General features: G+C 37.8%; 46 protein-coding genes and 1 other RNA gene (2 of these 47 cut by a window edge). 12 read left to right on the forward strand and 35 right to left on the reverse strand.

All coding sequences use genetic code 11. From position 1 onward, the window contains the following. From drmB to JK139_RS04175, 9 genes are all read right to left on the reverse strand, one after another. On the reverse strand, positions 1-323 hold the start of the coding sequence (gene drmB, locus JK139_RS04135) for a DUF1998 domain-containing protein (RefSeq protein WP_081298712.1). It extends 1,726 nt beyond the left edge of the window; the window shows 323 of its 2,049 coding nt (coding positions 1-323); the start codon lies at positions 321-323; the stop codon falls past the left edge of the window. A 2-nt stretch (positions 324-325) separates the two neighbouring features. Then, on the reverse strand, positions 326-3,982 hold the full coding sequence (locus tag JK139_RS04140) for a helicase-related protein (RefSeq protein ID WP_074420697.1): 3,657 nt from the start codon (positions 3,980-3,982) through the stop codon (positions 326-328). After that, positions 3,975-6,374, reverse strand: coding sequence for a hypothetical protein (locus JK139_RS04145; protein WP_143439516.1), 2,400 nt, complete (start codon positions 6,372-6,374; stop codon positions 3,975-3,977). Before JK139_RS04145 ends, JK139_RS04140 begins: the two co-directional genes overlap by 8 nt. A gap of 498 nt (positions 6,375-6,872) precedes the next feature. Next, entirely contained in the window at positions 6,873-8,333 is a 1,461-nt protein-coding gene (locus tag JK139_RS04150; protein WP_074420582.1) for an ATP-dependent nuclease, read from the reverse strand. 233 nt (positions 8,334-8,566) lie between these two features. Next, the gene (locus JK139_RS04155; protein ID WP_074419099.1) at positions 8,567-9,076 is read right to left on the reverse strand and encodes a hypothetical protein; all 510 of its coding nucleotides are present in this window, start codon (positions 9,074-9,076) and stop codon (positions 8,567-8,569) included. Positions 9,077-9,082: 6 nt separating this feature from the next. Beyond that, positions 9,083-9,868: a hypothetical protein gene (locus JK139_RS04160; protein WP_074419098.1), complete on the reverse strand. Its 786-nt coding sequence runs from the start codon at positions 9,866-9,868 to the stop codon at positions 9,083-9,085. Positions 9,869-10,165: 297 nt separating this feature from the next. Continuing rightward, positions 10,166-10,579 (reverse strand): hypothetical protein, encoded by a 414-nt coding sequence (locus tag JK139_RS04165; RefSeq protein ID WP_074417588.1) that lies wholly within the window; start codon positions 10,577-10,579, stop codon positions 10,166-10,168. A 260-nt stretch (positions 10,580-10,839) separates the two neighbouring features. Then, positions 10,840-11,547 carry an RloB family protein gene (locus JK139_RS04170; protein WP_074420944.1) on the reverse strand — a complete coding sequence of 236 codons (708 nt, stop codon included), beginning with the start codon at positions 11,545-11,547 and terminating at the stop codon, positions 10,840-10,842. After that, the gene (locus JK139_RS04175; protein ID WP_074420943.1) at positions 11,522-12,856 is read right to left on the reverse strand and encodes an AAA family ATPase; all 1,335 of its coding nucleotides are present in this window, start codon (positions 12,854-12,856) and stop codon (positions 11,522-11,524) included. Before JK139_RS04175 ends, JK139_RS04170 begins: the two co-directional genes overlap by 26 nt. Before the next feature lie 441 nt (positions 12,857-13,297). Here JK139_RS04175 and JK139_RS04180 point away from each other — a divergent pair, with 441 nt between their 5' ends. Continuing rightward, on the forward strand, positions 13,298-13,483 hold the full coding sequence (locus JK139_RS04180) for a hypothetical protein (RefSeq protein WP_074419101.1): 186 nt from the start codon (positions 13,298-13,300) through the stop codon (positions 13,481-13,483). On the opposite strand, the gene JK139_RS04185 is transcribed toward JK139_RS04180, so the two are convergent. Beyond that, positions 13,461-13,763 (reverse strand): HNH endonuclease signature motif containing protein, encoded by a 303-nt coding sequence (locus JK139_RS04185; protein ID WP_074419100.1) that lies wholly within the window; start codon positions 13,761-13,763, stop codon positions 13,461-13,463. The genes JK139_RS04180 and JK139_RS04185 overlap by 23 nt on opposite strands. 366 nt (positions 13,764-14,129) lie before the next feature. Here JK139_RS04185 and JK139_RS04190 point away from each other — a divergent pair, with 366 nt between their 5' ends. After that, a complete protein-coding gene (locus JK139_RS04190; protein ID WP_074419101.1) occupies positions 14,130-14,315 on the forward strand; it encodes a hypothetical protein in 186 nt (61 codons plus the stop codon). 275 nt (positions 14,316-14,590) lie between these two features. Here JK139_RS04190 and JK139_RS04195 read toward each other — a convergent pair whose 3' ends face one another. From JK139_RS04195 to JK139_RS04245, 11 genes are all read right to left on the reverse strand, one after another. Then, positions 14,591-15,007 carry a hypothetical protein gene (locus JK139_RS04195; protein WP_218330645.1) on the reverse strand — a complete coding sequence of 139 codons (417 nt, stop codon included), beginning with the start codon at positions 15,005-15,007 and terminating at the stop codon, positions 14,591-14,593. Positions 15,008-15,021: 14 nt separating this feature from the next. Next, positions 15,022-15,543 carry a hypothetical protein gene (locus JK139_RS04200; protein ID WP_218330646.1) on the reverse strand — a complete coding sequence of 174 codons (522 nt, stop codon included), beginning with the start codon at positions 15,541-15,543 and terminating at the stop codon, positions 15,022-15,024. After that, entirely contained in the window at positions 15,543-15,962 is a 420-nt protein-coding gene (locus tag JK139_RS04205; protein WP_218330647.1) for a DUF3990 domain-containing protein, read from the reverse strand. Before JK139_RS04205 ends, JK139_RS04200 begins: the two co-directional genes overlap by 1 nt. Before the next feature lie 230 nt (positions 15,963-16,192). Next, on the reverse strand, positions 16,193-17,095 hold the full coding sequence (locus JK139_RS04210; RefSeq protein ID WP_074419674.1) for an FRG domain-containing protein: 903 nt from the start codon (positions 17,093-17,095) through the stop codon (positions 16,193-16,195). A 230-nt stretch (positions 17,096-17,325) separates the two neighbouring features. Then, a complete protein-coding gene (locus JK139_RS04215) occupies positions 17,326-18,249 on the reverse strand; it encodes a hypothetical protein (RefSeq protein ID WP_218330648.1) in 924 nt (307 codons plus the stop codon). Between the two features lie 405 nt (positions 18,250-18,654). Further along, a complete protein-coding gene (locus JK139_RS04220) occupies positions 18,655-20,841 on the reverse strand; it encodes a peptidase domain-containing ABC transporter (RefSeq protein WP_218330649.1) in 2,187 nt (728 codons plus the stop codon). Positions 20,842-20,863: 22 nt separating this feature from the next. Then, a complete protein-coding gene (locus JK139_RS04225; RefSeq protein WP_218330650.1) occupies positions 20,864-21,379 on the reverse strand; it encodes a TlpA family protein disulfide reductase in 516 nt (171 codons plus the stop codon). A gap of 8 nt (positions 21,380-21,387) precedes the next feature. Beyond that, positions 21,388-22,023 carry a hypothetical protein gene (locus JK139_RS04230; RefSeq protein ID WP_218330651.1) on the reverse strand — a complete coding sequence of 212 codons (636 nt, stop codon included), beginning with the start codon at positions 22,021-22,023 and terminating at the stop codon, positions 21,388-21,390. Between the two features lie 327 nt (positions 22,024-22,350). After that, a complete protein-coding gene (locus JK139_RS04235) occupies positions 22,351-22,566 on the reverse strand; it encodes a Blp family class II bacteriocin (protein ID WP_218330652.1) in 216 nt (71 codons plus the stop codon). 33 nt (positions 22,567-22,599) lie between these two features. Next, positions 22,600-22,821, reverse strand: a complete 222-nt coding sequence (locus JK139_RS04240) for a hypothetical protein (protein ID WP_218330653.1) — start codon at positions 22,819-22,821, stop codon at positions 22,600-22,602. 1,338 nt (positions 22,822-24,159) lie between these two features. Beyond that, positions 24,160-25,422 (reverse strand): alpha-amylase family glycosyl hydrolase, encoded by a 1,263-nt coding sequence (locus tag JK139_RS04245; RefSeq protein ID WP_074420731.1) that lies wholly within the window; start codon positions 25,420-25,422, stop codon positions 24,160-24,162. Positions 25,423-25,471: 49 nt separating this feature from the next. On the opposite strand from JK139_RS04245, the gene JK139_RS04250 reads away from it, so the two are divergent. Then, on the forward strand, positions 25,472-26,860 hold the full coding sequence (locus JK139_RS04250; protein ID WP_074420732.1) for an APC family permease: 1,389 nt from the start codon (positions 25,472-25,474) through the stop codon (positions 26,858-26,860). On the opposite strand, the gene JK139_RS04255 is transcribed toward JK139_RS04250, so the two are convergent. The 6 genes from JK139_RS04255 to JK139_RS04280 all read right to left on the reverse strand — a co-directional run bounded on the left by JK139_RS04255 (position 26,807) and on the right by JK139_RS04280 (position 32,760). Beyond that, positions 26,807-28,519 (reverse strand): sodium:solute symporter, encoded by a 1,713-nt coding sequence (locus JK139_RS04255; protein WP_074420733.1) that lies wholly within the window; start codon positions 28,517-28,519, stop codon positions 26,807-26,809. The two genes, JK139_RS04250 and JK139_RS04255, sit on opposite strands and share 54 nt — an antisense overlap. Positions 28,520-28,846: 327 nt before the next feature. Continuing rightward, positions 28,847-28,996: a hypothetical protein gene (locus JK139_RS04260; protein WP_179852374.1), complete on the reverse strand. Its 150-nt coding sequence runs from the start codon at positions 28,994-28,996 to the stop codon at positions 28,847-28,849. Beyond that, positions 28,996-31,536, reverse strand: a complete 2,541-nt coding sequence (locus tag JK139_RS04265; protein WP_218330654.1) for a PIG-L family deacetylase — start codon at positions 31,534-31,536, stop codon at positions 28,996-28,998. The genes JK139_RS04260 and JK139_RS04265 overlap by 1 nt, the downstream gene beginning before the upstream one ends. 157 nt (positions 31,537-31,693) lie before the next feature. After that, positions 31,694-32,026 (reverse strand): FAD-dependent oxidoreductase, encoded by a 333-nt coding sequence (locus JK139_RS04270; RefSeq protein WP_074420496.1) that lies wholly within the window; start codon positions 32,024-32,026, stop codon positions 31,694-31,696. Beyond that, the gene (locus tag JK139_RS04275; protein WP_075051698.1) at positions 31,984-32,604 is read right to left on the reverse strand and encodes an FAD-dependent oxidoreductase; all 621 of its coding nucleotides are present in this window, start codon (positions 32,602-32,604) and stop codon (positions 31,984-31,986) included. The genes JK139_RS04270 and JK139_RS04275 overlap by 43 nt, the downstream gene beginning before the upstream one ends. Positions 32,605-32,616: 12 nt before the next feature. Beyond that, complete coding sequence (locus tag JK139_RS04280; protein ID WP_179852356.1) at positions 32,617-32,760, reverse strand: NAD(P)-binding protein; 144 nt, start codon at positions 32,758-32,760, stop codon at positions 32,617-32,619. Between the two features lie 368 nt (positions 32,761-33,128). Here JK139_RS04280 and JK139_RS04285 point away from each other — a divergent pair, with 368 nt between their 5' ends. Beyond that, positions 33,129-34,175 carry a Gfo/Idh/MocA family oxidoreductase gene (locus JK139_RS04285; RefSeq protein WP_075051700.1) on the forward strand — a complete coding sequence of 349 codons (1,047 nt, stop codon included), beginning with the start codon at positions 33,129-33,131 and terminating at the stop codon, positions 34,173-34,175. A gap of 8 nt (positions 34,176-34,183) precedes the next feature. Here JK139_RS04285 and JK139_RS04290 read toward each other — a convergent pair whose 3' ends face one another. The 3 genes from JK139_RS04290 to ffs all read right to left on the reverse strand — a co-directional run bounded on the left by JK139_RS04290 (position 34,184) and on the right by ffs (position 35,876). Then, a complete protein-coding gene (locus JK139_RS04290) occupies positions 34,184-34,975 on the reverse strand; it encodes a M90 family metallopeptidase (RefSeq protein ID WP_075051701.1) in 792 nt (263 codons plus the stop codon). Positions 34,976-35,054: 79 nt separating this feature from the next. Continuing rightward, the gene (gene fsa, locus JK139_RS04295; RefSeq protein ID WP_074420432.1) at positions 35,055-35,705 is read right to left on the reverse strand and encodes a fructose-6-phosphate aldolase; all 651 of its coding nucleotides are present in this window, start codon (positions 35,703-35,705) and stop codon (positions 35,055-35,057) included. Between the two features lie 71 nt (positions 35,706-35,776). Beyond that, positions 35,777-35,876: signal recognition particle sRNA small type (gene ffs, locus JK139_RS04300), an RNA gene on the reverse strand. A 280-nt stretch (positions 35,877-36,156) separates the two neighbouring features. On the opposite strand from ffs, the gene JK139_RS04305 reads away from it, so the two are divergent. Further along, entirely contained in the window at positions 36,157-37,818 is a 1,662-nt protein-coding gene (locus JK139_RS04305; protein ID WP_143439259.1) for a glycosyltransferase family 39 protein, read from the forward strand. A 27-nt stretch (positions 37,819-37,845) separates the two neighbouring features. Here JK139_RS04305 and JK139_RS04310 read toward each other — a convergent pair whose 3' ends face one another. Continuing rightward, a complete protein-coding gene (locus JK139_RS04310; protein ID WP_074420434.1) occupies positions 37,846-39,120 on the reverse strand; it encodes a type IX secretion system plug protein in 1,275 nt (424 codons plus the stop codon). Positions 39,121-39,205: 85 nt separating this feature from the next. Here JK139_RS04310 and JK139_RS04315 point away from each other — a divergent pair, with 85 nt between their 5' ends. Beyond that, positions 39,206-40,462: an ABC transporter permease gene (locus JK139_RS04315; protein ID WP_228733113.1), complete on the forward strand. Its 1,257-nt coding sequence runs from the start codon at positions 39,206-39,208 to the stop codon at positions 40,460-40,462. Here the strand turns inward: JK139_RS04315 and JK139_RS04320 are convergent. Beyond that, positions 40,449-41,177, reverse strand: coding sequence for a TrmH family RNA methyltransferase (locus tag JK139_RS04320; protein WP_075051702.1), 729 nt, complete (start codon positions 41,175-41,177; stop codon positions 40,449-40,451). The genes JK139_RS04315 and JK139_RS04320 overlap by 14 nt on opposite strands. A 4-nt stretch (positions 41,178-41,181) precedes the next feature. Here JK139_RS04320 and JK139_RS04325 point away from each other — a divergent pair, with 4 nt between their 5' ends. Then, positions 41,182-43,602, forward strand: coding sequence for a BamA/TamA family outer membrane protein (locus JK139_RS04325; RefSeq protein ID WP_218330655.1), 2,421 nt, complete (start codon positions 41,182-41,184; stop codon positions 43,600-43,602). Positions 43,603-43,739: 137 nt separating this feature from the next. Here the strand turns inward: JK139_RS04325 and truB are convergent, their stop codons facing one another. Together truB and proS are read right to left on the reverse strand one after the other, a co-directional pair. Continuing rightward, positions 43,740-44,453: a tRNA pseudouridine(55) synthase TruB gene (truB, locus tag JK139_RS04330; RefSeq protein ID WP_228733114.1), complete on the reverse strand. Its 714-nt coding sequence runs from the start codon at positions 44,451-44,453 to the stop codon at positions 43,740-43,742. A gap of 138 nt (positions 44,454-44,591) precedes the next feature. Beyond that, the gene (proS, locus tag JK139_RS04335; protein WP_074420736.1) at positions 44,592-46,070 is read right to left on the reverse strand and encodes a proline--tRNA ligase; all 1,479 of its coding nucleotides are present in this window, start codon (positions 46,068-46,070) and stop codon (positions 44,592-44,594) included. A gap of 173 nt (positions 46,071-46,243) precedes the next feature. Between proS and JK139_RS04340 the strand changes: the two genes are divergently transcribed. The 5 genes from JK139_RS04340 to JK139_RS04360 all read left to right on the forward strand — a co-directional run bounded on the left by JK139_RS04340 (position 46,244) and on the right by JK139_RS04360 (position 56,337). Next, positions 46,244-47,026, forward strand: coding sequence for a hypothetical protein (locus JK139_RS04340; protein WP_218330656.1), 783 nt, complete (start codon positions 46,244-46,246; stop codon positions 47,024-47,026). Positions 47,027-47,085: 59 nt separating this feature from the next. Continuing rightward, positions 47,086-48,618, forward strand: a complete 1,533-nt coding sequence (locus tag JK139_RS04345; protein ID WP_218330657.1) for an OmpP1/FadL family transporter — start codon at positions 47,086-47,088, stop codon at positions 48,616-48,618. Between the two features lie 369 nt (positions 48,619-48,987). Next, on the forward strand, positions 48,988-50,712 hold the full coding sequence (gene ggt, locus JK139_RS04350; RefSeq protein WP_228733115.1) for a gamma-glutamyltransferase: 1,725 nt from the start codon (positions 48,988-48,990) through the stop codon (positions 50,710-50,712). 72 nt (positions 50,713-50,784) lie between these two features. Further along, entirely contained in the window at positions 50,785-51,450 is a 666-nt protein-coding gene (locus JK139_RS04355; protein ID WP_218330659.1) for an HAD family hydrolase, read from the forward strand. 177 nt (positions 51,451-51,627) lie between these two features. Next, positions 51,628-56,337 carry a translocation/assembly module TamB domain-containing protein gene (locus tag JK139_RS04360; RefSeq protein WP_074418019.1) on the forward strand — a complete coding sequence of 1,570 codons (4,710 nt, stop codon included), beginning with the start codon at positions 51,628-51,630 and terminating at the stop codon, positions 56,335-56,337. An 8-nt stretch (positions 56,338-56,345) separates the two neighbouring features. Here the strand turns inward: JK139_RS04360 and JK139_RS04365 are convergent, their stop codons facing one another. Next, positions 56,346-57,671: the 3' portion of an ArnT family glycosyltransferase gene (locus tag JK139_RS04365; protein ID WP_218330660.1), read on the reverse strand. It continues 216 nt past the right edge of the window; only the last 1,326 of its 1,542 coding nucleotides appear in the window; its start codon lies off the right edge, out of view; the stop codon is at positions 56,346-56,348.

Genomic DNA, 57,671 nt, shown 5'->3' on the forward strand with positions numbered 1-57,671 from the left:
TTGTCCTCGTTCTGTGCATTTGGCGGAACTTGAATTATTCTTTGAAGGTTTTGAAAAATTCCTGTGCCCCTTAAACGATTCAGTAAACGAGGTTCTTTGATTTCAAAAATGTAATTGCCATCATCATCTGTCAGTAAATAATTGCTTTGATTGTTTGCATTAAAAAACCACCACTGATTTATGTCCATCACTTTGTAAGCACCAACTGGACTTTCAATTATTGCCTGAACTCCTGATGTAGCAGTAACTGCCTTTCGTGTCTGTGTATGTATGAAGCGTTTCACTGTTCGCTGTGATTTTCCCTTCTTAAAAATATTTGCCATAGTTAATTTGTCTGTAAATCGTTTATGCGGTAATAAGTTTCTGTGTCGATATCACGAAGTGAATTCATAGTCAGCCAAATTTCTTCAAAGGGGTTCACATCGGTAGATGTCTTTTTCAAAAGCGTTGCGTAAGTCAGATTGTTGATTCGCTTTTTCTTCGCTGCCCAACTCTTAATTAAGTCATCAAGCAAAGTGTTTAAGTAATCGCTGTTGCCGAATCTACCTGTGATGTAAGTTTTAAAAGCATCTGCCATTTCAGGTTCAAAGTGTTTTGCTTCGGAATTTTTTGTCAAGCCCGAAACACTGTTTCGCATAAAGGCAACAAACATTGTTGTCAGCATTTTGCGAATTGTATTTTCAGTAAAAGGAGTAACACTTAACGGCTCAACAAATTTGTAATATGCCTGATGAAACGAATTGAAATTTTCAAAGTAGGATTTATCTCTTGCCTGATTTGGATTGAACAAAGAGAAAACAATTCCGTCATGCTTTCTTCCTACACGACTGCTCGCCTGTATGTATTCCGCTATGTTTCTGGGCATTCCGTTTACCAACATTACATTCAATCTGCTCACATCAATACCAACTGAAATCATGTTTGATGCAAGAACTAAATCCAAACCATCTTTCACATATTCATTTCCTTTCTCCGAAGTTTCAGTTGCGAATTCATCTTCCAACCTTTTCAAAGTCGCTTTGATGTTGTTGCTTTCAATTCGGCTTGTAAGCTCAAGTGAACGACTATCAAGGTCTCTTATCAAATAACGAAGTGCAGAATTATTTCCGAAGTGTCGGTAGAATAAAACATTGGTGTTGATTTGAATTTCATCATTGGTCTTGTTGTAAATCTTCCCTACATCTTTCAATGAGTTGTAGTAAGAAACAATTGTCCAATAAAGATTGAACGCTTTCAATTCATTCTCATTGAAAAGTTTTATTCGTGTGAAAAGCAAGTAGGGAAGAACCCAAAGTTGTGTATTGATTCCCGTTTTTCCTGTTGGCAAAAAACCAACATATTTTCTCTTGCTGATTGTTTCCTTCGCAAAGAAACTGTCGCTGTAAGAAATTCCTGATGGTGGAAAAATGTTTACTTGTTTTCCTGCATACAAGTCGCTAATTTGATGTGAAGTGTTTCGTGTTGTTGCAGTTGAAGAAATAATTTTCGGTTTGCGATTTCCCTTGCTACACAAATAATCAATCACACTTTCAAAGATTCCAACAATTGAACCCAATGGTCCACTAATCAAGTGCAACTCGTCTTGAATTATCAAGTCAGGTGGAAGTGAATCTGAAAACGAATTAAAAAACTTATGTGTCTCGCCTTCTTTTTGTGAAGCAAGAATTGCAAACTTGTCAACCGTGGCGAACAAAAGAGTTGGCGGTTGCTTGTAAAGCATTTCATCAACTACCTGTATAGGCAATCTGCTTGCATGAAATGCACACTTGTTATTCACACACTTGAAATAAAAATATCCCTGTGTGCCTGCCTGACAATCGTAACCGTGTGTCCAACCAGTTGCGGTTTTTGAAACCAACTTTGTTCCGCACCAGGGACAAGCCGTAAGTTGCAATCGGCTTGTGTACTGGTCTGCCTTTTCAAAATTCCCTGTGGCATCTTCCACAATTTTGTTTGCATCATCAGTTCTGTTTGGTGATGCACCTTCTCCAACCCAAAGCCCGATTGAAATTTTTTCCTTGTGCAACTCACTTTCAAAATTTCTTCTCAAAAACTCCAATGCTAAAATTAATCGTGATGCTCTTTCAAATTGTTGTGATGTGAGCAAACGCAAAGTGTAACGCATCAGAATACTTGTTCCCTTTGAAGTTTCTGCATTGTTGCTCAATCGTCTCCAAAGAATTGTAAACGCTGTTGCCGTCAAATATGCTTCTGTCTTTCCGCCTCCTGTTGGGAACCAAATCAAATCAACAATCTTGTTTCTGTCGTCTGAATTTTCATCAATGATTCCTTCAATGCACAAAAGCATAAAAGCCAACTGAAACGGTCTGTATCGTGGTGGCTCTGGTTTGTCGGGATTGATAAAAGTCCAGTCGTTGTAATCTTCAAAAAACTTTAGCGAACTGTATTCTGCTTTTTCAACTTCATCAGTCAAGTGGCGTTCCTTATTTCCAAATCGTCTGTCGTTGCTAATTATCATCTGAATAAACATCGCAGTGTTCGCCAACTGAAAACAATGAAATGCTTTTTCGCTATCGTCTTTTTCTAAAATTTCAATTCCTCGGATTAGCCGTTTGTGATTTGCTTCTTGTCGGCTGACAAGGTTGTTTGCAATCTTTTTTTCTTCTCCCTGAAAATTGTTTGCACTCGTTTGTTGTGTTGCAATCCATTTCTCGTAAAGCGAAACAAAAAGTTTTAAACTCTTTATGATTCCTTGTTTGTCGTCATTGAAATGTGAAAGCTGTTTTACTTCTAAACATTTATTCAAAGCATCAAAGTCATTCGGAAAATCTTCTTTGGAAAAATCATTCTTCATTCCATAAACAATTCTTTCAGGCATGAAAGCAGTTTGAATTACTGTTGGCGTTGGTGAATCATTCCATTGAACTGAACAGTTGTGTCCAACTCCGTAACTCTTGATGTCTCGGTAAATGAAATTGATTTCGTTTTGCTCCTCGTCAAACGGATGCAACTCTGATTGCGACTTGTAAGGTTTGAGAGAAATGTTTTCTACTGAAACATTCGTTTGAAACAAACACTTACGATTCAAGTTCTCATTTGAGTTGCTGTATTTATTTGAAGGGTGGCTTGAATTATTCAGCAAAAGAATTTTCACATAGTTGTTGCCTTTGTATTCGTAGGTCTTAACCATGTAGCAAACTGAAAGGACTTGACTGCCGTATTCCTTGTGAAATATTTCAACCGGCTCTTTTGTATTTGCAACTGGAATTTCTTTGTTGAGAATTTCAATCGCTTCTCGTTTCCAAATTCTACCCAAAAGTTTTTCAAGAATATGAATGTGCTTGTAAACTTCTTTGGTTCCAATGTTTTTGTAGTTCCTGAATTTGTCAAAGTCCAAATATTCTCCGCTTCTTTTTTCTCTACCGCCTCGGCTGCCGTTCAACTTTCTTGAAAGTTGCATGAAGCCATCGTTGTATGTGAGAATGTCTTTGAATGAAAGTTGTGTTTCAATTTCAGCATCAAAGAAACTTTCAAAACCTTCTTTGGAAATGGCAATTTTTATTTCGGGTTGAGGTGGTTCCAACTGGTCGTAAATGCCAAATGAAAAATTCACTCCGATAAATTTTTTCGGCTCAATGCAAAAGGTAAAACCTATGTGGGTAGGGAAGAAAGCGTTTTGAATTAACTGGTAATCTTGTGTATCAGAAGTTTGAGAATTGTCTTCTTCGTTGCCTTCTTCCTTTTCTTCGGCATCACCTGTCTCTTGCCTTTCTTCTGCATTGTCATAATCATTCTCGTCTGTTTCTGATTGGTTGTTGCTGCTCTCAATATCTTCTTCTGAAAGTGGATTGCCCGTTGAAGTTGGAAAATCCTTTTGCGGAAATAAAATTCCTGAATAGTATCTGTTCAAAGGATAATCAGAAATCAGTTCTTCGCTGTCGGGAACTCCAAAAATGTCAGAACCAGTTCCGACTAAACCTTTTTGTATTTCTGTATAGAATGAATCTCTGTAATTAGTCATCGTTATTTGTTGTAATTAATTCAATGTCTTTGATAGTTTTCATTGGTATTTGCGAAACGATATTTTCAATCTCTGCTGTTGTCAGCCACTCGGAAATAAATTCGTCTGCTTCACCTGTAGTAATGAAGTGATTTATGCTACTGCTGAACTTGAAGCCGTATTCAATTTCTTTCCCTCTGTATTCTTCAATCTTTGGTTTCATTGTGTTTTTCAAAAAGTCAAATGAAAGCCGTGGGTCGTTAATTGTTTTGGCAATAATGATTAAGTCAGAAAAACTTCTTGGGAACATTACTTCACCATCAAGATATTTTCTGAAAGTGTATTCGCTTACAGAAAAATGATTTCTCACTAACTGCAGATAAAGCGGTTCAGCCATTATGTTGTTTTGATAAACATCATTCAAACAAGTCCGCCAAAGAAGTGAATACTCGTCTGCCTTTTTCATCAGTTCAGGATTCTTCAACTCCATAATGTCCCTCAAAAGTTTTTTGTCGGGGTTTGCATAAATCAAAACTTTGTCGCCAATATTCAAATCTTCTACTAACACAAGATACTTTTCATTGCCTTGAATTTTCAGAACTGTTTTTGTTGACGGCAGTTTCATTTTGCTGCTGTCATTAAAAGTGATTCGGTAATTGTCGGTTTCTCGGTGGTCGTGTCTTGTTGAAGCAAGTGCTTCAATCAACTCATCGTAGCTTGAGAACTGATAATAGTTGTCGCTGAACTCAACTCCGCTAATCTGAAAACGGTCTTGCGAAATGTATTCCTTGTTTAAATCTGAAATGTAAGTTTCAATGTGGTGCTTCAATGCCCTTTCTTCAATGCTGTAAAGGAGAAGTTTGTATTCCGATTTGGCTTTGCCTAATCGTTCAATCAGCCTATCAACTTTTCCGCACCCATAAATTGAAGAAATCACTTTGTGATGTTCCTCATTTGAATCATCACTCTTTGAATAAGAAAGAATTTCTGTTTTCGTTCCGTTTGCAGTCAGCGAATAAAAAGTTCTGTTCGGATTGCTTGAATGATGTGATGCTGCACTTTGCAACTGGGTAATGTCTTGAAGTGATTTCACTCCGACATGATGATGAGATTGCCTTGCAATCTCATTTAACTCTGCTTTGTTGGCGTTGCACAAAAACGAAGGCAAAACAAGTTGATGAATTTGCGTTTGATACGATTTCAGTTTTTCAGTTTTGTTGTTGCTTCTGATTGCCTTGATGATTTCAGCAAACTTTGCTGAAATAGGTTTTTGATATTCGTCAAAATCAAAGTCAGGAAAAATGTTTCCTAATGTTTCAATCAGAAGTTGTTTCAATGCAACATCAAACTCTTGTTGGATTAGTTGGAGTTTTGCAAATGTTGTTTCTTGTTTCAGATTCCAGTCGTAATACAATCTTCTTATGAAACGATAAATTGATTTCAGTCCGACAGTGTGCTTGGTTTCAATTTCTCTGATTGCCTGATAAAATTCTGTGATGGCTTTTTCAAGTTCGTTGTTGTGAATTACAATCGGTCTGTGCTGAATGTTCCTTTCGCCTTTGAAGAAATTTATTTCGGGAATTGTCCATTTCCATCTCAATGGAATCTGGTTGTTGCCTAAATCAATCTTGATATCTTTCTCACCGATGAAAATGACCTTAGTAAATCGTCTTTGATTGTAATAGTTGCGAATGATGTTGATAGAGTTCTCAAACTTGGAACTACCAACAAAAATGCAAGTACTGAAAGTCACTTGCTCTCCGTTTATTTCTTGTTGTTGGTAGTTGTCAAGAAGATTTATGTTTTTTAAAACTGCAATCTTAGGCAAAATTGGAGAGTTGTATTCAATCTCTGTATTTCCATTTTCGTTTTCAGAAACGAAACAAGCTGGATATTCCTTCGGGATTGTAAGAAATAAATTACGGTTCCCAATTATCAATAATTTTTCATTGTTGTAGAAATCGCTTTGGTTACAGGCTTTAAAGATGTTCTGAAATGAGGAAATTCTGTTCAATAAATTTCCCGCCCTTTCAATTTTGTAATTTGAAATTGGTATGTATTTATTTAGATTTTCAACTTTACGTTGAGAATCGAGTTCAATTTGTGGATGAATTTTTCTAATTGTGTAAGGGCTAAGAAAAGCTTTAAGAGCAGACTTACTATATGTTAACTTGATATTTTTAAGGAGTGCTAATCTTTGACCAGGCTTAAAATCAAAAATTTTGTTTGTATCGCATAATTTAATGCATAATGTGGTAAGGATGAATTCAAGGTTTAGCATTTTTTCGTCTATGATGAAGTGCAAGTTTTTGTTGCAGTTGTTTATAAAGTTTAAATGCAAACTGGAAATATCCTTTTCTGTCTCAAATTTGGAGAGTACGGAATTGAGATATTTTTCTGGAGCTTGTAGCACTGGTAGCTAATTTAGGTTTTAATTGTAATTTTAAGCAGAAGTAGTATTGATAATTAAGCTTTGTCAAAATAGGGTTAGTTGTCGGGCAAAAATTTATTGCTGATGTATTGAACAAAGGATAATAGATGTTCGTCAGCCGGGGTGGTTAGGCTGTGCGTTGGCATTTTTAGCTCTTTGCAAGGTTGGCTTTTGTGTTTTGGCTTTGTGAGCCTTGCAATGTGCTAAAAATGGCGTTGGGCAGCTTGGCAAAGTCATGTTACTTTGAATTTAAGTAGGATGCTGTTTAGGGTGACATACAACGATCACGGCTTGGCGATGTGGTGGTGTTTGAAAATCGTCAGCCGGTAACCGCAGTTAAATTTAAAAATAAAAGTTCATTGTTTATTCTATTGATCGGCGTTATTCATCGGCTGGAACTGAAGCCGAATAACGAACAAAACGTTGAGAATATATTCGTCGCGCCGCCATATTGCCAAACCGCCTGTTGCACGCAGGCGGTCACAAATTTAGTGCTGTCCGAATATCTGTATAAATCTGTTGCACGGGATTTGTCTGATAATAAATAGGGATGTCACGCAATGCTGTCTCTTTTTTGAATTTTTGAGTAACTCCAAATAGTCCTTCAAGTCCGGGACGTTGTACAAAAAGGTTAGCGGTTGGTAAAACGGTAAGGATGTCCGCAGTTGTAGCGGCTGTTGTCGCATTGCCAGGGTCTTCGTCAACAAGTGCGAAACACTCAATTTGAAATCTATTCAGAATTTCTACCATCGGCTTTATGCCTGAAATACTTCCACATTCTACTACGGACACATTCGCCTTATCTAAATCAACAGTCATTGTTTCAAATGCTGACTTCACCGCAATTTTATCTGCAGGTCCTTCTACAAGAACTACTTTAGATGCAAAAAACACTTCGTTTAATTCATCATCAAATTTTGAAGCGGCTTTGATTGCGTCGAAGTTTGGTATGCTTCCATTAAAACCATTTACGGTAGTGTCTCCAGAATCTTTTTTTACTAGCTTGATATATTGATAGTCGGCTATGTTTACAAAACTACGCTCGTGGGTTGTATAAAATATTTGCACATTATGCGTTGAAAGTTCTTTTAGGAGTTTATAAAAATGTCGGCAAGCATGCGGGTGCAGAAAAAGTTCAGGCTCTTCAATAGCAAGAATAATAGGAAGATTTGTTACAGTTGCATACGTTCGTGCTATCGCGATAGCAACAGCACTTTGAACTCCAGCACCTTCTTCATCAACATCGACCTCAAGCCCATTCGCGTCTGTTATTCTGGGTCTTAGTTCCTTTAAAAGCATTGTAGGGTCAATAATTGACATTCTCAGATTAATTTGTTTGCCCGTTTGCTCTCGTACATAATTTTGCAAATGCTGCTCCGCAGTTGTAATGTATGGGTTAAGATTAGTTGTGTAAGTATTAGTTATGTCCTGCAAAAAGGCAGTCTTATGTTGTGGTTGAATTGAGTTAGCAATGAATTTCAAGAGTTTCCCGTAAATAGTCCATTGTGTAGGTTTTATTTGTTGGTAAGAAAGTCTATCCAATGTGATATACATTAAACTTACTTCCTCTCTCATTTCATTTGTGACTTTTTTTTCTCTACCGTTGAAATATGTCAATGGCTGATGATTGTAACCTAAAGCAATATAGTTTGCTTCAACTCCGTCGCACTGAAGTCTAAAACCATAAACTTGGTTGTCACATGCAAGTCCTTGTGAAAAATACAGGTCTATTAGTATGTGGTTAGCCTTATTTTTTTGATAATAGTCACAGTCGTCAAAAGACTTAATTGTTGCATAAGTAGAGCCTATGACCAAATTAAGAGCTCTTAAAATGTTTGATTTACCAGAACTGTTTGCCCCGATAAAAGCGTTAATGTCGTCCAATGGCAAGTCAAGAGATTGAATTGAACGATAATTTTCAATGATTAGTCTTTGTAACATATGGTGGGGTTGTCTGTAGCTTGCGTGCAACGAACAGGTATTTGCGAAGGCAGGGGATTCATTAATTGTCCAGCCAGGTACAAATGCCCAATTGAAAATATGTTGTTGAAGTTAAGAACTAAAGCTGGAAATTGAACGTCGAGCCTGAACTGCTGCTGATGCTTGCACATAGTTGATGTTACAATGTCCAGCCCTGCTTTTGCAAATACTTTTGTTATAGGCAGCCTTATTTGTCACCCCAAAAGCTGATTCATTTCATCTTGTGCTTCTCGTTGTAATTTATAGTGGGCTTCAGTTCCTGTTTTCGAAACCTGAAATATTTTTTTAGAATCAACTGCGTTTTTTAACAAGTTGCTTGGATTAGATAGTTTTATTCCGTGGCCTTTCAAAATTTTAGTAACATCCCTTACTCTAAAGTTTTTTGACGGTGATGTTATTTGTATGAAGTACCCAGCTAAAATTGCTTTTGATGTGTCACTTGTCCCTTTGGGAATTTTGCTTAACCATTCACCAAAGGTTTCAGGAACAGAATTACCATTTGCTGCTGTCTCCTGTGTTTCTGTCGTATCTGATGTTTCTGTCTGATTAGTTAGCTTGTCAACTGGTAGTTTTACTGAAATTTCAGAATACGTTTTTAAATGGGCTTCAACTTTATCATATTGATTTGATACAAATTCAGCAGGACCTTCAATTGAAATTTCAATTTGCCCGATTTTTAAATTTACTCTTGCAATGTCTGACATGTTAGTTTAGTTTTTAGGTTTCCAATTTTCATAATTGTCTTCAACATATTTGCTGCCTGGCGGAAGTAAATACACCTTCTCGTCAGCTGTAAGTTCGATAAACTCTAATTTGTCAAGTTCTTTTAAGAGTTTATTTTTCAAATAAGTTTTATTGCTGTATTTCAGGTTAACACATAAATTGTCAATAGTAGAGTACTGGTCATTTTCGGCATATAAAAGAAGTAATACTTTGTCCTTAATTTGAAGCTTTGGATTGAGTATTCTTTTTAATCCGTTTATTTCAAACACTAGCTCAAGTTTTCTGGTTACAAGAGTATTAACAAGAGATTGAGCTTGAGGAAGAGTGATTTGATAATTCAACCTGTAAAGCTCAGCCAATATCCATTCAGCAATTGTTATAATTATTAGAGCATCGGCTTTATTTGCATTTATATCTCCACTTAAATGTCCAACACCACGTCTATTTCGGATATTATAAATTGCTCCTAAACATCTAGGAATATGTAGTCGGTAAGAGTCATGGTTTGTTGTAGAACTCGATTCAATTCTTTGCAATTCAGCGAATGTATTTCTTATTGAAGTTCCAATAGGAGTGTATGTCCCACTGAAACAAGTAAATTGTATCATTCGTATTGTTGCCTCAACAAATTTACCACCGTTCAATTCTGAAGGTTCCCATTTCTCCAAAATGAAATTGGTTTTAATTTCTACATAGCTGTCTATGAGTGCGTCAACCAAGTCATTTGGAAACACTGTTTTAAAATCATTTTTAAATTGGTCGAGTAGTGTCATAAAGGTTGCCTATAACGTTGAAGGGCTTGGCGATGGTTTGGAATTTGGAAAACGTCAGCCCGTAACCAAAGCTAAATTACTAACTAAAAGTTGAAGATATGAGCAAAAGTAAAATTGAAAAACGTCAAGTTGGAACAAAAGCTGATAGTAGCACAAAAACTGATGTAACAACATCCAGCCAAACTATTGCCAAACCCAATGTTGTATGCAGCCAAAGTCAGTCAGCATGTGTAGAACCTATAAATAAAGAAGATATGTCAAAATTAATTTTTGATAACCCGTTAAATGTCGGAACTATTACTCTTTACGAACAAGAGCTAAAATATTGTCCGCCGTTTGGTCAAAGTACACCCACTTAAAACTATAACTTTCTAAAACTGTCCCTTTAAGTTTTTCTTTCAGGTCGTCCTCGAAGTGCATTTGAGATGTGCTCAACATGTTTTTTAAAGTTTCTTTGTCTTGATTGTCGTTTAGTTCTATTACAAATTCCTGTGTCCCGTCAAGTGTCAGGATATTAAAGGTTTTGTCCTCGTCTTTAATTCTAAACTCCCATTCAAGAACTAATTTAAAAAACTTAGGTGTCTGTGAATTGTAAACAAAAGGCGTAAGTTTTAGATTTTCATTGATAACATTAAACTCGCCCTGTTTTATGTTATTATGTTTGTTGTAATACCAATTTGAAGTTTCTATTTTACCGATATTAACTTTCATTCTGCCAAAATTTAAAATGTCTAAAATGTGTCAACCGAAAGTATATGTCCAACAGTTAGTGGCTGTGAATTTTGTCCTGCCACGAATTGAAAGCGGATTACGAAATTGGTTGCATACAACGTTTTGCGGCTTTGCGTTCGTGCGGGATTTCAGGGAACAAAACTGTCAACCCAGCACTAAAGTTAAATTGAAAAACTGCACTTGAATTTACCACCGTCACCCCGCATGACGCAAAACCCGTGTTACCGGCTGGCGTTCTATCATTCCACATATTTCAAAAGTTCTCTTACAAGTCGGAACACAGTCGTTGATGATTCTTCTCTAGCTGGATTTGTATGGTCAAAATGATTGTAATTTCTCTCTGCTCTATCTATTGCAAGTTCAGCTCTTTTTCTGCTCGTTTTGTCGTCTATTCCGTCAAGTAATTCAAAAAAATCTTCTTCTATTAATTTAGTCCCGTTACCATCATAAATTACTTTGAATGGTTTGAGGTGTTCGTTTATCTTGTCGTTATAGTTATCTCTGTGCATTCCTCCACCCTGATGGTCATTAAAGTGTAGTATCAGCCAATATTCAAATGATTGATTTGAATAAGCTACGCCAAAGTTATTGGCTACAGCAATTTGAATTGCAGAGTTAAAATCATTATCATTAAAATCGTCTTTATCAAACACACACCACACTTGGTCGTAGTTACCCTGCTGAGCTAACACAAGGGCTCTATTAACTAGAGAAACTGTATTATATCCTTCACCAACTGATTTGACTTTTGCTGAAGTAATTCTGAATTGATTGAAATAAGAGGGTTCGGTGTTTTCTCCTTCACAAACAATAAGAATAGAAGGCTTTTCTGTCAACTCCGCAACAGGTCTTTCTAAGCTCGGTTCTTTTCTTCGTTGAGCCTTTAACTGTTCAAGGTGTTTTTGCTTTGCTGCTTTTTGTTCAGCTTTTTTGTCCTTCATTTTCATTTTCTGTCAAGAAAAATTTTAGGTTATCAAAAAAGCCAAGAAATGGAACTGCACCATATTTTCCCTTGATATAGTTGTCTTCAAAAGGCTCGGTTTTTCTTACTTCATCCGATTTAAAGTCAGCTAAGGAATAAAGTTTTGCTTCTCCGAATTTATTTTTGTTTGTAAACCAAGTTTGGTCTCTTCTAAATAGACCTGAGCTTAATAAGTTTGTGTCGTGTGTATTAAAAATCAATTGTGCATTCTTCTTGTTAAACTCATTTGAGTTAAAAAGTGAAACGATTTTACAAACCAAATTTGGATGAAGTTTTGAGTCTAACTCATCAACTACTAGAGTATAACCATTTTCAATAACATCGAGAATAGGACCTGTAAGAGCGAAAAACTTTCTTGTTCCAGACGATTCATCATCTTCTAATGAAAAGCTAACACTTCCTACTGATTTTAAGTCTTCGTTATATTTTTTATGCTTTATCAATACGTCAGATACATATTCTTTTTTTTCTTCTCGCACTTCTCTAATTAACTTCTCCTTGAGTTCTTTGGGCATTCCCTTGGGAAGACTTTCAATGTCAAGTTTTTGTAGTTCGATGTCTTGAATTCCTAAATCAGCGGCTTTCAATAGTTCAAGAATTTTAACTTTGTGTTTAGGGTCTTCGGTTTTACCCATAGTGAAACCCTGGTATCCTGATTCTTTTAATCCTGACAAGGTTTTAAGTCTTTTGAACCAATCTAAAACATTGATTGCAGTCTTTTCATTAAATTGAGCAGCAACAGAAATTAATAACGCATTATCTCGAACAAGACCTTCCTTAACAACAGTATTGCCTTTGGTGAAACTTCGTTCGTGAGTATTAAAGGTGCTTCCTTCTCTATAAAAAAGTTCAACTTCTTTTGTTTTTGGTTTGTGATAAAGCCACTCAGATACAATTCTTTCAGTTGTTGCTTCAAAACCATAACGATAAAGCACATTTTTATAAATGAAAATGATTTCAAATTCAGATGGTTCGTTTTCTGTCTGTGTGCTTAGTTTAAATGGCTCAACTTCAATAGCCTCACCTTTTTGGCTTTCCTTGGAACTATTGATTACGAAATATCGCATAAAAGCAAATGCATCAAGTAACTTGCTTTTACCACTCGCATTTGCACCATAGATAACTGCACTTTTGAGAAGTCTCAGTCCAAAGCTGTCATTTATTACAATGTTTTCGTGTTCTCTGGTGTCTTTATCATAGTTAGAAGCAATAAGGCTCAAAGTCGCTTTGTCCTTAAATGTCCTAAAGTTTTTAATTGAAAATTGCAGAAGCATCTTTCTGTCCGTTTTTGATTAATTGTCTGCAAAGGTAGTCTTTATTTTATAATTACAAGCAAAATAAAAGCCATTTTGACCGTTTCGGTTTGAAAAACTTGTTTATGTCGCATTTTTACGCTTGCCGGTAACGAATCGGTATTTGCGATGGCAGGATATTCTGTGTTCCGTCACGCTGATACCGAAGCTAAATTGAAAAATTTAAAGTTGAAAATATGATTTATTGTTCGTTAGATAACGTCAAGCCCGAACCGCCTCCGATTAAAGTTATGCAGCACAACTGCGGCTTGTCAAGCCCTGCTATTCGCAAATACTTTTGTTGTGCGTTCGGCTTTTTGTCCAACGTGAATTTTATTATGGTTTGTCAATCGCTAATTAAGCCTGTAACGACTGCGAATTGTCAAACGAAATTTAACCGATAGTCGTTCAGGTAAAAAACTAATGTCTGAACAAAAAAATGAACCAAAATTTAAAGAACAAACAAACAAAGAATTGTTTGAGGAACTTTGGGAACGTGGCTATTTTGTAATGAAACTTACTCGTGACGGAGATGATGATATTGATTATTTAGTGGTGTCCACATTGCCGCCTAAAGATGAAGTTCCTATTGACCACAACGCCAATTAAGGTTGTCGCCTTTTTTCGCATTGTTGTCCCAATACAGAGGTTGTAAATTATTAATTTCATCACCGCCTCCGTTGGCAACTGGATTTATATGGTCAATTTCCCAACCATAATTTGAATTACGATTACCATGTTCAGAATATTGCATAGCGTGTCCACATTTGTCTCTGCGATAAATGTTGGAATCATAGCCATCAATGGTTGCGCCTTTTGTCCATACAGCTTTTTTCTGTTGTTCTGTCCATGCGTTACCAACTCTGTCGGTATTTGGTTTACGAGCCATAAAATGTTTTTTTTGAAAAGGTTTAAAAATTACGAAGCGTCTAAGCTGACGCACAACGAATCGGTATTTGCGATGGCAGGATATTCTGTGTTCCGTCACGCTGATACCGAAGCTAAATTGAAAAATTTAAAGTTGAAAATATGATTTATTGTTCGTTAGATAACGTCAAGCCCGAACCGCCTCCGATTAAAGTTATGCAGCACAACTGCGGCTTGTCAAGCCCTGCTATTCGCAAATACTTTTGTTGTGCGTTCGGCTTTTTGTCCAACGTGAATTTTATTATGGTTTGTCAATCGCTAATTAAGCCTGTAACGACTGCGAATTGTCAAACGAAATTTAACCGATAGTCGTTCAGGTAAAAAACTAATGTCTGAACAAAAAAATGAACCAAAATTTAAAGAACAAACAAACAAAGAATTGTTTGAGGAACTTTGGGAACGTGGCTATTTTGTAATGAAACTTACTCGTGACGGAGATGATGATATTGATTATTTAGTGGTGTCCACATTGCCGCCTAAAGATGAAGTTCCTATTGACCACAACGCCAATTAAGGTTGTCGCCTTTTTTCGCATTGTTGTCCCAATACAAATGTTTTTTTTGAAAAGGTTTAAAAATTACGAAGCGTCTAAGCTGACGCACAACGTTCACGCATTGGCGATGTGGCGGTATTCTGTGTTACGTCTGCCCGGTGCCGCTGCTGATTAAAGATACAAAGGCTCATTGTTTATTCTGTTGACTGGCGTTATTCGTCTGCCGAAACCGAAGCTGAATAGCGAACAAATAGCTGAGAATATATTCGTCGCCCCGCCATATTGCCAATGCAATGTTACCTGCCGCTTTTCTTTTTAAGTGTCTTTTCCAATAATTCAAGTTTGTCCCACCGATTATAAAAACTGTCGCTTTTTAAAGTTGTCAAGTCAATGATACCTCTTGTGGTATATTGTTTTACTTTATCTCTTGCTTCTTGTCCCGTTGCAATATAATAGTCAGGATTGTCTTGGTCATTTAGGTTAACGAAAACGTATAAAACGTCATCAAGTACTTTGTCCTTCATCATTGGCCAACCAACACTTTTCTTGTTTTTTATGGCTTTTACTTGAACAGACAGAGTTTTGTTGTCTTTATTTGCAAATAGGTCAATTGCTTTTGCATTCCCTATTGTCATACCAACCGAGAAACCTCGACGATACAGCTCTGCCGCAACAAAATATTCTCCAGCAAGATGTGTGTTGTTTCTTTCCATAAATATCTATTGTATTACTGCTTGTAATTTTCACTATCGAACGTTCCAAAATTTGGAGTTAAGCCTACAAATACACCCTTGTGAGTATTAAATAATTCATCCATTTCGTAAAGGTCAACAGGCATAACATTCAGAAATCCTCTATTTTTTATTATAAATTTTTCCTCTGACCCTACATATTTGGTCTTTCTAAAAAAATTCCGTCTATAGGGAAAGAACGGCCAGCTTAAAAAATCTCCGTTTTCAATTTCAAAGATTACTTGAATGTCGGTTTCGGGAACTTGGAAGATTAATTCAGGGAAATTGATTTTTGCAACGAGGTCAAAGTATTTCTCACCTAAGAGAAAGGGAAAGTAAATCGTTTCATGGCTTAGGAATTCAATAAAATCAAAAGGGTCATGAAACTGTTCTCTGATAGGCAGCGTAAAAAGAATTGACTGGTTTGTATAGTCCTTTTGTTCCGATGTAAATACTAAGCCTTGTTTCCCATTTGAACTTTGCCCGAAAGTCATTTGATATATAGGTATTCTGGACATTAGAGTATTTGTTTCGTTGAATTATTATTCAAAACGTTTTGAGCTGCACCTGTTTCAAATTTGTATTGGTATGAGAAATCAATTGTAGCAAACGGAGCACATATAACATCCACATTAAAGAGGTGGGTATAAGCGAAGCCTCTTCTTATTAAGCTTTGCCAGAGCCTATAAACAACCTGTCTGCGATGAACATTCCTGACATTAAGTTGATTAAATGCTACGTCGTCTGTGTCAAATTTGATTACTGCAGCATTAGCTTGCCCGAACTTCCCAACGGCAATTGCTTTCGCCAGACTAATATTTTCTCCTAAGTAGAAACCTCTTCCTAATTCTCCGCCACCTCTTGTTACATCAATATTTGAAGGAGGTCCTACTATGCTGTTTGCCGAAGTTCTGTCTGTCCCGTGATATGCTATCATTAAGTCATCTTTTTAGGTGTGAGGTCTTCATAAAGTGGCAGGTAACGTTAAAGCATTGGCGATATGGCGGTATTCTGTGTTCCGTCTGCCAGATGCCGCTGCTGATTAAAAATACAAAAGCTCATTGTTTATTCTGCTGCTCGGCTTTATTCGTCCGCTGAAACCGAAGCTGATTAGCGAACAAAAAGTTGAGAATATATTCGTCGCCCCGCCATATTGCCAATGCAATGTTAGCTGTTGTATTTTTTGTCAAAGGCTGCTTTCATTTTTATCATACTTTCCTCAACCTCATCGCTTTCTGGATACAAAATTTCATTTGGCATTGGTTGAAAATATTTGTCCCAAAATTTGCCGTCTGCGTTATCTACTAGAAATTTCGCAACCATTCTATTGGCTAAATCATCACTGTTTGTCTTTGTTGGTCTTATTGGATACTTCCCAACTAGGTAGCCTTCTTGATATCTTGGTCGTAGAGCCTTTACAGGAACAACATTTTGCAGCTTAATGAGAACAATTCCTAAATCTGAATAGTAAGAAATGCTTTGGTTTGGGTATGGAAGTCCGAACACATAAACATATCCTGTTTTAGATTTATTAAGAGCAAAACTTGCAGCAACCCTTAAAGATTGAGTGATGTCAATTAGAGGTGTCGGTAATATTTCATAGTGTTGAAAAAGAGAATAGTAATATTCATTAAAATAACTTCTTCGTCCACGCACCAACTCTACCATTTTAGATAAATCCTCGTAACGTTTACTAATTTGAGTTTTTCTAATTGAGTGTTTGGGAGTTCCGTCATCGTTCAATTCGGGTCTGCAAATAGAAGGATAAATTATAGTCTTTGGAATACGTTCTTTATAGAAAACAGCCTGGTTATTTTTGTAATCTTTGCGTTGCCCTCTGTAATACATCTCATAATTCCTATTGCTCAGTGTCACATGAGCGACTTCGTCCATAAGCTGTCGGAAACTTTTTACAGGAAACCCTTCACTTGCTCTTATTCTATTAACTGTGGCATCAAGTCGCTCCCAAACAATTTCATCTTCAAGGTCGTAATCAAAGTCCTTCTTAAATACATATTTTGTCACCTTTTTTTGAAATGGAGAAAATAATTTACCTTCTATTGGTTGCATTATTGGAGAGTTGAATTAATATAACAGCTAACGGTCACAGCTTTGCGTTCGGCAGGGCATTTGGAAAACGTCCAGCCCTGAACTGCAGCCGATTAAAGATACTGAAGTTGAAAATATATTCTATTGCTCATCCGTGTTCGGTCAGCCGGATATGTAGCTGATAGTAGTACCAAGATGAGGATTTATTTGTCGCCCCCTGCTGACGCAAAACTGCCTGTTGCCTGCTGGCATTACCATTGTCCACCTAAAGCCTGATACATTTCTAATGTTCTTTTGAAACTATTAATTTGGTCTTGAGAGATTGTTTTTACATCAAAGTATTGTCGTCCGATTAGCTTCATTTTTGCAGACTTTGCATTTGCTAAAGCGTTAATCAACTCTTTGTCTGATTCGCTTATCGCTTCGTCAAACCATTCCCAAATATAACCGCCATTACCTGAGTCAGTCTCTGTGTTTAAGGGAATATAGTCGTATGCCTTTCCGTCAATAGAGAATTGAACCTTTTTAAAAAATAACCATTCGTCTGCGTAGTATTGAAGTCTGAACCTAAGATTGCTTGGCATACCGTCTTCGGTCTGAAAATAGCAATAAATGCCATTGCGGTTTGTGTACTGTGGAGCATTTTTTGGTTCGTACCAGGTTTTGTTGTTGTTAGAGAATTCGTCTTTACGTTTCCTGAAATATTTTTCAAGGTCTTTGATTTTAGAACTGTCAACCGAAGCTGTCCGCTTAAATGATTCAACTTTCTCTTTTTTATTTCTGTCAACTGATTCTTGAATTGTATTACCCATTGAAAAGATTCGGTCTTCAATTTCTTTTTCTCGTTTGTCTTTGTCAGCGAAGAATATGGAGTTTGTGATGTCTGTGCCCTTATCATTGTAAAGTTTAAAGTCCTTTGGTGTTGAGTATACTGTTCCCAACGATTGTTTCATGTCCCTGTTAACTTTTAAGGAAATGCAGAAACTTTGATAGGCTTCTAAATAAGCGGCTGAATCTGTCGCTGCTTTAATTGTTTTAGGGTCTTTTTCTTTTGTAGTTGTCCCGCCCAAAAGTCCTTCTTCATTTACAACTTCAACATATTTGTAACTTTTTTTGCTGTCACATGAAGTAAGAAATGAAAGTAGGATAAGGGCTGCAAAAATGTGACTTGTCATATTGCTGATAGTTTTGGGTGCTGCCGATATGCTTGCAGGCAACGGGCAGGTATTGTCGAAGTGCAGGAAATAGAATTCCGTCCGCCCCGGCTAACCGCTGCTGATAAAGATAAAAAAGATGATGATATGCACATAGCTAAATGGATAAGGTCAAGCTGGATATGCAGCCCAATAGAATTACAACAGTTGAAACACGGTTTCAGTCAGCCTGCATTTTGGCAATACATTTGTTGTAAGCAGCCCTGTTGTCTGTCGAGCTTTACTATTTAAGAAAGTTCTCTGTCGCCAAAAAGCTGCCTGCCCTGCGTGGGAGAAAGACAGGCTCTTACCGCAGCTTTGCCTTTGTGTTTAGGCTTTGAGCGGCTGCGGTATGTGCCTGGCTTTGCAGCTTGGCCAGTCACAAACTTAACCTACTATTTCAGCCCAGTAACGGCTGTATAAATTGTCCGACTGCAGGAGAGTGTCATGGTTACCAGTTGAAACTATCGAACCCTTGTCCAGCAGGTAGATACTGTCGCAAAAGGATTTAAGAATATGCAGCCTGTGGGTGATGAGGATGACTGCCATTTGTGATTTCAGTCGTTGCAGTAATTGCAATACAAATAGTTCACTTTCCCTATCCATTGCCGCTGTCGCTTCGTCTAACAGTAACAGTTGCGGTCGGTGGTATAATGCCCTTGCCAGTGCAATCATTTGTTTTTGTCCGCCCGATAAGTTGATGCCTTCTTCACCTACCAGTGTCATTACAGATTGAGGTAATGTGTCCATAAAAGAAGCAAAACCATAGCTTCGTAAAAACTCAAGAACAGTTTGTGGTTTTTTAGCAGCATCTTCAAAAGCAATGTTTTCCAAAACAGTTCCGTTAAAAACATGTACTTGCTGCGGCACTACGGCGGCAACTTGTTTCCAGTTAGAAATTTGAATGTCAGAAAACTTTGTACTACCGTTAATCAGAACTTCTCCGTTTTCAGGTGTGTAATGCTGCATCAGTAATTGAACCAATGTACTTTTGCCACAACCGTTTTCACCCATCAGGGCAATGATTTCACCTTTGGTAACTTCAAAAGAAACATTTTGCAAAACAGGAGTTCTGCCGGGATAGCGAAATGAAATATTCTTTACCTCCAGTTGATTAAAATCCGATAGTTCCAAATGCCCTTTTTCTTGTGATTCTATTCCTGCAAACTCATACATGCGGTTAAAGGCTATACGTGCTTCGTTGATGGGAATGCTTAATAATGCCAGATTCGCTACCGAAGGCAACAGCGAACCTACCATACCCATTACAGCCATTAATTCACCCGCCTTTAATTGGTCGTGCAAAACCTGATAACTCAAAAAGAGCAACAAACCACACAACAAAAAAGCTGCAAATACATTGGCAACAAAGGAAAGCCGCATTTGTATTTGTCCTAAACGGAATATAGCCGATTGGTATTGATTGTAAATGGTATTGTTTGTTTCTGAAAACAGATGTTCCTTACTATGATTTTTAACCGGCTCAATGCCTTGCAGCGTAGAAATATAGTTGCTTTCTGCCATGGCATAACCACTCATAGTATTACGCTGTGCTTCAATAATTTTTTTATTGCTTCTGTAAATGAGTAAAAAGAAAACAGGCAAAGCGGCTAAAGTAATAAGGCCGCTGGTAACCGAATAGGAAAATACAAATACCAAAGTAACCAATACTACAATGCTATCCAATAACGTGTTACCTGCAATCTGACTCACCACCCGTTGAATGCGGTTGGTATCGTGGAGACGGGCTGTGAGTTCACCTATTTTGCGTGTGTCAAAAAAAGGTTTGGGCAAATAAAGCAGTCGTGAAAAGAACTCCTTTACAATACGCAGGTTAAATTCCTTGGATTGGCGAAGCAGCAATTGTGTGCGAATAAGGCTAACAGCTTCTTTTGCCAGTAATAACAGAAATACAAAACCAATACCAGTATAAAGTTTGTTGTATTGTTTATTGGGTAAAAACTCATCAATTAGTCGTTGGGAAAAGATGGCCATGGTAAGTCCAAGTGCTGCAATAGCTATACCCATCGCTGCTGCAATAAGCAGAAGTGGCACATCAGGTTTTATAAGTTCTTGAAACCACTGTTTTTTTGAACGATTAATGTCTCTCTTTTTTTGAAAGGTTTCATTGGGAGTAAGCACCAGGCAGGCTTTTGATTGCCAGATGATTTCCAGTTTGGCAGGTGTCATATACACCATTCCTTTTGCAGGGTCGCCAATAATCAACTGTAGTTTACCATTGTTTTCTTTCTTACCAAAATATACCACATAGTGCTGTAAGTTGTTTTCTAATAGCACATGTAAAATACAGGGCGAAGGGTGAGCCAGCAAGGCTTCCATATCTGCCTCACAACCTTCTGCATCAAAACCAGTGGCTTGTGCTGCTTGATATAATCCTAATAGCGTAGTTCCTGTAATAGATGTGCCGCTTAAACGGCGGAGGTTTTCAAAATCATTATCACCTCCGTAATAGCGTATAAGGGAAAGCAGACAGGCAACGCCGCAATCTTTTTGGTCTTGTTGCGGTACTATTAAAGGTTTTAGTTCTGTTGATTGTATAAGAGATATAGGCATGAATTAAGATGATGTTACGGATTTACTCTTTTACCAAGTAGGCCACACTGCACTCACCGCTGTGCTTACGGAGAAGTTTACCATTTTTGTACACGTAAAAAGAAGGAACCGTCACGGTTCCAAATGCTTTTAAAAAAACTGCTGCTGTATCATTTAACACCGTTACGTTTGGTAGTTGCGATAGTTGCATACTATCTGCAAAGTGTTTGGTTTTTTCAAAGGAGGCTGATGTTATCATGAGCCAGTTTACATTTTTTAAAAGAGACTGCTCACGGAACATTTCCTGCACCATGCTTTGGCAATGGTCGCAATCTGGGTTAAAATAATTAAGCACTAAAAGTTGTTCATTAGTTTTGAAACTATCTGTATTGAAGATACTGCCATCCATTTTGCGTAGTTGTACAGAGGGCAGGTACTGAGTAGCCGCTACTATTTTTTCTTTGGCTTCTGTTGTGCTCCAGATTTTATAGCCAAGAAATGAAGCCAGTAAAAGTAAAATTGCAGGCACGGTTAGTAAGATGATTTTTCTACGGTTCATGAAAATGATTAAGGTTGAAATACGACAGACAAATAACTTACCAACAAAACCCAAAGTGTAATACCGGGGAGATAAGTGGAAGCTACAAATTTTAAAGAAGGTAAAAATTTCATTTTAGATTCTTCTGTAATGAGGTAAGCTAAAAACAAAATATAGCTTAACTCAAAAATATTGAGTGTATTAAAAAAGTAACTGCTCCACTTGGGAACACTATCGGAAAAAAACACCTGCAATGAAAACGGGTTAACCGATAATTGTTCCAATGTTTCTACATCCACAAAAAACTCGGTGTATAAAAGCCCTGCTACTGCACCAACAGCAAAAAGAATTTCTGCTTGAATGCAGATTTTCCAAAAAGCAGCTTTAGTAAACCTTTCTGTTATAAAGCTGCCGGCTTTTAAACAAACCCATGTAAAGCTGATACGTAGCAACAACGCAAGCGGAATAAACAAGTAACTTACCCATTGCCATTTATGTACAAACTCCAAATAATCATCAAACTGCCGGTCAGTCATTTGTGAACCAGCAATTAAACGGTATAAGTCATCGGTTAAAATGAAAGTTTGACTATAGAAAAATGTAAGTAAATTTATTAATGTAAATCCAACAAAATATAAAAGTTGAGAGCTTATCAGCTTAGACATATTTAAACTACATGGGTTTGAAAATAAAATCAACATCACATTTCACTTATGTTTTAGTAGCCTTCTGCTTCGAGGAGAATAGCTTGTAAATGGCTATTGCGAAAAATAAGAACCAAGTACAAGCAATAATTAACAAAATTACTTTTTTGGTTACATTTTCTTTAGGTACATCAACCAAAACGCTGATGGTGTAAAAAAATAAAAGTAGTTGGGCTAAACCAAAACCCAAAAATGAAAGAAATTTATTCTTTGTCATATGTCAATAGTATTTAAATAATTGGGGCTATAAACATAAAGTTTAATAGCCCCAAATGTTGAGAAAGAGATTTAGTCAAAGCAACCTCCGGTGTATGCACCAATTAAGGCGCCGCCAACTGCACCAATCGCAGTTCCCCAACCAATTCCGACAAAGGAAAAATATTTACCCACTTGAAAGCCTGTACCTGCACCCCCAACTAAACCTGTTAGAATTCCACCAAGGCAGCCTGCAGTTTGAGCTCCGCCAGTGATGTTTGCCTGACACTCTAATGTTAAATGTTTCATTTACCTAAGTTTTAGATGTAAAATAAATTTTGATTAATCCATACATGCGGATGAAGATAAGCCTGCGCCTACGCCACCCAAATACAAACCCACAGCTGCACCGAAAGCTGAACCAAAGCCTGGTAAAAAACCAGAACCAATCATAAAGCCTGTACCACCGCCACTAATCATCCCACCAGCAACTGTAGCAGCACATTTCCAAAAACTGCCTTCAGCAGTAACTACCTCCATCTGTTTTAATTCCATTTTTTTCATCTGTTACGATTTTGATTGTTAATGAATACTCGTCTTGTGTTCGTTATACTTACGAACTGGGCATACAGTTAGCGTTCCCTCGTACTTGCGGTACTCCTTGCAGTGTCCCTGCCACTACTATACAGTCCTCTGTTATTTTTTCTTTGGGTCAACAAAGGCAAAATGTCCCTCAATTCGTACGTACTGAATATGTTTAAAAAAGTTCTGTTGCTCACGTTTTGCACAACTGCTGATAGTATTATAGTCAGCTCGGTTGTGCGTTGGGGTTGCAGCTCTTACCGCAGCTTTGCTTTGTGTCTGGCTTTGTGCGGCTGCGGTATGAGCTGCAACGAAGCGTTGACAAAATAAAGTTGAAAAGTTCAAATTTCCAAAGCAAATTTTGTAAAATGTCGGTAAGGGTTGCTTACAACGCGTAAATTTATGTTATAATCCGTTACTTTCCTAAAAAAACACACCTTGATAGCCAACTACTTAACATTATACAATTTCAATTTTCGTTAGGACAATCCACTCGGCTCTTTTTGTAAAACAACTTTTTACTGTTTATCGCTATCACTTCTTATAGATTGCTTAAAATCAATGCTTTACTGTTATCAAAATCAAATTGTCGCCCCCGCACAGCGGTTTTACCATTCTATGCTTTCTTTCTTCATCAAATCATCCAATGGGCTACTAATGTTTACCAAATGTAGTTTGCTTATGTGTAAATACCGTTCCGTTGTCTTTATGTTAAAATGCCCCAACAAATCCATTAACGCTTCATCTCAAAATATAATTCATCCAACAGGTTATTATACTACTTATTTTTCGGGTGCTATAATGCTTCTGCGAAATACATATACATTTTTAAACGCTTTCGTAAAGCCAACCCTACCCTTTTCGTTTTTTTTCAACGCCTGGTTAACATACCTACAGCTTCGCCTCCCTCACCCACAATCAGAACTACTTCCCTATCTCTCCGGGTAATGTATGGTACAATTATACCAATATTTATAAAAATAAATATATGCACTTTTAAAACATCATCCAAATTTTATATTTAAAATATTACCTGCCACTTCCATTCCATTTTATACTGTACTGAATGGTGGGGCCAATTTTAAACCAATTAAAAACCGCTTTCTCTAAGGCAGGTTTAATGCTATCAGTTCATTATGATACAATTTAAAACTACCAAATATTAAAATACTGCCATATCGTCAGCAGAGCTACCTCTGATCTGATAGCAGACTGATTCGAGACTGATTCGACTCAACAGCGTTAAAAACAGAAATAGCATCGAACCAGTATCTAAGTAGGTGCATGGCTAATTGATGCCATTTATGCAGTAAAATAAAATTATTGGGTTTTGTGGTAAACCAGGAATTCATACCCCTGTAATTCAAAATCTATTTTGCCTGAAAAGGTGAACTGCAGGCCGGAAAAGGGATTGGTAAATGCACCGTTTAACCATTCATGCTGTACCGAAAATTTTTGTTTGTCATCCCCACTCAGGTTTAACAATACCAGCAATGCTTCATTATGCCAATGGCGCATGAATGCCATAATGTTATTGCCACTTACGGGCAAAATAAAGGTTTCACCTTTCATGATAAGATCGGTTTGCCGCAAGCCGCATAATTGGGTATAAAAATCTTCCAAACCCAATGGTTGTTGCCATTCAATTAAATCTTTATCAAAAAATGAAATTCGCTTTTTATTCGGACTTTCCTGGCCACTGTATATCAATGAGAGCCCCCTCCACAAAAAACTATGTACGGCCAACGGCAGGGCGGCACCGCCATATTTTTCGTATTCCGTTCCATTCCAGCTGTTTTCATCATGATTGGATGTAAAAAACAACTTATAACTATCTGCGGGATATTGTGAATAATCGTGCAGGGTATTGTATAAATTATTGATGCCGGCTGTACCTTTGGCATAGGCTTCGGTTTGGTGCATCCATTGCCAGGCATAGCTTACATCAAATGCATCGTGGTATTGTACATTTTCGGTTTCGGCCAGCCAAAACATAGGCTTAACGGCATCGCATTGCTGCCGGGCTTCCATCCAAAAATCTAAAGGCACTAAATGGGCCATATCACATCGAAACCCATCAATATTTGCAGTGTGCATCCAAAACTGCATGGCGGCTATCATGGCTTTGCGCATTTCGTTTTGTGTATAATCTAAATCAATCACATCTTTCCAGCCATTTTTTTCGGTAAAATTTCCTGAAGCATCTTTCACATACCAGTCGGGGTGCTCTTTTGTCCAGTGATGATCCCATCCGGTATGGTTGGCTACCCAATCTATTATCACTTTTAAACCCAATGCCTGTGCTTGTTGTACCAAGGCTTTAAAATCATCAAGGGTGCCAAATTCAGGATTTATATCCGTATAACTGCTGCAGGCATAATAACTGCCCAGCGTTCCTAATCTGTGCACCTTACCAATGGGTGTAATGGGCATAAACCAGAGTATACGTACTCCCATTTGTTTTAAACGGGGTAAATGTTTTGCAAATGCTTGAAAGGTTCCTTCCGGTGTGTATTGTCGAATATTCACTTCGTAAATAACGGCTCCGTTAGCCCAGTATACCATTGGAAAATGATTGGCCATAACTGCTGTATGTTTACAACAAAGAAAAGCCTTATTTTGTAAATTGAAGATGAACAAACCAAAACTAGACAGAAAGATTAGTTTATTACAGGCTACCGCTATTAACATGACAGATATGGTGGGCATTGGCCCCTTTGTGGTGTTGAGTGTGGTAGCAGAAAGCATGAACGGCCCCTGGTATTTATATGCCTGGATTGCCGGTGCCTTGTTATCGGTAATTGATGCCAATGTATGGAGCCAGTTAGGTGCCACATTTCCATTGGCAGGCGGTAGCTATAATTTTTTAAAAGAAGGTTATGGCCCCCGGTGGGGGAAGTTGATGAGTTTTTTGTTTGTATGGCAAACCATGATTCAAGCCCCATTGGTAATAGCATCGGCGGCAATTGGTTTTGCACAATATGCTTCCTTTTTGGTTCCCTATAGTACCCCGGTTTCAAAATGTATTAGCGGTTCGGTGGTTATTGCTATTGTGTTTCTGTTGTACAGGAAAATTGATGCCATTGGAAAAATCAGTGTGTTTTTGTGGACGGGGGTATTGTTTACCATGGGCTGGATTATTAGCGGAGGTATGTTGCATGGGCATTTTATGCAACCCATACTACACATCAACGATGGATTGACGATTAATCATGCATTTGCTGCCACATTAGGCTTTGCGAGTGTAAAAACCATATACAGTTACTTAGGTTATTACAACGTTTGCCATTTGGGGGGCGAAATTATGCACCCTAAAAAAAATATACCCCGCAGCATGTTTATTTCCATTGGGGGTATTGCCGTGTTGTATTTGCTAATGAATGTAAGCATTGCCAGTGTGTTACCGCTGCACACCATTCAACACAGCCAGTTTGTGGTAAGTACTTTTATTGAACAGATAGCAGGTCCTTCTGCCGCTAATGTGGCTACGTTGTTAATTTTGTGGGTGGCTTTTGCCTCGGTTTTTTCTGCCACACTGGGTTATAGCCGTATACCCTATGCCGCGGCTGCCGATGGGGCTTTCTTTTCGGCATTTGCCAAACTACACCCTACTAAACATTTTCCTTATGTATCATTATTGGTATTAGGCGGTACTGCCTTTGTGTTTAGTTTGTTGTTTAAATTACGTGATATAATTGATGCCATTCTGGCTATGCGTATTTTAATTCAGTTTATTGGTCAAGCATTGGGCTTAATTTTATTGGTGAAAAGAAAAGGCCGGAAGTACTTTGCCTGGCACATGCCCTTGTACCCTATACCGGTATTGCTGGCTATAGCCATGTGGTTCTATATTTTTATTTCAACCGGCTATACCATGATGCTGGGCGGAATAACGGTAACCCTATTGGGTATTATTGCCTATCTGCTAAAAGCAAAACGTAATAAAGAATGGCCCTTTGTGAAAGGATTAGTTGTTGGGAAGCAAAATTTGGATGAGCCGACTGATGATGGCAACGAGTAAAGTACCAATTACATTGAGCCATAAAAAACTAACCCCTATAATATTGTATTTGTTTAATATAAACACCAGTATTACAACGAGTTCACTTACAATGGCCGCCCAGAAAACAGCATTCCCTTTTACTGATTTCATATAAAACGCTACTAAAAATATACCGAGTATCACTCCATAAAAAAGTGATCCCAAAACATTTACTGCTTCAATAAGACTGCCCATGCCAATCACAAACTCTGCTACAACTACACAGAAAATACCCCATGCAAGGGTATAAAATTTTGAGATTTTATAATTATTAAGTGCTTCATCATAAGAAACGGGTAAATCTTCTTTCTTTTTTTGAAAACGCAAATGAAAATCAATAACTGAAGTAGCAGCCAATGAATTCAGTGCTGCTGCAGTTGACCCCCAGGCTGCTAAAAAAATAATGGCAATGAGTAATCCTACTAAACCATGCGGTAAATAGTCTACAACAAAGCGCAGAAAAATATAATTGGTATCATTGGTATCGCCGGTAATACCTGCTTTTTGAAACAAACCCTGATAACTGGTTTTGAGTTGTTGCGAATGTACATTCAGTTCCTGCAATTTTGCTCTTGCCTTATTGGGTTCAGTATTCCATGTTTTAAGAGCCACCTGCTTTTCGGCATTTATCTGGTTGTATTGTTGTTCTAACGATATGGCATTGTGTTTCTGGCTGCTGCTCAGTAACTGTTCATGCACCACATTGTTAAAAAAAATGGGCTGGTCACTAAACTGATAAAAGGTAAACAATAAAGCGCCAATGAGTAAAATACCAAATTGCATAGGCACTTTTACCAATCCATTTAACAACAAACCCATTTTGCTTTCTTTATCGTTTTTGGCGGTAAGATAACGGCCTACCTGACTTTGGTCGGTACCAAAATAGGAAAGCGCCAGGAAGAAACCGCCAATAATACCGCTCAGCAAATTATATTTGTCTTTCCAGTCGAACCCATTTTTAGTAAACCCCGTGGTAATTACATTTAATTTACCATTACTGCCGCTAATTTTTAAAGCATCCATAAAGCCAAAGCCGTTGGGCAATAAATGTACAATCATAAAAGCAGCAATAGCCATTCCTGCAAATATGATAATGAGCTGTAATTGCTGGGTATAGGCTACTGCTTTTGCCCCGCCACTTACGGTGTAAATAATCAACAGTCCGCCCATAATGATATTGGTGATATAAATATTCCAGCCAAACAATGAAGACAGAATAATGGCGGGTGCATAAATACTGATACCGGTTGAAAGACCACGTGATAAGAGGAATAAAAAAGAAGTAATGGAGCGGGTTTTAATATCGAAACGATGCTCTAAAAACTCATACGCCGTAAAAACTTTTAAACGGCTGAACAAGGGTACAAAGCTGATGCAGATAATGACCATGGCAATAGGTAAACCAAAATAATACTGCACAAAGCGCATACCGTCAGTAAATGCCTGACCTGGGGCCGATAAAAAAGTGATGGCACTGGCCTGCGTACCCATTACACTTAACAATACCAAATACCAAGGCATGGAACGATTGGAGAGAAAATAGCCTTCCAGGTTCTTTTCTGTTTGGCTCTTGTATAGCCCATAAGCAATGATGCCTACCAATATGAGCGTAAGAACAATCCAGTCAATTTGGTTCATGAAAAATATTGTGTAAACCAGGTAAAAAATATAATTTCTGCAATCAACACTACAATTACCAACAGGTACCATTTATTCCAACCGGAGAGAACAATTATTTTATTGTTTTGTGGCATTTGATTAATTTTTTTCTGAACCCTTTTAAATGACCCGATAATAACAAATTAAACAGCCTTTAAAAAGCAATTGAATCTTTAATGCAATCATCATATTCACTTCAGTATCATTCCTTTTGCAGTTTAGCTAATTATTCTCATATCATCAAGTCTTATAACGGGAATACTGCTGCATTTTTGCTAAAGTTTTATTAAAGCTGTTTATACACTGCTATTTCCCATTTACCAAACTGCCTGCAAACAAACCCAAAGCCAACCCAATAACCAAACCGATTTTTACATTTTTAATTAAAAAACCTAAGGCAATACCAATAATCAATACCGTAAAAAAACCTATTTTTTTTCTGGGGTGCATCTGCATTATTCGTGTTTAGGTAAAGCAATTAAATTTGCCAATAATTTATAAGCACCTGGCACTCCGGCAGGTAATTGCCGAAACAATACCAAACTTACATACGCTACATTTCCCTTTCCATACGGTGCCATGATTAAACTGCCGGAGGAAGCAGGTTCATCGGTATCGTGCATACTCAGCGGAGCTTCAAAATGGGTATCGTTGGTTTGTGCCTGATAGGTGCTGCGTTCCTGTACCCATCCGTCAAAATCCTTTTCAGTAATCTTGTTGGGATAATTTAAAACGGAGTGCTGTGGCAGCAAAAAATGTACGGGTGTATTTTCTTCCGTAACACGCGGACTACCATTGACTAAGAACTTATATGGACCTGCCTGAACCGGTTTGTTGTTGATAAAATTACTTTTAAAATATTGGATAATGAAGTTACCGCCATTGTAAATGTACCTGTTAAAAATATCATTCTTAGTGGTTAGAAATTCGTGAATATTGTACGCACGAATACCGATTACAACGGCATCAAATTGACGTAACTTTTCATCAGTAATATCCTGCTCCTGTAACAACTGCACCGAATAACCCAATTGTTGAATGGCATCGGGTACTTTATCGCCGGCACCGGCTATATAAGCAATCCGCTTACCTACTACTTTTATCGGTTTGGTAATTACATTTACGCTATCCGTATAAAAATAATGAATGGTGGGTATATGATTATAAGCAATCTTCTTCACATTCAAATCATAAGTTTCATTTTTACCTTGTATGGGTATGGTAACAGAAGGGTGAATAACGGGTATTTTTTGCGCATCAAAAGTACCGGCCAACGGTACAGACCAGGCGTAATTTTTTCCGGTTTCAAAATTTAGAACAGTATCTTTCGTATAAATAACGGTATTGCCTTGTTGTAATCGATATTGCACCGGAACATTTGGAGCAGCGTAATTGGCTTGTATCTGCAAGTTTAAAGCAGGCTGATCAACAGGCTTACCCTGTCTTTCCACATCACTCAATACTACATTTGGTTGTAAACTTACCGCAACAGGCGGTGTAACCACAAAAGGCTGGTATACTTCTCCTTTTACCGGGTCTAAGTATTTGTACTGTACGGCCTTTTGAATAGTAAATTGAACATCATCAATTGAAAAAGTAAATGCAACTGCATAAGCAGGCAGACTTTCGGGTCGGCCAATTAAGGTTTGATCGGTTACAGTAAACATACCCACATTTTCCATGGGATGCACCAACCAATAAGGTTGTGAAACCGGCTGATGCAACGCTACCAGAAATTTTCGTTCAAAAGCAATATTATCATTTACAGGTAACAATTGAGCAATAGCCGTATCAAACAAAACCTGTTGCCTGCTCATTAAGGTTAACTTTTTCAGTTGTAAAGCAGCTGGTAATCGTTTGTTCACAAAAAACTGTAACTGCATGTGCTGCCCTTCTACTGCATATTCATTGCTACTGGTAGCTTCTGCCATCAATCCACTGCAATCCACAATCAGGTTTATCACTTCTTTCAGCTTCTCTTTGGTCCAGTTGTTTTGTTCGGGCAATTGTTGAATGGAATGGTACAGCCCTACCAGGGCAGGTAAAGAATATTCAGGATGTTGAATATTGTATTGTTGAATCAATTGATTTACTTTCGGAATAATGGCGGCACCGCCTTTGATGCGGCTCCAGGTAATATTAATGCCATCCATCAAAGTACTATCGGGCGGGGTACCACCGGTAGTGGTAAAATATTCGGTAATACTACCTTCCCTCCTGGGCCTGCCTTCACCCTGGCTTTTGTGCATGCTTCTGGCTTCGCCTCCAATTTCTCCATAACTTTCGCCCAACAACGCATTATAGCCGCCTACTTCAATTTTTAACTGGTCGTTGGAGGTGGTATTAATGCTGCCAAAGTTGTAGGTATTCCATAAAATACGTTTGGCTTGCCAAGGCTTTACGCCATATTTAAATTGTTCAGGAAATTTAGTAGAATCGGCGGCGGCAGTATATGCTTCATTGGCCAAAATAGCAGAAGCCCAGTGATGGCCATGTCCTGCTCTTTTATCACGAGGGAAACGGGTAATGATTACATCGGGCTGGTATTTGCGAATTACCCAAACAATATCGGCCAATACTTTTTCTTTATCCCAAATATGCAATGCCTCTGTGGCACTTTTGCTAAATCCAAATTCAAATGCCCGGCTAAAATACTGGCCACTTCCATCTATTCTCCTGGCAGCCAGCAATTCTTCCGTTCTAATCAGTCCCAATTCAAAACCCTGTTCATCTCCAATTAAATTTTGACCGCCATCTCCTCTGGTTAAACTCAGGTAAGCTGTTTTATACAAAGCTCCTTTTGCCAGATAAGGCAACAGGGTATTGTTTTCATCATCAGGATGTGCAGCCACATATAATACACTACCCAGCACATTTAATTTTTTCATCTGCAAAAAAATAGTTGCACTGTTTGCAATGGGCGGATTTTGTGCCAACACAGTTTTACTGCATAACAGGCCTGCAGCCCAACAAAAAAAGAATACTAATTTTCGCATATTTTTTTTCTATAAAAAATTTTACAAATATGTTTAATGTAACAGATACAATACAATTGATAAGCTGATGTGCTCTATAATAATACGAAGATAAATGAACCATTTAAAAACTGACTGCATGAGGTGATGAATGGCTGGTTAACTGCTTAAAATACCGTTAAGATGTTTTATTGATAGCTCCTATCCGATTTGCTACATTGGCTGCACATAAGCCACTCTCTTCGGCATCATCCATATAACCGCCATAGTTTTGTGCTGTTTCAGTACCTGCCCACCAAAGTTTGTTGCCCAGATAACCTTTTGTAAACAATGCATCTCCGTTATTTTGATGCGGTGATAGTGTCAATTGTTTTTCATCCATACCAATCGTTTCATTCAACCAAACGGCATCCCAATACTGCAGATAATGGGCCGCCTGTTCGCCAAAATATTGCACCAATTGCCGGGTTACCATTGCTTTTCTGGTTTCAAATGATTGTGAGCGCAACATGGGCAATAAAAAACCTTTTCAGTGCAAAAGTTGTTGGGTTGCATCGGTATGATCATAGATTTCGGTGGCAGTACCTTTGTCGCTAAATAGGGTACTGACAGGTTTGTTTTGCTTCCAAAAAGGTTGTTCATATTCAACGGCAAAATTAATAGCCAGGTTTGGGTATGGTGTATCACCTGCAATAATCCGGCAAGTAATTGCAGCTCAAATACCATGGTTTGCGCAGCTAATTGCGGCTGAATGGCCAAAATAATACCGGCAGTCTGGTTTAGTGTTCCATTGGTAGCAGTTAATTCCAAACCATCACCTTTATCTGTAATACTTTGTATGGTGGTTGCCGTGTGTATATGATGACTGCCAATAGCATCCGCCAGTGTACGGATTAACGCGCTGCTGCCGCCTGCAATGCGAAAATACGGATCGGCCTGTTGTGGCAGGGCATATAGCCCTATCTCGCCCTGTGCCTCTATCATGGCATAACCACCCTGCCATTGATGAAAACGGTCAATTTTCAATTCCTGCATCAATTGTTGCAGATATTGATGTTGCGGTCCAAACCAGGTAGCACCCATTTCCATGGGCGTATCTTTTTACCCAAATGTGTCTGGATTCTGCCTCCCAAATTGGGCTGTGCTTCTACCACCAGCAACCAGCACATCTGCCCCTAATTGTTGTAAACGCCAAGCAGCTACCAATCCGTTTAAACCTCCGCCTATAATGATTATTGCATTCATGCAGCACTTTTCTCTTTTTAACATTGCTTCATCCATTGTACAACCACTTGTAATGCATACAAGCTATTGATTTCATGGCCACTTTTAACAAATTCACCCATGCCATCCAATAGATACATCATACGATCTATTTTAAATAAAAAAAGCATCAACAAATAAAACCTCCATTTTTTTGTAAAAAATATTTTAATTTTTGTTTAATACATTACAATTTTTTAAAAACAAATGTAATCAAACACCCTGCATGCATATATAATAGTTATTTATAACGAGTTGAAAAAATCATCCTGCAAACCACTAAAAAAAATTGTAGCTTCGGGCAGTTGATTAAATATGCACATTAATTAAAATATTAAATCATTGAACTGATGAATGCACCGATTAAAACTGCGCTGCTTTCTTTTGGCATGAGTGGAAAAGTATTTCATGCACCCTTTATTGATGCGCATCCAGGTTATATTTTAGTGGGTGCCTGGGAAAGAACTAAAAAGCAAATTCAACAAATTTATCCCTATGCCAAAAGTTACAATACATTAGAAGAACTGCTGGCAGATGATATTGACTTGGTGATAGTGAATACACCCAATGATACGCACTATGAATATACCCGGCAGGCTTTATTGGCAGGAAAAAATGTAGTATTAGAAAAACCCATTACTGTAACTACTGAAGAAGCCAATGCCCTAAAATCATTGGCTTTGCAACAGAGTAAAATAATTTGTCCGTACCAAAACCGTCGCTACAACAGCGATTATTTAACTACCAAACGCATCATTGATTCTGGGGTATTGGGTACTATAGTGGAAGCTGAATTTCGGTTCGACCGATATGCACCTCACTTAAGTTCAAAAGCACATAAGGAAACCGGCAAGCCGGGCACCGGTGTTTTGTATGATTTAGGTTCGCATTTAATTGACCAGGCTTTGCAATTATTTGGTAAACCCGAAGCTTTGTTTGCAGATATTGCTGTTACCCGGCCAGGCTCTGTGATTGATGATTATTTTGAATTGCTATTGTATTACAAACATTGCAGGGTACGTTTAAAAAGCGGCTATTTTGTGCGGGAACCCCTACCGGGTTACATTGTATTTGGAACAGCCGGCAGTTTTTTAAAATCGAAGGCAGATGTGCAGGAAAATCATTTAATAGAAGGCAAAAAACCAACCACGCCCAATTGGGGTATTGAACCCGAAGCTGAACAGGGTTTATTGCATACAGCAATAGACGGAAAAATAATACGGGAAAATGTACCTACTGAAAAAGGTGATTATATGGGTTATTTTGAGGCGTTGTATCAGGCATTAGTGAATCAGCAACCCCTGCCCGTTACCATTGATGAAAGCACAGCTGTAATTGCTATTATTGAAAAAGCTTTTGAAAGTAACCAAAAGGGATGCAAAGTAATGCTGAGCTAAATTGAGCATCATTGATCAGATGTTTGAAGTAGTTGAGCAGGATATTGACGAAATGTTTTTTCTAACAATGCATACAATTGCGGATGATGCTGTTGTAACAAATGTGGCTGAGAAAAAAAATATTCACTCACCACCGCTAAAAATTCGGCGGGATTAGTGGCGCCATAAATATTGATATCGCTCTGTCCGGCCTGCATTTCCTGAATGGTTTGGTGCATTAACTGCACCCAGGGTAATATATAGGGTTTTTCCAATAAATTTTCAGGAATACCATCGGTAGCACCATCGGCTTTGTCTAATAAATGTACAAATTCATGAATGGCGGTATTACTTTTCGAGTGTTCATTCATAAAACCTTCTCTAAGCGCTTTTTGCGATAAAATCATCATTTGGTTTAAGGTGCCTGTACCTACCATTCCCAATACATCTCGGTTCATACCTTCTATCTGAAAGGTTTTTTCTTCAAAAGCATTGGGATACAATAAAATGTGTTTTAAGTTATAATAGTGCCAGTTGGGGAAGCCCCAGATGGGTATAATGGCGCTGCTGGCAATAAGTATTTTATCCAAATCGGTGAGCGTAGTTTTTACAGGATGTATCTGTACATATTGCAAAAAATCCATTACCCTTTTCTCAAATAATTTTTGTTCTGCCTCACTCAAATGCCGGTAAAAATGAAGGTGTTGCAATAGCAATTGTTGCCAGGATACCGGCATCGGTTTTGATTTTTTTTGTTTGGGCCAAAATATAAGAATAGCCACCAATGCAATTGAAACCACCAATAACATCCAACCTGTCATGTCATCTCTGTTTTAAATGTTAAAAAAAATCTACACAGTTTATATGTAGATTTTTTTAAAAGAATGAATGTGATTGTATTTACATTTTTTTGGCATCTTCTAAAAACTTAGCCAATCCTATATCGGTTAAAGGGTGTTTCAATAAACCGAGGATAGAATCTAATGGACAAGTGCAAACATCGGCACCGGCTTCGGCACATTTTACAATATGCAATGAGCTACGGATGGAGGCTGCCAATATTTCTGTTTCAAAACCCTGTAAGGAATAGATATGCGCAATTTGTGCAATCAGTTCTACCCCATCCCAATTGGTATCGTCAATACGCCCAATAAAGGGTGATACATATTTGGCGCCTGCTTTAGCCGCTAAAATAGCCTGACCAGCAGAAAATACCAAAGTACAGTTGGTTTTAATACCATTATCGGTAAACCATTTAATGGCTTTTACGCCATCTTTAATCATGGGAACTTTTACTACAATATTGGGGTGGATGGCTGCTAATTTTTTACCTTCAGCAATAATACCATCAAAATCAGTTGAGAAAACTTCTGCACTAATATCGCCATCTACCATTTCACAAATGGTTTTGTAATGGTTAATTATAGCATCGTTGCCTTTTACACCTTCTTTTGCCATTAAAGAGGGATTGGTGGTAACACCATCTAAAATACCTAAATCGTTTGCTTCTTTAATTTGAGCAAGATTAGCGGTATCAATAAAAAATTTCATGATGAATTATATTTAAAACGTGAACAATAGACGGAAGAATAATTGCTTTTACGAAAGCATTGAGCATAATAAAAAGGCAGGCTACTCACATCGCACCGCTACAACCGCTTATCCTTGCTGCATTCCTGCCCTGGGGAGGTTCAGCAGGAGCTGGTCGTGTAAGACCTGCCGGCTGCAAATGTAAGGCAACTAATTAAATTTTTAAACTTCATTTTTAAGAACTGCTGTTAACAGCCCACCAACCGGTTAGCTACCTAAGCAGAATGTATGCTTTCTTTTTGCAATGGATATAGGTAGAAAAAAACTGGATACCATCTAATAAAAATAGTAATTTTGCACCTGTTGTTATTTACCCTATTTACCAATGGTATACAACAACGCAACAACACCTGCATTCACCATTACCCGATAAAAAAACTATTTTTTTTTGACCAGTTTTTTATTGTGTGTAATGGAGAAGAAACAAGTTTATGGGCTATTGGTTATTTGGTTGGTAATGAACCTGGTACAAGCCCGGTTTACCAATATTCAGGAAGATGAAACGTACTACTATTTGTACAGTTTACACTTAAGTTGGGGGTATTTTGACCATCCCCCTTTTGTAGCCTGGATAATTAGAATAGGTTCTTGGTTTTTTCATGATATTTTAAAAGTTCGTTTTGTTACTGTGGTACTTCAACCACTTACACTGGGGCTCATTTGGCATCAACTACGGTTTAAATCACCTGTATCACAACAACAAATTATATTCTTTTTTTTATCAGCCTTTGTAATGGTGATGTTTTCCGTGTATGGCTTTATTACTACACCCGATGCGCCATTACTATTTTTTACGGCTTTATTTTTCTTTGCCTATCAGCAATTTCTGCAAAAAACAGATACCGCTACTATACTTATCATGATTGTAAGTGTAACAGGTTTGTTATACAGCAAATACCAAGGCATATTGGTGGTATTTTTTACCGTTGCATCTAATAAAGCACTGTTCAAAAAACCGGCCTTTTACATAATAGCACTCAGTAGTTTGATACTTTTTTTACCACATGTCTATTGGCAATTTAGCCATCGGTTCCCTTCCTTACAATTTCATGCAGTAGACCGGGCAGAACCATTTAAATGGGCGTATTTTTTAGAATATGTTCCCAACCAAATGCTGGCCTTTAATCCCTTTATATGGATAGCTGCCGCATATATTTTGGTGAAGTATCGCTACCAAGACTATTATCAACGGGCATTGTATTATAATATAGCAGGTATTTTTATTGTTTTTTGGATAAGTACTTTTCGGGGGCATGCAGAACCGCACTGGACCATTGTAACCGCTGTACCTATGCTTATTGCAATAAATGAGCACCTGCATGAGCATACTGCCTTTTTTAAAAATATTCGAAAACTGCTGGCTTTTTCTGCCGTTTTAATTTTGATGCTGCGTGTGGCTTTAATTGCCGGTTGGGTACCGGAACAATTGGGCTTTTCAGCAAAACCGGCTTACTACCAATCTATTGCAAGGGCGGCTGCGCATCGGCCGGTTATTTTTGCCAACAATCATATTGAACCTGCATTATATACCTACTTTACCGGAGATACTGCTATTTCATTTCCCACTTTACAAAATCGGAAATCGCAGTTTGACATCTGGAATTTTCAATACAACTGGTTGGGTAAACCGGCTTTTTGTGTAGGTAATTATCAAGGGAAAGCAAGCACTTATTATGCCAATGGCAGCATATGGTATGGGTTTGGTACCGACTCCCTGTATATTACACAAGCCCTTCACTTCAACTATACCCTACCCCATACCCCTATTCATCAGGGCGATACTTTGCGCATCCCTTTTCTATTACAAAACAATGGGCTACAGCCATATTGTTTACAAAGCAGCGATTTTAGTACCGTATCTGGTATTGTACTGGTGAAAGCACAACAGTATATATTACTCCCTAATAACAATCCACTGCCCCAACAATGTATAGCTCCGCAAGCTTCTATGCAGGATACCATGTATATTGCCATACCGGCTTTGGCTAAAGGCAATTACCAATTAACCCTGTACACCGGCAATTGCCTGGGAAATACCCCCAATAGCAAAACCATGCCCGTTGTTATTGAATAATACCGACCGAGAGAGGATCGGATTGCCTTACTGTCGGTTAAATCTGGAATTTATGGTGGTAACACCTACTAATTCATCATATCGGTCATTTAAAGAACGGTAATACACAAAAATGGTATAATCGTTTTCCGTTTCCCAACTATTGCCATCGGTTAATTTTAATGACCCGGGGGCATTAGGATCATCGGTAGGTTGGGTAACATAGGTATAATTGTAATACCCTTGTTTTAAAAAAAGCGTTTTTTCATAAATACCCTTATCGGCATTGAATTGCATTTGGGCATTACGGGTTAAGCGATTACCCGTTAGTGCACCCAGAATGTATACGTTTTGTCCGGTAAAAGGATGATTGCCCGGCGGAACAAAACTAAAATGCACATAAGCATAATCGGTTTGCCACCAGGGATTCACCATTTCAGTGGTGCTGATCATATACCAGCCATTCATATCGTTCATCAATAAATAAGGCTGACCCGATAAATCGTAATCGTTTTTCAAATACACCTGATAGGGAAAAGTACCCTTATCAACAGCCGCTACCCGTTCACTCTGATAGCGAAAGCTTTCTAAATTAGCCCAACGATATTCTTTCCCGCCGGGAAAAATACAATCCTGCTCGGCATTGTATTGATAAATATTGTTATTAATAAAAATAGGCTGTATTCCTTTAATAGCATTATCCCAGCGATAGTTTTGCATAATTAGCACTTTTAATTGCTGTTGCGGATTTAAAATATTTAATTCGCGGGTATTGATGCTTAACTGTACTTTTTGATGTGTTAAAAATAACTGACTGGTAAAAGGCTGAGCAATATTGGCCAAAATATCAACCCGGTTATGTACTACAAAAAAACGGCGGGTAAATGCCAATTTAGAAGTATCGCCATCTAAAAACACTTTTAAAATATAATTACCGCTTACAGCCGGCATGGCATTGGCATCGGGTAATACCAACTGATAAGAAACGTATTGCTGTGGCGTAATGGAGGAAATGCGGTATTGGTTAATAGCCTGTTGCTGAAATCCTTTCAGATAATCAAATATACTTACATCAGCCGGTGTCCAGTCGGCATTACACAACACAAAAGTGTAATAAAAATTTTTGGGATAAGCTACCAAATCGTCAAAATACAATTCCAATAATTCACCGGAATTGAGGTGAATAACGGGCATGCTTTGCTGATTGTTTTGTTTGAAGAAAGATACATTGCCAATGGATGGCATATACACCGAATCAACATAGATTTGCGCCTGCAACGAAGTGCATAACAACATTACCACCAATAGCTGTAGCCATTTCATGTTTCAAACTTTTAATAAAAATACAATACTGCTGATTATTGCCATAATTTAATTGGTTTTGCTGATTGCCCCGCAGCACGTAGTTTTGAAACATTTTAAAACCGTTGCCTTGGATGTTGCTTTTTATATTGCCAGAAAAATAACTTTTAACCACGAAAAAACATTTTCGCGATTTATTATTCGTTTGGCCATAGTGGCTACTGCGGTAAGCGTTATGTCGATGATTGTTACCTTAGCCTTTGTAAATGGATTTCAGGAAACCATTTCTGAAAAGGTGTTCAGTTTCTGGGGACATATACGCGTACAACATTTTGAAGTAGATAAAGCCCTGGTAGCAGAAGAAACGCCCATTGAGCGCAATGATACTGTAGAATATATTCTGCACCACCAACAAGGTATTCAGCAGGTTCAGGTATATGCTACCAAAAGTGCCGTATTGGCTTATCACCGGGAAATTGAAGGCACTTTATTCAAAGGTATTAATGCAGGAGATGACAGTTCCCGGCTAAAACCGTTTTTACAAAAAGGAAGATGGCTGCAGTTTAATGACAGCAGCTATTCCAAAGAAATCATCATCTCAACAAATATTGCCAATAAACTCAATATTCAATTAGGCGATACCCTGCGTATTTTCTTTATTTCAACTGATGGCAGTGGCAATACCTACCGTAAACTGAAAGTTGTTGGCCTGTATAAAACAGGTATTGAAGAATATGATAAACTGTTTGCAATTGGTGATATACGCCTCATTCGCCGCATTAATAACTGGCCTGCCAATGCTATTGGAGGTTACGAGGTTTTTTTAAATAATTACAAGGACATGAATAGTGTGAACCAGGCATTACTGAATCAGCTTCCCAATGTCTGGAGCAGCAAAACCATTCAGGATGTATACCCGAATATCTTCGACTGGTTGAATATACAAGATGTAAACCGCAATGTAATTTTTATCGTAATGTCAATTGTAACCATTATTAATTTGGTTACCTGCCTGCTCATTCTGGTATTAGAACGCACAAGAATGATTGGCATTCTGAAAGCCATTGGCGCCAACGATTGGCTGATACAAAAAATATTTCTGCTCTATGCCTGGTTTATTGCAGGTTTTGGTATTGGCATTGGCTTAATTGCCGGGCTGGGTATATGTTTGCTGCAACAATTTGCCGGATTTATTCACTTAGATGAAAGCAATTATTATGTATCAGTGGCGCCTGTTCATATTATTGGATGGCAGGTTGTATTAGTTTGTGTAGCTACTGCTTTGGTTTGTTTGTTGGCATTAATGGTGCCTACTGCACTGGTTAAAAAAATTCAACCGGTAAAAGCCATTACTTTCCGGTAAGATGCGATAGTAAAATACCCGCAGCTACTGCTGCATTCAACGACTCCGCCTGCCCTTTGCCGGGAATAGTAACAGGGTGTGTAATGGCAGATAATATCGCTTGCCGAATACCACTTCCCTCACTTCCAATGAGCAATACTGCATTGGGTAAAAAGGGCATTTGTTGTACCGGAACCCCATTCAGTACAGCGCCAATAACGGGCACCCGCAGTTTTTCAAGCCAGGATGGCAAAAGGGTATACCAATGGTTTACCCTTAAAAAACTACCCATGGTGCTTTGAATTACTTTGGGATTGTACCACTCCACCGTATCGGTGCTGCAAACAATATGCGCAACACCAAACCAGTCTGCTATTCGAATCATGGTACCCAGATTCCCCGGATCCTGAATGCCATCTAACACCAGTACCAACCCCTGTGGTGTAGCAGTTACCGGCGTTTCAGCACGTTGTTGCACCACCAATACCACTTCGTTAGGTGTTTGCAGATTGCTGATCCTATCCAATTCGGCCTCCGATACAATGGTTACAGGCACTTGCACATCCCTTTGATGTGCCACCCAGTGTTCCGTTGCATAAATTTTTTTAATGGTATAATCGGATGCCAGTATTTCAGCAGCTATTTTGGTTCCTTCAGCTATAAATACACCTTCTTCTGTTCTTTGTTTTTTGTGGCACAAAGATTGAATATATTTGACCTCATTCCGACTAAGCATTGATATGAATTTTAAGCTACAGCAATTATTACGATATACCACCCTAATCCTGCTACTTCTATATTTAGCCGCCTGTTCTATTGTAAAAAATTACCCGATCAATAAACCTTTTGTTTATGAAAACAGAATAGAACTATACGGAAAGGTATCCAAAGATGAGAAAAAACGCTTAAAAAATGAATTAAGCAATTATTGGGATGATAGTTTACAGGCCCGTTACATCAGCGAAATTAAGCTTTCCTTCAAACAACCCATTATTAGCAAAGTATTGAAAAATCCACCTGTATTTGATTCCACCAACATTTCGCGTACCATTCGGTATATGAATGCCTATCTCAACTCGCAGGGGTTTTATTATGCACAATTTGCTGATTCAGTACCCAGGTTCGATACAGTAAAAAACCAGATACGTGCTACCATTATCATGAAAATTAATCTGGGTAAAAATATTACCATCGATTCTGTGCGCTATCATTTGCTGGATACAGCCATTCACCCTGTTGATTCCAGTTTACAAAAAATGGCATTGGCTGCCAGCGGAAAAACCTTATTAAAAAAAGGTACGCCTTATACCAAACAGGTAATTAGTAACGAATTAGACAGGCTGGCGCTTTTATTCAGAGATAGCGGGTATTATAAAATTTTAAAAGACGATTTTTATGCTGAAATTGATACCACCAATACTCAATTACTGCAATTGGCCTTCGATCCATTAACACAAGCCAAACTCATTGAAGAAGCCAATAAAGCCCGTTACGAAAATCCGAAATGGAATGTTGAAATTAAACAGCACCAGTTTAAGGACAGCAGTAAACTTACCCAATATTACATTCATCATATTTACTATTACCCTGAACTAAAAATTACTGACCAGCCAGATAGTGTTTTATTGCAAAAGAATTTAAAGCAATTCAATTACAAACACTTAACCATGGTGTATCAGGATGGTAAATTTATTTACAAACCCTTAATTGAACATACTTACTTAAAATACAATCAACCCTATAGTGAATCAAAATATTACAAATCCATCAACGATTTGGGCCATTTACCCGCCTGGCAACAGGTTGATGGTAAGGTAGTACCTTATGGAACAGATTCATTAGACCTGTATTTTTTTTTAACCCCTGCCCTGAAACAAAGCTATAGTGTAAATTTAGAAGGCAGCCGCAATACCGGCGATATTACCATTGGCAACCTGTTTGGTATTGCCACTAATTTTACTTACACCAACAGAAATTTATGGAAGCGGGCCATACAGTCTCTCACCAGTTTGCGCCTGGGTACAGAATTGAATATTGGCCAGGCACAAAACCCGGGGGTAACGGGTACGCCTTTGTTACAAACCTTTCAGGTCAGTTTAAGTCATACCTATAACTTTCCAAAACTCATTATCCCAAGGGTTATTGATTCAAAATTTTTCAGATCGGCCGATAATAAACGAACCTTACTTTCCGTTGCAGGCTCTTATACCGACCGGAGAGATTATTACCAGTTACGCTCTCTTACCACCAGTTGGGGGTATGAGTTCTCAAAAAATGCACGTAAATCCAATGCCGTCACCAGCGTTTCATTCAAGCCATTGAATGTGGAGTTATATAAAATTGATACCTTACCCGGATTAGATACCCTTTTCAAAAACAATCCATTTCTTCGAAATTCATTTCGCGATGGCAATGTAGCAGGCTCAGCCATATCAGCCATCCGAACATTCAACAGTCCGAGAGACCCTTCCAAAAGCCATTTTATCCGTTTGGGTATTGAAGAATCGGGTACATTAACATCGTTACTGAATATTTACACCGACCGAATATTCAAATACATTAAAACAGAAGGGGAATACCGTTATTTAAAAAAATACCACAAAACAGAACTGGCTACCCGCTTTTTTATCGGCGCCGCCTTTCCGAAGGCAGGCCAGAATATTCCGGTGTATAAACAATATTTCTTAGGAGGCCCCAACAGTATGCGGGCATGGAGTTTAAGAGAATTGGGCTTGGGTTCTTCCATATTAGTAGATACTATTTCAAATACCAACTACAAAGAACGCTTTGGCGACATGGCGCTGGAAGCCAATATAGAATACCGCTTTCCATTGTTTACATTTAGTGCATTCAAACTATCCAGCGCATTGTTTACCGATATGGGCAATGTATGGAGCCTTACCCCCAACCCTTCCGATCCCAATTCAGTTTTTGCCTTACAAAGATTAGGGAAAGATTTGGCTATAGGCGTGGGTTCAGGCCTGCGTTTCGACTTCTCCTACTTCTTATTGCGCCTCGATTTTGGTTATAAATTAAAGGACCCGGCCCGGCAATACAATGGTGGCTGGGCAGAGCTCAATAAACTAACCTGGACCGAAAACAGAGGCAATGCAGTCGTCAATAATTACGCCATACAATTCGGTATTGGGCTACCCTTCTAATAGCTGAATAAAGTTGATAATACCGGCTGCTAACCTTCGTGGCACCGCCTGTTGCGTCGCAATCACTTCATCGTTCCAAACATTGGGCAACAGGCAGTACGTTTTGAAAAGAAAATTTTTTTAAAAACCAACAATGGCTACCCGTTCGTATCTGTTTTAAAAATTTGTACAGATTGTTCAAATGCTTCAATTGTACTCGCATCTTTCAATTCAAAATTACCAATTGCAGTTCTGCACAAACTGCTTAAATAGCCACCAACGCCAAGTGCTGCTCCAAAATCGTTTGCAAGACTTCTAATATATGTTCCGGTTGAACAATGTACTTTAAAATGCACAACAGGCATTGCTACATTTGTTATTTCAAAAGAATGTATGGTTACCGGCCTTGCCGCTACTTCTACTTCAATTCCTTTGCGTGCAAAGAGGTACAAGGGTTTGCCATCTTTTTTTATAGCAGAATGTTGGGGTGGCATTTGCAGAATTGCACCGGTAAATAGTTTTGTAGCTTGTTCCAACATGGGTTCCGTAATATGATCAGTTGATGCAACAGGTTGCGGAGTGGTTTCCAAATCGTAAGAAGCAGTGGTGGCTCCCAGCGTAATAGAACCGGTGTACACTTTATCCATTCCCATAAAATCGTTAATCTTCCTGGTAAAAGCACCGGTACAAACAATCAATAAGCCGGTAGCCAGCGGATCTAAAGTACCGGCATGGCCAACTTTTGATATACCTGTGGTAATTCTGACTTTCTTCACCACATCAAATGAAGTCCAGTGCAACGGCTTATTCAACAACAACATTTTCCCATCTAAAAAAGGTTGCAAAGCAGGTATAACAGACTTTTGTTTCAATGATAAGAATTAAAAAAATGATACACACATGCTATTTGGTTCCCACACCATTAGCAGCATTTTTTGGGTACTTTCTTCAATCAAACTGCAGCAACCCTCTCAGCAAATAATGTGAATTGGTTTGCAGAGCATTGTTGATTAATAAGCCCGGGCAAACAATACACGTTGCACAGAGGGTTTTCCGGTTAGTATACATGCACCCGTTTCCTGTTGGTTATCGAGCGGAATACAACGAATGGTAGCTTTAGATAATTCTTTAATTTTATCTTCTGTTTCTGAAGTGCCATCCCAATGTGCTGCAACAAAACCACCTTTATTGTCTAATACTTCCATAAATTCATCCCAACTATTCACAGATGTTATATGTTCATTACGGTAAGCCAGTGCTTTCTGATAAATATTTGTTTGAATTGCATCCAATAATTGCTCAACAAAAACATCAATACCCTCCAATGAAACTGTTTCTTTGGTTTTGGCATCTCTTCGGGCCACTTCCACCACGTTATTTTCAATATCACGAATGCCCAAAGCCAACCGAACCGGCACACCCTGCATTTCATACTGTGCAAATTTCCAGCCCGGCCTTGTATTTTCATTATCATCAAATTTTACACTAATCCCTTTTTTCTTTAACTGTTGAACAATAGCCAAAGCTTTTTCGGCAATCATGGCTTTTTGTTCATCACCTTTATAAATGGGCACAATTACCACTTGCAGCGGTGCAATTCTAGGCGGCAATACTAATCCACCATCATCACTGTGTGCCATTACCAAAGCGCCAATTAAGCGGGTACTAACCCCCCAACTGGTAGCCCATACATAAGTTAACTTATTTTCTTTATCACTAAATTTTACATCAAATGCTTTGGCAAAGTTTTGCCCCAGAAAATGCGAAGTACCTGCTTGCAATGCCTTTCCATCCTGCATTAATGCTTCAATACAATACGTATCTACTGCACCGGCAAAACGTTCATTGGCGGTTTTTACTCCTTTAATAACAGGAACAGCCATCCAGTTTTCGGCAAAATCGGCATACACATCCAGCATCTTACGGGTTTCTTCCAATGCCTCTTCCTGTGTGGCATGTGCAGTATGCCCTTCCTGCCATAAAAATTCAGCAGTTCTTAAAAACAGGCGGGTACGCATTTCCCACCGAACCACATTAGCCCATTGGTTAATTAATAAAGGTAAATCGCGGTATGATTGTATCCAGTTTTTATAGGTATTCCAAATAATGGCTTCACTGGTAGGTCTTACTACCAATTCTTCTTCTAATTTAGCATCCGGATCAACCATTAATTTACCCGGCCTGTCAGGATCCGTTTTTAAGCGGTAATGGGTTACCACGGCACATTCTTTTGCAAATCCTTCCGCATTTTTTTCTTCCGCTTCAAATAAACTTTTGGGTACAAAAAGTGGGAAATAGGCGTTCACATGGCCGGTTTCTTTAAACATTGCATCGAGGGCATTGCGCATGTTCTCCCAAAGTGCATACCCATAGGGTTTTATAACCATACAGCCTCTAACTGCACTATAATCAGCCAAATTAGATTTAATGACCAAATCGTTGTACCATTGGGCGTAATCTTCAGCACGTGAGGTTAGTTCTTTCGCCATAACTTTTTGTGTCTTTTTTTGTTATTTACTTGAAGCCCGTAATTGACATATCGTTAACATAAAAATTAAGATAATATTAATGCAGGCAACATTTTTGATGTAATTTTAATTTGAAAAAAGAATGCAGCAAATGTATGTAACTTAGTATTACGAATTTTGTAAAACGCATGAATATGAAAACAACTTTTTTATTAACAATAGTTTTTGCAGCCCTGCTAAGCAGTTGCTCTACCGCTTATAAATCAACCCAAACACCAGATGATTTATATTATTCACCTGCTAATGGCAATGCATTTGTTAACCAAACCCGTCAGGAAGATCGTTATCAGGAGTTTCAAAATTATAATGACGACCGTTATTTAAGCATGAAAGTGCACAACTATTATTTGTGGGCACCTTTAGATGATTACAGTTATTGGTATGACAGCCGCTATAATTTTCCAATATACAATAACTGGGCTTATCTGGGATATAATGGCTGGAACCCTTATTGGAATATGTGGAGCCCTTATTACACCTCCGGTTATGGCATGATGCCATTTTATGGCTATGGTTATGGTTACGGATTGGGATATGGTTGGAACAGTTGGTACAATCCTGCTGCTACTTTAATTGGCTATAAAAGCCCATCCATCATCAGCAGATCTACATCAGGTAGTTATTTATCTGCCTACCTGAATAGAAATTACAATAATACCAATTATGTTCGCCAACTGAAAGAAGGCAGCAATATGTATGCGCCTGGTAACAGTTTTGGCAGTTTGGTGCGCCGGGTATTTTCTACTTCTCCCACAGGCAACAATAATATGCCCAATAACAATAGCTGGTACCGCCCCGCCCGAACTTTTAATACCAACGGTAATACCTTTACGCCCAGCAGTAATGCCGGTGGCAGAAGTGGCGGATTTAATAGTGCAGGCAGTAGTGCCTCCGGTAGCCGCGGACCCAGAAATTAATTTTAAAAAAGATTGAAACCTATTCAACTATTTGTAAGATTCAGCACTAAAGCCAATCTATGAAGAAATTAATACCCATTCTATGCATTTTAGTGAGCCAGAGTTTATGGGCTCAAACTCCTGAAGATGCTTTGCGTACTGCATGGTTTACCCAAAATGGTTCTGCCCGAAATATGGCTGTAGGTGGTGTTATGGCTTCATTAGGTGGCGATATTTCCGCAGCCAACGTAAATCCGGCCGGGTTGGGATTGTATAAAACAAGAGAGTTGGTATTATCACCCGGTTTTTTAATGAATAACAACAAACTCAATTACAGAGGCACCGATTCAACTGCTAAAAAAAATGCATTTATGTATGGTGCCAGTGGTATCGTAATTGGTACACCCAGCAGGTATAGCGACAGTAAATTTACCAGTTCTGCTTTTTCACTTTCGGTAAATCAGTTAGCCAATTACAACAATCATATTCAATACAGTGGATTTAACAATATGAGTTCTTTTACCGAACAGTATTTAGAAGAACTGACCCGCGACAGGGCGGATACCAATGCCGCCTTAAGCAATTATATTTTTGGTTCATCTCTGGCATTCAGAACCTACCTGATTGATACCTTAAGCGGCCCCAACGGATCAGTAGCAGGCTATCAAAGTCTGGTACCTATTTCAACAGGTGTTATCCAATCGTACGATGCAGTAACTAGAGGTGGCTACAATGAAATTGCTTTAGGTCTGGCCGGCAATATGGCCGACAGGTTATATATTGGGGGTAGTTTAACGGTACCCATTGTATCGTATCAACGTGATTTAACTTATTCTGAAACCGATGCTACCAATAACCCCAACAATAACTTTGCTTATTTTACTTATCATGAAACGTTTAAATCGCAGGGGGTTGGCGTTGGTTTAAAACTGGGAATGTTATACAAACCAAAAGAGTTCTGGCGTATAGGTTTTGCATTGCACACCCCACAACTCATTTCATTTAACGATCAAATACGTTCTTCCATTACTGCCAACACCGAATCATATGCAGGTTTGAGAACCGAAACCAGCGACAAATTAAATAGCGGCAATCCGGGAACACGTCAATATAGTATCGTTACCCCATGGCGCGCCATTGCCAGCGCCAGTTATGTATTTAGAGAAGTAGCCAACACCCATAAACAGAGAGCTTTTGTTAGTGCCGATTTAGAATATGTAAACTACCGCGGTGCCCGGTTCAGAGCTGCCAGCAATGCAGACCAATCGAGTATTGATTATTACAGCCAGCTTAACAGTACCGTAAAAAATTATTACAAAGGCAATATTAATGCCCGTATTGGTGGTGAATTAAAATTTGATCCCTGGATGTTTCGATTAGGTGCAGCTTATTATGGTAGTCCTTATGCTGCATCAGCAGTAAAGGCGAATAGAATTGTAACCAGTGGTGGTGTAGGATACAGAAACCATGGCATATTCATTGACCTGACTTATGTTTACACTTTTATGAAAGATGCCAACTTTCCTTACTATTTAAATGACAAACCCAATACCTATGCCATACAAACCGGCAATTTGGGCAATATTGTAGCAACTATTGGTTTTAAATTTTAATTGGTTTAGCCACACAAATTCATACGCAATTATTAATAAGAGGAAGTCTCAAAAGAAAAATGAAGCGTTTGAGAATGGCTTAAATGAAAATTTTTTCCACCCCATTTACCGAATAAAAAGAGGCTGCCTCTGACTTTTGAGACAGCCTCTTTTTATTGAACACAATAGTTGAAAATTGAAAAAGTATGAACAGGAAAAATTGATGTACACAATGCATCTGCTAAACAGTGGAAAAGTTACATAAAATGATTACCATTTGAAAAATTACACCATCAACAAATAATCTGTAAATTGCTGTTATAAAATATTTATAAAAAAAATTGCACTATGTACTTTGCTTTCAAACTAAATACAAAAAAAATAAATATATTGTCAATTATTGTAATTATTTTTACGGTTACAGCATGTTTCCCTTTTCAGCTATATGCCCAAAAAGAAAACAATCTGGTTGGAGCAGGCAAAAAGATCGACCCTTTTCATTACACCATTCATAAGTCTGCCGGCTTTCTGCATGCATCCGTAGCAAGTGCACATCCGTTAGCCAGTATGATTGGTGCTGCCATAATGCAGGAAGGTGGCAATGCTTTTGATGCCGCCATTGCAACACAATTGGCACTGGCAGTAGTGTTTCCTGAAGCCGGAAATATAGGTGGCGGAGGTTTTATGGTGGCCAGAAAAAGTAATGGTGAAAATATAGCTTTAGATTTTAGAGAAACGGCACCCGAACATGCATCAAGAGATATGTACTTAGATAAGAATGGCAATCCCGATATGCATTTATCGCAAGATGGTCATTTGGCCAGTGGCGTTCCGGGTACCATAGCCGGTATTTTTGCTATGTACAAACATGCCAGATTACCATTTCAACAACTCATTGCACCCGCCATTGAATTAGCTGAACACGGATTTGTAATCACCACAAAAGAAGCACATCTCTTAAATGCCAAAAGAGCTGAATTTATACGTTATAATACTAAGCCCAATGCATTTGTAAAAGCAACACCCTGGAAGGAAGGGGATACACTGATACAAAAAGACCTGGCTAAAACATTGATGTGTATCAGCAAAAAAGGAGCAAAAGGATTTTATGAAGGTGAAACAGCCCAATTAATTGCAGCCGAAATGCAACGTGGTAAAGGCATTATAACATTGAATGATTTAAAAAATTACCGGCCTGCAGAACGCACTGCCCTCACTTTTAACTTTCAGGATTTTACCATTATCGGAATGCCCCCGCCCAGTAGCGGGGGTATTATTGTTGAACAACTCATGAAAATGATTGCCAATAAACCTTTAGCATCATATGGTTTTGAATCGGTTAAAATGGTACAATTAATGGTAGAAGCAGAACGGAGAGCATTTGCAGACCGAGCCGCCTATATGGGCGATCCGGATTATTGGAAAGTTCCATTAAAAACCCTTACAAGCGATGCATATATTGCTCAACGCATGGTAAATTACGACAGTACAAAACCTACACCCAGCAAACTGATTAAAGAGGGACAAATACCCGAGCACGAAGAAACCACACACATTAGCATTATGGATGCAGAAGGTAATATGGTAAGTATTACGACTACGTTGAATGGATGGTATGGTAGCAGAACGGTTGTAGGTGGTGCCGGATTTTTTTTGAACAATGAAATGGACGATTTTAGTGTAAAGCCCGGCGTACCCAATATGTTTGGCGCAGTAGGCGGTGAAGCCAATGCCATACAACCCGGTAAACGCATGCTCAGTTCTATGTCGCCAACAATTGTATTAAAAAATAATACACCATTTATGGTTTGCGGTACACCCGGTGGTACCACTATTCCTACCTCTGTATTTCAAACATTGGTAGATGTACTTATTTTCAATATGAGCGCAGAACAAGCCATTGCTGCTCCAAAATTTCATCATCAATGGTTACCCGATGTAATTTTTGTAGAACCCGATTTTCCTAAAAGCACCATTTCAGATTTAGAAGCAATGGGTTATACCATTCAACAACGGGGTAGCATTGGCCGAACAGAAATTATTAAAATATTACAGAATGGAGAAAGGCAAACAGCTGCAGATACCCGTGGCGATGATGCAGTGGCCGGGTATTAAACAACCGATATATTTTCAATATTTCGTTAATATATTACACATACAGCATTTTTTCATCGGCTAACATTTTATATGATACCAACATTTGGCGTTGCTTTCGATTTAGATGGAACACTCATCAATAACAACGATTACCACCTACAATCCTGGCAAATATTTTATCAGCAAAGAAATATTCCCCCGCTAACAAAAGCAGAATATTTAGCACATTTTAACGGCAAAACAAATGTAGATGTTTTAAAATACATTTTTGGCAATCAGATTTCTGAAGCAGATATAAAAAATTACACGAACGAAAAAGAGGCCATTTATCGGGAAATCTATGCACCATATATTCAACCGGTTGCCGGGTTAATGGAGCTATTAGAAACGTTAGTAGAACATGCAATACCTATGGTAATTGCCACATCGGGCATAAAAGACAATATAAATTTTATGTTACAACACCTGCCCATTCGGCAATATTTTAAAGAAATTATTTATTCAGTTCATATTACACATGGTAAACCACATCCTGAAATTTATGAAAAAGCAGCCCTTGAGCTGGGATTACCACCTCAGCAATGCATTGCTTTTGAAGATGCAGTAACAGGTATTACTTCAGCCAAAACAGCAGGTTTAAAAGTAATTGCATTAACAACCACACATACAGCCGGTGAATTAGCAGCTGCCGACAAAATTATTACAGATTTCACCAGCATCACCTATCATCAACTGCAGCAGCTCATTCAGGAATAAAAATCTTAACAACTTCAATGCACTTTCATCGCAATCATTTACATAGAAGCCTTAGTTTTGGTACTGTATTTGGAATATTACATTGATTGATTAATTTCTGTTTATAAAACTACTCACCTGAAAAGAACACTCACCATATTAAGGCGTTTTGTATTTATTGTAATAGCGCTTGTTTTATTGGTATTTATTGCCATACAAACAACTATCGTTCAAAACTGGTTAATTGGCATTGCCACCAAAAAATTATCTAAATCCTTAGGTACAGAAGTAAGCATTAAAAAAATAAACGTTACCTTATTCAATAAACTCAATTTAGATGGAACTTTAATACGTGACCGGCAAAAAGATACTTTATTATATGCAGCTGCTTTAAAGCTTAGAATAACCGACTGGTTTTTCTTAAAAGATTCAGCCGATTTAAAATATATTGGACTGGATGATGCCGTTGTAAAATTACAAAGGAAGGACAGTGTATGGAATTTCCAGTACATTGTTGACCATTTCGCCAGCCCAAAATCAACCAACACAAAAAATGGAATAACCCTGAATCTGAAAAAACTTGAATTCAATAACATTCACTTTATTAAAAATGATGAATGGCACGGAGAACGTATGACGGCAAAATTGAATTCTCTTTTATTAGATGCAGACAATATCAATTTAAACAAAGGAATTTTTTCTATCAATCAATTAAATCTGGATCATCCTTATTTTGAAATAGCCAATATTCATGAATTACGCCCCGATTCAATCAGAATTAAAGACCACCAAACCAATACACCCGATACAGGATTGCAGTTCAATACCGGTAATCTTTTAGTGCATCTCAAAAAACTCAACATTAAAAACGGAACACTTTCTGTTCAAGGAAATGATAAAAAACCACTACCATATTTTGATGGAAGCCATATTTACATTCAACAATTAACCGGGCATTTTGATGAGGTAAGTTTGATAAAAGATACTTTACACTGCATTGCAGACATTGCTGCAAAAGAAAGAAGCGGTATTGAAATAAAAAGATTAAAAACAAAACTAACCATCAATCCGCACATTATAGAATTGGCAAAATTAGATCTGCTTACCAATAAAAGCAGATTAACCAACTATTATGCCATGAAATTCAAACATTTTAATGATGATTTTAGTGAATATATTCATTCTGTTACCATGGTGGCTAAGTTTACGGAGGCCTCGGTATACAGTGATGATATTGCCTATTTTGCACCGGAACTAAAAGACTGGAAAAAACAAATCAATATTAACGGACATTTTGAAGGTACAGTAGCCAATTTTTCGGTACAGGATTTATTTGCCCGCATTGGCAGCGGCAGTTATATCAGTGGCAGCCTTGCTATGAAGGGTTTACCCAATTTAAATAAAACCATCATCAACTTTAACAATGGCACCATTAAAACCAATTATAATGATGTTGTTCTTTTTGCGCCTTCGGTAAAAGATATGAAAGTACCCGATCTTACCACTTTAGGCGATGCATTGTTTAAGGGAAATTTTAATGGCACTATTTATAATTTTACTTCTAATGGTACCATCACTTCAGGATTGGGTGGTGTTGCGGTCAATGTTACCATGCAAATACCACAAAAAAAGGATATTACTTATTCTGGAAATATTATTACCAACCATTTCAATATCGGCAAATTTTTACGCATCAGCCAGTTAGGTTATGTTGATTTTACAGGTAAAATTTCAGGCAGTAATTTTGATATTGAGAAACTCAAAACACAAATTGAAGGAAAAATTGCATCGCTCGATTTTAATCATTACACTTATTCAAACATAACCACCAACGGTACCTTTCAAAAAAAATATTTTAATGGTGAAGTTAAGGTTGATGATCCAAACATGAATTTTAATAGTAATGTAGAAGTAGATTTAAGTAAGCCGGATCCCAGCTTTAACATTTTGGGCGATTTGGTGAATGCCAATTTAAAAGTTTTAAATTTTTATAAAGACAGCTTGCAACTAACCGGGTTATTAGATATTTATTTTACCGGTAAAACAATTGACCAGTTTTTAGGTAGTGCAAAATTTTTAAATGCTACCATCACATCTGCCGATACCCAATTAAGTTTCGATTCACTGAACCTTACTTCCGGTTACTCAGCCGATTCAGTAAAATTTTTAAAAGTTGGCAGCAACAATTTCAACGGAACAATAGCAGGAAAATTTACCATTCTTGATTTACCCAACAGCTTTCAGTCATTCCTGCATCGCTACTACCCTGCCTACTTTAATGAGCCTGCAAAAATTGCCGTTAATCAGGATTTTACATTAACCCTGAAAACCGATTATATTGAGCCCCTGTTGCAGATATACGACAAAAAAATATCCGGATTAAACGATATGGATATTTCCGGACGTGTAAACACTGTCAAAAGTATATTTCAACTTTCTGCATTGGTACCCTATGCAAAATATGACCAATATGCAGTTTCGGGCATTAACTTAAATTGTATTGGAAATTACGATAGTTTGTTACTATCAGGTAATATCAGCGATATTCAAATCAAAGACAGTCTTCAATTTCCCAACACACAATTATCCATCAAAGCTTCTAACGATCACTCTGTTGTACATCTTTCTACAAGTACCAATAATGTTTTGAAAAATGTGTTGCTGAATGCTGATGTGTATACCTTAAATGATGGTGCACGTATACACTTTAACCCATCTTCATTTATATTAAATGAAAAAAAGTGGAATTTAGATAAGCAGGGTGAAATTGTAATGCGTAAAAATTTTGTTTCGGCCAGTAATGTAAAATTCATACAGGGCTTTCAGGAAATTACCGTAGAAACCGACGAAGAAGAAGGCGGCAATACCAATAATCTTATTGTAAAATTAAAAAATATATTTTTAGGAGATATTACGGCATTATTTATCAAAAATCCCAAGCTGGAAGGCATCACCAATGGAGAAATTTATTTACGTGATTTTTACGGTCCATTTACTGCAGAAGCTAAACTATCATCTACTCAATTTAGATTGAATGATGACTCTGTAGGTATAGTGAATATACAATCTTTATACACCAGTAAATCAGGAAAATTAGATTTTACTGTTACAGCACCAAATAAAGAATACCATATTAATGCTACGGGTTATTATAAAACCAAAGACAGTACCAACAAACCATTGTATGTTGACATACAATTGGAACATACCAAAATCAATTACATTGAACAATTTATTGGTGATATTTTCAACAGGCTAAAAGGTTACGGAACCGGTCATTTAATTATTCAGGGCAACCCGTCTGAACCTGATTTAAATGGCAATATTACATTGAAAAAAGCTGCTCTGAATGTTTTGTATACACAAGTGTATTATACCATTGATTCTGCCAATATATCATTTGAAAATGATGGCATTAATTTCAATGAATTTTATATAAAAGATAGTTTAAATAATATTGGACTGATTAAAGGAAAATTATACGAAAGAGGATTTAAAGATTTGGCTTTTGATTTTGATTTGTTTACCAACAAATTAATTATGTTGAACACCAAAGCCATCGACAATAGCCAATTTTATGGTAATGCTACCGGAAAAGCCACATTAAGTTTCAAAGGCCCCGAACAAAATGCCAAATTAACCATCATTGGAGACATTAATGTGCCATCACACATATATATACCAAACTCGGTTAGTAAAGAAAGCGGCGAAGCTGATTTTATTGTATTTAAAACCTATGGAACAGAAATGACCAATGAAAGGCAGAACAGTAATTTTAATTTACTGGTTGATTTGGATGTTGCTGCCAATAATAAATTAAATGTTGATGTAATATTAGATCCCTTAAGTGGTGATGTGATTAAAGCCAAAGGAAATGGCCGATTAAAAATCAGGGTAGGTACTAAAGACCCTTTAACCATTCGGGGAAGATACAATATTGAAGAAGGAAGCTATGATTTCAACTTTCAATCTTTCATCAGAAAGCCGTTTATTTTAAAACCTGATGCCGGTAATTTTATTGAATGGAACGGAGATCCGTTTAATGCAGATGTGCATATTGATGCCCAATACACTGCTGAAAATATTAGTGTGAATGATTTAATTAGTAATCAATCCGGCCAATTCAGCGGAACAAGCCGTGCATACCGTGGTTCGGTGTATGTAATTGCTGAATTAAGAAACCGATTAAGCCATCCTGATATTACGTTTAAATTAGATTTTCCGCAAGGCAGCCCGTTAAAAACAGATCCCACTTTTAGTGAGTTCATCAACAAAATAGAAAATAATCAAAACGAAATGTTGAAACAGGTAACCTACCTGATTGTATTAGAACGTTTTGCACCTTACGGTGATATTGGCGGAGCAAATACCAATTTCACAAACATTGGTGTAAATACTATTTCACAAATTATAACACGTGAGTTGAATAAAGCAGTGTCAAATATTGTATATAAAATTACAAAAGATAAAAGCCTGAAAGTAGATTTGGGTACTTCTGTATACAGCAGCAGTGATATTTTATCCTCTACAACAGGCGCAGGTATTGGCACCAATACCAATGCATTAGACAGAAGTAGGATTAATTTTAAAGTTGGGAAAAGCTTTTTTAATGATAATGTAATAGTAAGCTTTGGCGGCGATTTTGACTTTGGTATTAGTGCAGCAGCCCAAAGTGGCAACTTTCAATGGCTTCCTGATTTTAATTTAGAAATTATATTAACCAAAGACAGACAATTACGGGCCATCATTTTCAGTAAAAACAGTTTAGACATCAATGCTGGTGCGTTAGGTAGAACCAGCAGGCAAGGCGCCGGTTTATCGTATAAAAAAGATTTTGAAAAGCTGTTCGGTAATAAAGAAAAAAATACAACTATCAAACCACCTGCCGATAGCACACTGATACAATAAAAGATGGTTTATAATTTTAAAGGTGTAGGTAATGCTTTACAATTTTTCATTCTATATACATAAAAATACCGCACTATTTTACCACCTCTTATTTGATTAATCACCTCCGGTTGCTCAATAGTGGTAAAATATTTATCAAATGCTTTATGAGGATCAAATGGTAAATTAGAGGGTACCACACAATAAGCATCATCCCCTATTTGCAAAGGTTTTCGGGCATTATTTAACCAGGCAAATTTGTGTATTTCATCTAATGGCCCTATCGCAATTACTCGATGTCCAGTAATTCGATGGGTATAATATTCCAAATGCCCGCCCGGAAACATTTTGCCTACAATAATGGGTGCATCGGGCTGCATTGTTCCTTTAGCAACATCGGCTTTCATTAATGTATCTAACTGATGACTAAAGGTTGTCCAGCCACTTACATCTAATGTTGGGCAATATTCACCAAAATTGGCTTTATCCTGACTGCCTAAATTAAACGGTGCCAACTGCACCAATAATATACCCAATAAAAGCGTACCACCCAGCAGCCAATAAGCAGTTTTTAAAAACCCAGGTACAGTTGTAACCGATATTTTTTCTAAATAAACGGCCCCAAAAAAATACAATGGAATATAGGCCGGCCCACTCCAATGCGGCAGCGTTGCATTGAACATGGAAATGCCCCAAAATAAAAAAATCATCGGTATACTCATGCAAATAATCCAGGTATTGATGATAGCATTAAAAATGGCAGAACGATTTTTAATTACATAAATAATGGCAACAATTAATAATATAAAAACAACCGGATTCTGATAAGCAAATTCGCCAATTACTTCTCTCAAAAAATCATCTACCTGAATGGTGGTATGTGTTACTCTTTCTGAGTGATACCGATAAGTAATAAAATCGTTTTGAATATTCCACCACACAATGGGCACTACAAACAACAAACTTACCAACACACTTACATACAATCGGTAATTCAACAACCATTTCGGTTTTTTAATGATAATGAATAATCCAAACCCTGTCCATAAATACAAACCATGCACTTTACTGTATAAGGCCAGTCCAATCATCAAACCCAATAACAACCAAATGCCCAACGATTTTTCTTTGTTTTGCATCAATAATACTGCCATCAGGTATAAAGCGGCCGTCCAAAATACCATTTGCGGACTATCAGGCATAATGAACATGCCTGCGATAATTGCCGTATAAATTGAGCAGTTATAAATTAATGCAGCATACCAACCAATGCGTTCATTTTTCAGTAATCGCCCTGTTTTAAAAATAAAAATAGTGGCCACTGCACCGGAAAAAATAGCCCCCAACCGCATACT

This window comes from Hydrotalea lipotrueae (assembly GCF_019249625.1).
Classification (GTDB): domain Bacteria; phylum Bacteroidota; class Bacteroidia; order Chitinophagales; family Chitinophagaceae; genus Hydrotalea; species Hydrotalea flava.

Bases quoted from the DNA above. Each gene is read 5' to 3' on its own strand.
- JK139_RS04200 (WP_218330646.1), bottom strand. From the start codon at position 15,543: ATGTCCAGAATACCTATATATCAAATGACTTTCGGGCAAAGTTCAAAT.
- fsa (WP_074420432.1), bottom strand. From the start codon at position 35,705: ATGAAATTTTTTATTGATACCGCTAATCTTGCTCAAATTAAAGAAGCA.
- JK139_RS04180 (WP_074419101.1), top strand. From the start codon at position 13,298: ATGTCTGAACAAAAAAATGAACCAAAATTTAAAGAACAAACAAACAAA.
- JK139_RS04325 (WP_218330655.1), top strand. From the start codon at position 41,182: ATGAATTTTAAGCTACAGCAATTATTACGATATACCACCCTAATCCTG.
- JK139_RS04305 (WP_143439259.1), top strand. From the start codon at position 36,157: ATGGAGAAGAAACAAGTTTATGGGCTATTGGTTATTTGGTTGGTAATG.
- JK139_RS04225 (WP_218330650.1), bottom strand. From the start codon at position 21,379: ATGAACCGTAGAAAAATCATCTTACTAACCGTGCCTGCAATTTTACTT.
- JK139_RS04185 (WP_074419100.1), bottom strand. From the start codon at position 13,763: ATGGCTCGTAAACCAAATACCGACAGAGTTGGTAACGCATGGACAGAA.
- JK139_RS04175 (WP_074420943.1), bottom strand. From the start codon at position 12,856: ATGCTTCTGCAATTTTCAATTAAAAACTTTAGGACATTTAAGGACAAA.
- JK139_RS04235 (WP_218330652.1), bottom strand. From the start codon at position 22,566: ATGAAACATTTAACATTAGAGTGTCAGGCAAACATCACTGGCGGAGCT.
- JK139_RS04140 (WP_074420697.1), bottom strand. From the start codon at position 3,982: ATGACTAATTACAGAGATTCATTCTATACAGAAATACAAAAAGGTTTA.
- JK139_RS04190 (WP_074419101.1), top strand. From the start codon at position 14,130: ATGTCTGAACAAAAAAATGAACCAAAATTTAAAGAACAAACAAACAAA.
- JK139_RS04250 (WP_074420732.1), top strand. From the start codon at position 25,472: ATGAACAAACCAAAACTAGACAGAAAGATTAGTTTATTACAGGCTACC.
- JK139_RS04260 (WP_179852374.1), bottom strand. From the start codon at position 28,996: ATGCAGATGCACCCCAGAAAAAAAATAGGTTTTTTTACGGTATTGATT.
- JK139_RS04310 (WP_074420434.1), bottom strand. From the start codon at position 39,120: ATGAAATGGCTACAGCTATTGGTGGTAATGTTGTTATGCACTTCGTTG.
- JK139_RS04170 (WP_074420944.1), bottom strand. From the start codon at position 11,547: ATGAAAATGAAGGACAAAAAAGCTGAACAAAAAGCAGCAAAGCAAAAA.
- JK139_RS04155 (WP_074419099.1), bottom strand. From the start codon at position 9,076: ATGTCAGACATTGCAAGAGTAAATTTAAAAATCGGGCAAATTGAAATT.
- proS (WP_074420736.1), bottom strand. From the start codon at position 46,070: ATGGCGAAAGAACTAACCTCACGTGCTGAAGATTACGCCCAATGGTAC.
- JK139_RS04355 (WP_218330659.1), top strand. From the start codon at position 50,785: ATGATACCAACATTTGGCGTTGCTTTCGATTTAGATGGAACACTCATC.
- JK139_RS04215 (WP_218330648.1), bottom strand. From the start codon at position 18,249: ATGACAAGTCACATTTTTGCAGCCCTTATCCTACTTTCATTTCTTACT.
- JK139_RS04245 (WP_074420731.1), bottom strand. From the start codon at position 25,422: ATGGCCAATCATTTTCCAATGGTATACTGGGCTAACGGAGCCGTTATT.
- JK139_RS04255 (WP_074420733.1), bottom strand. From the start codon at position 28,519: ATGAACCAAATTGACTGGATTGTTCTTACGCTCATATTGGTAGGCATC.
- JK139_RS04285 (WP_075051700.1), top strand. From the start codon at position 33,129: ATGAATGCACCGATTAAAACTGCGCTGCTTTCTTTTGGCATGAGTGGA.
- JK139_RS04280 (WP_179852356.1), bottom strand. From the start codon at position 32,760: ATGAATGCAATAATCATTATAGGCGGAGGTTTAAACGGATTGGTAGCT.
- JK139_RS04265 (WP_218330654.1), bottom strand. From the start codon at position 31,536: ATGCGAAAATTAGTATTCTTTTTTTGTTGGGCTGCAGGCCTGTTATGC.
- JK139_RS04345 (WP_218330657.1), top strand. From the start codon at position 47,086: ATGAAGAAATTAATACCCATTCTATGCATTTTAGTGAGCCAGAGTTTA.
- JK139_RS04240 (WP_218330653.1), bottom strand. From the start codon at position 22,821: ATGAAAAAAATGGAATTAAAACAGATGGAGGTAGTTACTGCTGAAGGC.
- JK139_RS04275 (WP_075051698.1), bottom strand. From the start codon at position 32,604: ATGGAAATGGGTGCTACCTGGTTTGGACCGCAACATCAATATCTGCAA.
- JK139_RS04195 (WP_218330645.1), bottom strand. From the start codon at position 15,007: ATGGAAAGAAACAACACACATCTTGCTGGAGAATATTTTGTTGCGGCA.
- JK139_RS04290 (WP_075051701.1), bottom strand. From the start codon at position 34,975: ATGACAGGTTGGATGTTATTGGTGGTTTCAATTGCATTGGTGGCTATT.
- JK139_RS04230 (WP_218330651.1), bottom strand. From the start codon at position 22,023: ATGTCTAAGCTGATAAGCTCTCAACTTTTATATTTTGTTGGATTTACA.
- JK139_RS04210 (WP_074419674.1), bottom strand. From the start codon at position 17,095: ATGCAACCAATAGAAGGTAAATTATTTTCTCCATTTCAAAAAAAGGTG.
- JK139_RS04220 (WP_218330649.1), bottom strand. From the start codon at position 20,841: ATGCCTATATCTCTTATACAATCAACAGAACTAAAACCTTTAATAGTA.
- JK139_RS04160 (WP_074419098.1), bottom strand. From the start codon at position 9,868: ATGACACTACTCGACCAATTTAAAAATGATTTTAAAACAGTGTTTCCA.
- JK139_RS04150 (WP_074420582.1), bottom strand. From the start codon at position 8,333: ATGTTACAAAGACTAATCATTGAAAATTATCGTTCAATTCAATCTCTT.
- JK139_RS04340 (WP_218330656.1), top strand. From the start codon at position 46,244: ATGAAAACAACTTTTTTATTAACAATAGTTTTTGCAGCCCTGCTAAGC.
- JK139_RS04165 (WP_074417588.1), bottom strand. From the start codon at position 10,579: ATGAAAGTTAATATCGGTAAAATAGAAACTTCAAATTGGTATTACAAC.
- JK139_RS04270 (WP_074420496.1), bottom strand. From the start codon at position 32,026: ATGTTGCGCTCACAATCATTTGAAACCAGAAAAGCAATGGTAACCCGG.
- JK139_RS04205 (WP_218330647.1), bottom strand. From the start codon at position 15,962: ATGATAGCATATCACGGGACAGACAGAACTTCGGCAAACAGCATAGTA.
- JK139_RS04320 (WP_075051702.1), bottom strand. From the start codon at position 41,177: ATGCTTAGTCGGAATGAGGTCAAATATATTCAATCTTTGTGCCACAAA.